This is a genomic window from Gracilibacillus halotolerans, assembly GCF_014206945.1.
In the GTDB taxonomy this organism is placed as follows: domain Bacteria; phylum Bacillota; class Bacilli; order Bacillales; family Amphibacillaceae; genus Gracilibacillus; species Gracilibacillus halotolerans.
Map to the genome: position 1 here is coordinate 1 of NZ_JACHON010000021.1, position 44,103 is coordinate 44,103.

General features: G+C 35.0%; 44 protein-coding genes, 3 pseudogenes and 1 riboswitch. Of the genes and pseudogenes, 41 read left to right on the forward strand and 6 right to left on the reverse strand.

Features of this window, described 5'->3' with window-relative positions; all coding sequences use genetic code 11:
• The first annotated feature begins 177 nt into the window (after positions 1–177).
• The 3 genes from GGQ92_RS14025 to GGQ92_RS16620 all read left to right on the forward strand — a co-directional run bounded on the left by GGQ92_RS14025 (position 178) and on the right by GGQ92_RS16620 (position 7,794).
• Entirely contained in the window at positions 178–1,167 is a 990-nt protein-coding gene (locus GGQ92_RS14025) for an acyltransferase family protein (RefSeq protein WP_184250282.1), read from the forward strand.
• 217 nt (positions 1,168–1,384) lie between these two features.
• Positions 1,385–4,426, forward strand: a complete 3,042-nt coding sequence (locus GGQ92_RS14030) for a glucosaminidase domain-containing protein (protein WP_184250285.1) — start codon at positions 1,385–1,387, stop codon at positions 4,424–4,426.
• A 113-nt stretch (positions 4,427–4,539) separates the two neighbouring features.
• Positions 4,540–7,794 (forward strand): M14 family zinc carboxypeptidase, encoded by a 3,255-nt coding sequence (locus GGQ92_RS16620; RefSeq protein ID WP_184250287.1) that lies wholly within the window; start codon positions 4,540–4,542, stop codon positions 7,792–7,794.
• Positions 7,795–8,270: 476 nt separating this feature from the next.
• On the opposite strand, the gene GGQ92_RS14040 is transcribed toward GGQ92_RS16620, so the two are convergent.
• The gene (locus GGQ92_RS14040; RefSeq protein ID WP_184250290.1) at positions 8,271–10,277 is read right to left on the reverse strand and encodes an acyltransferase family protein; all 2,007 of its coding nucleotides are present in this window, start codon (positions 10,275–10,277) and stop codon (positions 8,271–8,273) included.
• 877 nt (positions 10,278–11,154) lie between these two features.
• On the opposite strand from GGQ92_RS14040, the gene GGQ92_RS14045 reads away from it, so the two are divergent.
• On the forward strand, positions 11,155–12,228 hold the full coding sequence (locus GGQ92_RS14045; RefSeq protein ID WP_184250293.1) for a glycosyltransferase family 4 protein: 1,074 nt from the start codon (positions 11,155–11,157) through the stop codon (positions 12,226–12,228).
• A 38-nt stretch (positions 12,229–12,266) separates the two neighbouring features.
• Here the strand turns inward: GGQ92_RS14045 and GGQ92_RS14050 are convergent, their stop codons facing one another.
• Complete coding sequence (locus GGQ92_RS14050; protein ID WP_184250297.1) at positions 12,267–13,298, reverse strand: LCP family protein; 1,032 nt, start codon at positions 13,296–13,298, stop codon at positions 12,267–12,269.
• 197 nt (positions 13,299–13,495) lie between these two features.
• On the opposite strand from GGQ92_RS14050, the gene GGQ92_RS14055 reads away from it, so the two are divergent.
• The 4 genes from GGQ92_RS14055 (at position 13,496) to GGQ92_RS14070 (ending at position 14,598) form a co-directional block, all read left to right on the forward strand.
• Positions 13,496–13,642, forward strand: coding sequence for a hypothetical protein (locus GGQ92_RS14055; protein WP_184250300.1), 147 nt, complete (start codon positions 13,496–13,498; stop codon positions 13,640–13,642).
• A 101-nt stretch (positions 13,643–13,743) separates the two neighbouring features.
• Positions 13,744–13,968, forward strand: a complete 225-nt coding sequence (locus tag GGQ92_RS14060; protein WP_184250303.1) for a DUF1659 domain-containing protein — start codon at positions 13,744–13,746, stop codon at positions 13,966–13,968.
• Positions 13,969–14,015: 47 nt separating this feature from the next.
• On the forward strand, positions 14,016–14,228 hold the full coding sequence (locus GGQ92_RS14065; protein WP_184250306.1) for a DUF2922 family protein: 213 nt from the start codon (positions 14,016–14,018) through the stop codon (positions 14,226–14,228).
• 223 nt (positions 14,229–14,451) lie between these two features.
• Positions 14,452–14,598: a YvrJ family protein gene (locus tag GGQ92_RS14070; protein ID WP_184250310.1), complete on the forward strand. Its 147-nt coding sequence runs from the start codon at positions 14,452–14,454 to the stop codon at positions 14,596–14,598.
• Between the two features lie 92 nt (positions 14,599–14,690).
• Here the strand turns inward: GGQ92_RS14070 and GGQ92_RS14075 are convergent, their stop codons facing one another.
• Positions 14,691–14,846 (reverse strand): DUF1540 domain-containing protein, encoded by a 156-nt coding sequence (locus GGQ92_RS14075; RefSeq protein ID WP_184250313.1) that lies wholly within the window; start codon positions 14,844–14,846, stop codon positions 14,691–14,693.
• 234 nt (positions 14,847–15,080) lie between these two features.
• Here GGQ92_RS14075 and GGQ92_RS14080 point away from each other — a divergent pair, with 234 nt between their 5' ends.
• Complete coding sequence (locus tag GGQ92_RS14080) at positions 15,081–15,410, forward strand: hypothetical protein (RefSeq protein WP_343068840.1); 330 nt, start codon at positions 15,081–15,083, stop codon at positions 15,408–15,410.
• Positions 15,411–15,431: 21 nt separating this feature from the next.
• Entirely contained in the window at positions 15,432–15,578 is a 147-nt protein-coding gene (locus GGQ92_RS16625) for a hypothetical protein (protein WP_343068841.1), read from the forward strand.
• A 54-nt stretch (positions 15,579–15,632) separates the two neighbouring features.
• Here GGQ92_RS16625 and GGQ92_RS14085 read toward each other — a convergent pair whose 3' ends face one another.
• The gene (locus tag GGQ92_RS14085; protein ID WP_184250316.1) at positions 15,633–16,886 is read right to left on the reverse strand and encodes a helix-turn-helix domain-containing protein; all 1,254 of its coding nucleotides are present in this window, start codon (positions 16,884–16,886) and stop codon (positions 15,633–15,635) included.
• A gap of 452 nt (positions 16,887–17,338) precedes the next feature.
• Between GGQ92_RS14085 and GGQ92_RS14090 the strand changes: the two genes are divergently transcribed.
• Complete coding sequence (locus GGQ92_RS14090; protein ID WP_184250319.1) at positions 17,339–17,902, forward strand: nitroreductase family protein; 564 nt, start codon at positions 17,339–17,341, stop codon at positions 17,900–17,902.
• Between the two features lie 56 nt (positions 17,903–17,958).
• On the opposite strand, the gene GGQ92_RS14095 is transcribed toward GGQ92_RS14090, so the two are convergent.
• Complete coding sequence (locus GGQ92_RS14095; protein WP_184250321.1) at positions 17,959–18,552, reverse strand: 5' nucleotidase, NT5C type; 594 nt, start codon at positions 18,550–18,552, stop codon at positions 17,959–17,961.
• Between the two features lie 160 nt (positions 18,553–18,712).
• Between GGQ92_RS14095 and GGQ92_RS14100 the strand changes: the two genes are divergently transcribed.
• The 13 genes from GGQ92_RS14100 to GGQ92_RS14160 all read left to right on the forward strand — a co-directional run bounded on the left by GGQ92_RS14100 (position 18,713) and on the right by GGQ92_RS14160 (position 29,979).
• On the forward strand, positions 18,713–19,429 hold the full coding sequence (locus GGQ92_RS14100) for a GntR family transcriptional regulator (protein ID WP_184250324.1): 717 nt from the start codon (positions 18,713–18,715) through the stop codon (positions 19,427–19,429).
• A gap of 299 nt (positions 19,430–19,728) precedes the next feature.
• Positions 19,729–20,151 (forward strand): phosphonate C-P lyase system protein PhnG, encoded by a 423-nt coding sequence (gene phnG / locus GGQ92_RS14105; protein ID WP_184250327.1) that lies wholly within the window; start codon positions 19,729–19,731, stop codon positions 20,149–20,151.
• 10 nt (positions 20,152–20,161) lie between these two features.
• Positions 20,162–20,752 carry a phosphonate C-P lyase system protein PhnH gene (gene phnH / locus GGQ92_RS14110; protein WP_184250330.1) on the forward strand — a complete coding sequence of 197 codons (591 nt, stop codon included), beginning with the start codon at positions 20,162–20,164 and terminating at the stop codon, positions 20,750–20,752.
• A complete protein-coding gene (locus GGQ92_RS14115) occupies positions 20,752–21,870 on the forward strand; it encodes a carbon-phosphorus lyase complex subunit PhnI (protein WP_184250333.1) in 1,119 nt (372 codons plus the stop codon). Before phnH ends, GGQ92_RS14115 begins: the two co-directional genes overlap by 1 nt.
• Positions 21,857–22,726, forward strand: a complete 870-nt coding sequence (locus tag GGQ92_RS14120) for an alpha-D-ribose 1-methylphosphonate 5-phosphate C-P-lyase PhnJ (RefSeq protein WP_184250337.1) — start codon at positions 21,857–21,859, stop codon at positions 22,724–22,726. Before GGQ92_RS14115 ends, GGQ92_RS14120 begins: the two co-directional genes overlap by 14 nt.
• Positions 22,719–23,558, forward strand: a complete 840-nt coding sequence (locus GGQ92_RS14125; protein WP_184250340.1) for an ATP-binding cassette domain-containing protein — start codon at positions 22,719–22,721, stop codon at positions 23,556–23,558. The genes GGQ92_RS14120 and GGQ92_RS14125 overlap by 8 nt, the downstream gene beginning before the upstream one ends.
• An 11-nt stretch (positions 23,559–23,569) precedes the next feature.
• The gene (phnM, locus tag GGQ92_RS14130; protein WP_184250343.1) at positions 23,570–24,751 is read left to right on the forward strand and encodes a phosphonate metabolism protein PhnM; all 1,182 of its coding nucleotides are present in this window, start codon (positions 23,570–23,572) and stop codon (positions 24,749–24,751) included.
• 14 nt (positions 24,752–24,765) lie between these two features.
• Positions 24,766–25,464: a phosphonate C-P lyase system protein PhnL gene (gene phnL, locus GGQ92_RS14135; RefSeq protein ID WP_184250346.1), complete on the forward strand. Its 699-nt coding sequence runs from the start codon at positions 24,766–24,768 to the stop codon at positions 25,462–25,464.
• The gene (locus GGQ92_RS14140) at positions 25,465–26,280 is read left to right on the forward strand and encodes a PHP domain-containing protein (protein WP_184250351.1); all 816 of its coding nucleotides are present in this window, start codon (positions 25,465–25,467) and stop codon (positions 26,278–26,280) included.
• 122 nt (positions 26,281–26,402) lie between these two features.
• A complete protein-coding gene (locus tag GGQ92_RS14145; RefSeq protein ID WP_184250354.1) occupies positions 26,403–27,431 on the forward strand; it encodes a PhnD/SsuA/transferrin family substrate-binding protein in 1,029 nt (342 codons plus the stop codon).
• A 120-nt stretch (positions 27,432–27,551) separates the two neighbouring features.
• On the forward strand, positions 27,552–28,316 hold the full coding sequence (phnC, locus tag GGQ92_RS14150) for a phosphonate ABC transporter ATP-binding protein (RefSeq protein WP_184250357.1): 765 nt from the start codon (positions 27,552–27,554) through the stop codon (positions 28,314–28,316).
• 14 nt (positions 28,317–28,330) lie between these two features.
• A complete protein-coding gene (gene phnE, locus GGQ92_RS14155) occupies positions 28,331–29,116 on the forward strand; it encodes a phosphonate ABC transporter, permease protein PhnE (protein WP_184250360.1) in 786 nt (261 codons plus the stop codon).
• Positions 29,116–29,979, forward strand: coding sequence for an ABC transporter permease subunit (locus GGQ92_RS14160; protein ID WP_184250363.1), 864 nt, complete (start codon positions 29,116–29,118; stop codon positions 29,977–29,979). Before phnE ends, GGQ92_RS14160 begins: the two co-directional genes overlap by 1 nt.
• Before the next feature lie 221 nt (positions 29,980–30,200).
• On the opposite strand, the gene GGQ92_RS14165 is transcribed toward GGQ92_RS14160, so the two are convergent.
• Entirely contained in the window at positions 30,201–31,136 is a 936-nt protein-coding gene (locus GGQ92_RS14165; protein ID WP_184250367.1) for a nuclease-related domain-containing protein, read from the reverse strand.
• Positions 31,137–31,896: 760 nt separating this feature from the next.
• Positions 31,897–31,992: riboswitch (cyclic di-GMP riboswitch) on the forward strand.
• Between the two features lie 78 nt (positions 31,993–32,070).
• Here GGQ92_RS14165 and GGQ92_RS16465 point away from each other — a divergent pair.
• The 17 genes and pseudogenes from GGQ92_RS16465 to GGQ92_RS14245 all read left to right on the forward strand — a co-directional run bounded on the left by GGQ92_RS16465 (position 32,071) and on the right by GGQ92_RS14245 (position 43,895).
• Positions 32,071–32,439 (forward strand): hypothetical protein, encoded by a 369-nt coding sequence (locus tag GGQ92_RS16465; protein WP_246384475.1) that lies wholly within the window; start codon positions 32,071–32,073, stop codon positions 32,437–32,439.
• On the forward strand, positions 32,390–32,704 hold the full coding sequence (locus tag GGQ92_RS16470; RefSeq protein WP_246384477.1) for a response regulator transcription factor: 315 nt from the start codon (positions 32,390–32,392) through the stop codon (positions 32,702–32,704). Before GGQ92_RS16465 ends, GGQ92_RS16470 begins: the two co-directional genes overlap by 50 nt.
• Positions 32,705–33,088: 384 nt before the next feature.
• The gene (locus GGQ92_RS14175) at positions 33,089–33,853 is read left to right on the forward strand and encodes a YveK family protein (protein WP_184250370.1); all 765 of its coding nucleotides are present in this window, start codon (positions 33,089–33,091) and stop codon (positions 33,851–33,853) included.
• A complete protein-coding gene (locus GGQ92_RS14180) occupies positions 33,828–34,520 on the forward strand; it encodes a polysaccharide biosynthesis tyrosine autokinase (protein WP_184250373.1) in 693 nt (230 codons plus the stop codon). The genes GGQ92_RS14175 and GGQ92_RS14180 overlap by 26 nt, the downstream gene beginning before the upstream one ends.
• Positions 34,521–34,821: 301 nt before the next feature.
• Positions 34,822–36,387 carry a T7SS effector LXG polymorphic toxin gene (locus tag GGQ92_RS14185; protein WP_184250376.1) on the forward strand — a complete coding sequence of 522 codons (1,566 nt, stop codon included), beginning with the start codon at positions 34,822–34,824 and terminating at the stop codon, positions 36,385–36,387.
• 1 nt (position 36,388) lies between these two features.
• Positions 36,389–36,739: a transposase gene (locus GGQ92_RS14190; RefSeq protein ID WP_184250379.1), complete on the forward strand. Its 351-nt coding sequence runs from the start codon at positions 36,389–36,391 to the stop codon at positions 36,737–36,739.
• A 595-nt stretch (positions 36,740–37,334) separates the two neighbouring features.
• A pseudogene (locus GGQ92_RS14195) lies at positions 37,335–37,955 on the forward strand (transposase); the annotation flags it as partial.
• Positions 37,956–38,048: 93 nt separating this feature from the next.
• Positions 38,049–38,522 (forward strand): annotated as a pseudogene (locus GGQ92_RS14200) (polymorphic toxin type 15 domain-containing protein).
• Positions 38,523–38,541: 19 nt separating this feature from the next.
• Positions 38,542–39,084 (forward strand): annotated as a pseudogene (locus GGQ92_RS14205) (T6SS immunity protein Tdi1 domain-containing protein).
• 181 nt (positions 39,085–39,265) lie between these two features.
• Positions 39,266–39,604: a hypothetical protein gene (locus GGQ92_RS14210; protein WP_184250382.1), complete on the forward strand. Its 339-nt coding sequence runs from the start codon at positions 39,266–39,268 to the stop codon at positions 39,602–39,604.
• Between the two features lie 206 nt (positions 39,605–39,810).
• Complete coding sequence (locus GGQ92_RS14215; RefSeq protein ID WP_184250385.1) at positions 39,811–40,236, forward strand: SMI1/KNR4 family protein; 426 nt, start codon at positions 39,811–39,813, stop codon at positions 40,234–40,236.
• Between the two features lie 348 nt (positions 40,237–40,584).
• Complete coding sequence (locus GGQ92_RS14220) at positions 40,585–40,941, forward strand: hypothetical protein (protein WP_184250388.1); 357 nt, start codon at positions 40,585–40,587, stop codon at positions 40,939–40,941.
• 110 nt (positions 40,942–41,051) lie between these two features.
• Positions 41,052–41,444, forward strand: a complete 393-nt coding sequence (locus tag GGQ92_RS14225; RefSeq protein WP_184250391.1) for an immunity 50 family protein — start codon at positions 41,052–41,054, stop codon at positions 41,442–41,444.
• Between the two features lie 159 nt (positions 41,445–41,603).
• Positions 41,604–42,032 carry a DUF7957 family protein gene (locus tag GGQ92_RS14230; RefSeq protein ID WP_184250394.1) on the forward strand — a complete coding sequence of 143 codons (429 nt, stop codon included), beginning with the start codon at positions 41,604–41,606 and terminating at the stop codon, positions 42,030–42,032.
• 230 nt (positions 42,033–42,262) lie between these two features.
• Positions 42,263–42,550: a hypothetical protein gene (locus GGQ92_RS14235; protein ID WP_184250397.1), complete on the forward strand. Its 288-nt coding sequence runs from the start codon at positions 42,263–42,265 to the stop codon at positions 42,548–42,550.
• Between the two features lie 70 nt (positions 42,551–42,620).
• Positions 42,621–42,887: a YesK family protein gene (locus GGQ92_RS14240; protein WP_184250400.1), complete on the forward strand. Its 267-nt coding sequence runs from the start codon at positions 42,621–42,623 to the stop codon at positions 42,885–42,887.
• Between the two features lie 273 nt (positions 42,888–43,160).
• Positions 43,161–43,895, forward strand: a complete 735-nt coding sequence (locus GGQ92_RS14245; protein ID WP_184250403.1) for a CpsB/CapC family capsule biosynthesis tyrosine phosphatase — start codon at positions 43,161–43,163, stop codon at positions 43,893–43,895.
• Positions 43,896–44,103: the final 208 nt, after the last annotated feature.

The following is a 44,103-nucleotide window of genomic DNA, read 5'->3' on the forward strand; positions in this document are numbered from 1 at the left end:
CTCCAAGTCAAGCCTTCACATATATATTCAAATCAGCTTCAAAGCACTATCTGAAAAATTAACTTTCATGTGTCCAAAATATTGACGTAGATCCATTACTACAATACATATTTATTTTTAAAATATGAAAAAAGGATAGTTGACTCAATTCAAAACTTTATGGCGTGGTGGTTAATATTGTCTCATGACAAAAGAATTCAATGGATTGATATTGCAAAAGGAATTAGTATTATACTTGTTGTTTTAGGGCACTCTGGTGAATTTATAGGAAATCACTTTTTGGCTTGGTTTAGAATGCCTCTATTTTTCTTTTTGAGTGGGTTATTGTTTAAACCAATAGATCGGTCTATTTTTATAAAATGGGCTGCGAACAAAACAACTAGAATGCTCATCCCTTATTTTAGTTTTGGTATATTAATTTTAATAATTTTTGGGTATCCAGATTACTACAATCTATCTACTAAGATTACTAACCTAATGTATGGTGGTATAAAACTTACAGGTGAGTATGGAGTGTTTTGGTTTATAACCTGCTTATTGCTCACTCAAATTATGTTTGGTTTCCTTTCTGCTTACTCTGTTAGGACCCAAATAATTGTTATAAGTGTTTCCTATGTATTAGCTCATTTTATTAGCGCTACCTCCTTAAAAGAGGTTGCTATTCCGTGGAATGCTGATGTAGTTTTATTAACTTTAACTTACTATTCTCTGGGTTATTATTTGAAGCAATGGATTCTTAATAATGTTAATAACTTAAAATTATTATTTATTTTTATTATAATTGTCTTTATCTTCGTGTATTTAGATTTTGATAGTGTAATAAGTTATAAATTAGATTTAAAGTATAAAGAGTACCACAATATACTATTAGATTTTATAATTCCTATTTCCTTCTTCTTGCCAATTTGTGCGATAAGTTATCAACTAACTAAATATAGGCTTTCTAAAGTATTATCATGGTTAGGAAAAAACACAATAACTATCATGTACTTGCATATTCCTGTAAACTTACTTGTAAAGGAAGCATTTAGTGTAGATTATGGATTTGTTCTGTTTACCATCGTGGGAACCGTATTTCCATTATTATTAGGATTACTTTTTCGGCAATCAAAGACATTAACTTTCCTATTTCTAAATAGTAATTTGCAAAGATTTTTAATAAAATAAATACTTGTAAGCCGTAAGAATATTATTCCATTAATAGTTTAATATTCTTATTAATGGGTCTTTTTAACTATTGATTCATTTGTCATGGAAGCATATAATTAATGAGTAAAATCATAATTTTAATGCACATAAGGAGGTATTTATTATTAGTAAACGTATATTCCCTTTTGTTTTATCGATGCTATTAGTTTTTTCCATAGTTATGGAACCTATTAGCTTGATAGCATCTCAGGATGAAAAGGAAGATAGTAATATTGATAGTCTTATTCCTATTAAGATTACGGAGACTGTAGATTACCAAGAAATATTATTAAATGAAGGAACGGTACTCTACGCAATCCAAGATGAAAATAAAGAGTATCATATTCCTTTGTATGATAGTTTAACTATCAATATTTCTGAAAGTCAGTTTGAGTTCATTCATAATGAAGAAGTAGATTTACCTAAAAATATCAGCATGGATGAAGTAGAATTTTTAGGTGAAAATCTTTATTTTGCTAATGATGTATTTATTAACGAAGATGACGAACAGGCTATAATTATCAATGATGCCGAAGTATCCTTACCTACTCACAAGTTAGGAGATGAAATAGGATTATATATCGGATATAGATTGTTTGTCTATGAAAATAGTGAATCTGACAATAAAGAATCAACTGAAGAAGGTACCATAAATGATGGTATTCAAGAAGAAGATTTAAATGAATCAGAAAAAAGTGAAGAAAATGATATCGAAGAAGATTCAGAAGTTGTAACTGACCAAGACGATATACAGAATAGTGAAGAAGAAACAACTGAAACTGTCGATTCCGAAGAAACAGATACTGGAGAATCCCCTGCTGATGTAGAAGAGGGCAATGAAAAGCAAAAAGAAGAAGTAGCTATTGCTTCATTTAAAGCTCAAGCTTCAAGCTCTAAAATTCAAGTTCAAGCCGCCGATCCTTGGGCTAACTCTAATGCCAAATATTTTGAAGTAGTAGAAGACAACTTAGCTGTTTTTGATAATAGAAGTGGTAGTTTGGTAAAAATAGGAGAGCTAACAAGAGGACAAACTTATCCAATTGTTAGTGATTATGGAAACTGGCACAGGATTCAGATTGGTACTTATTACGGTTATGTATGGAAAAATAGTACTATTCCCTCCCAGCAAAGTGCAATAAAAAATGAAAATAATTCATATACTAATCAACAACGCACTGTAACAGCAGTTACTGATGTTACAGTCTATGATAACAGTTCTGGTTCATTAGTAGGGTTTGGTAAACTTTCACAAGGAACTAGTATTGCACTTGTTTCCGATTACGGTAACTGGTGGAGAGTTATTTTTGCTGATCGAGTAGGCTATATAAGTAAGTCAGGCGTTAAGACAGACTTCCAAAAAGGGGATAAATTCTTTAAAGTTACAACTAGTGATGCGCCAGTTTATGACAATCGAACTGGTAAACTTGTACAAGTGGGAAGTCTTACAAAAGGTCAAGTCTACCCTATCGACAAAGACTATGGAAATTGGTGGCGAATTAAGTTTAGTAACTACTATGGTTATATTCATAAAAACCAGACTGAATATGCCGATAACAATCTTAAAAATATCAACACCACTTATAAAAATTCAAGTCGTACATTAACACCTCTTAGTAATGTTCCGGTATATGATAATTCAAGTGGGAAACTAGTCCAATTTGGAACAATTCAAAAGGGTGTTAAATACCATATTGCCAGTGACTATGGCAGTAATTGGTGGCGAATTATCTATGCCGATCGTATTGGTTATGTTGCTAAAAGTAGTGTGAAAGCTAGCTTTTTATCAAGTGATAAATATTTTGTTGCGAATAGCGATCTACCAATCTTCGATAACAGAACTGGAGAATTAATTCAAGTAGGAGAATTAGTTGAAGGGCAAGAATATGCTATCGTTAGTAGTTATGGTAGTTGGTGGCGGATAAATTTCTCAAATCATTACGGCTATGTATATAAGTCAGGTACTGATCCGGTTACGAACGTCAGCTACAAAAATAGTAAAGGGAATTTTTCAAACAGCTCAAAACTAGTGAAAACAGCTAGAAATACAACTGTATATGATAACACTTCCGGAAAATTAGTGCCATTTGGTGAAATTTCATCTGATGTTGTCTATCCGATTGTTAGTAGTTATGGTAGCTGGTGGAGAATACTATTTAATGATAGAGTTGGATACATCCATAAAAATGATACGCAAGATACAATCATAACTAGAACAACCTATAACCTATCATTTAATCAAGCTTTAAATATTCAAATGACAGCCAATCCAAAAAGTGATGGAGCAGGAAATAAGAAAGCTAGTAAAGAACAAGTTTCTAGCTACTTGAACCCTGCAAATTTCGTACACGGTAGCGCTAGTTTTTATCAATTCTTATTGCTAGACCAATTTACTTATACTAAGGCTACAGAATTGAATTCAAAGTTTCTCCGCACTAATACACAGGCTGGGTCTTTACAAGGACAAGGTGCTGCATTCATTGAAGCGGCAAATCGATATGGAATCAATGAGGTCTATCTTGTTGCTCATACATTGCATGAAACTGGTAATGGTAAATCTACTTTAGCTAGTGGTGTAAGTAGATGGACTCAGATGGTTCCAGGTACATGTAAACCTGTCAAAGACAAAAATGGTAAGAATGTAATTATTGATATATCACCAAGAAAAGTATATAACATGTATGGAATTCAAGCTTTTGATGATTGTCCTACTAATGCAGGTGCACAGTATGCTTACGATAATGGTTGGTTCACACCGTCAGCTGCTATAGTGGGTGGAGCTTATTTTATTAAAAACGGCTATATTGAAAGAGGGCAAAATACACTTTATAAGATGCGCTGGGATCCTGAATCTGCTGCTAGAACAGGTAGATATGGTAAGCAGTATGCTACTCATATTGCTTGGGCAGATATCCAGGCTAGAAGTATTGCAAGAATGTATAATCAGCTTACTGGATTCTTCTTACAATATGATGTGCCACAATATAGTGATCAACCGTCTACAAGTCAGCCATCCACTAACCTATATAGAGTTAGTACTAGTTCAAGTGGTTTGAATGCAAGATCAACACCAGGGGGTAATAGAGTTTTATCCATTCCTAAAGACACTCTAGTGTCAGTTGCTCTAAATTCAAACGGTGGAGTAGTATCTCAGCAAGCAAATGGTTTAACTTGGTACCAAATTAACTATAATGGACAACAACTTTGGGTAGCAAGTAACTACCTAACAAAAGTAAATTAATAGTGATTATAAGACACGGTTGGGAACCAAAATGGTTACAACCGTGTCTTTGCTATTTAATTGATAAGTCTTTTATAGTAAAATGAAACTAGATTGAGAGAGGGGGAATAGTAGTGAAAAAAGCATTATCTTATTTATTGATAGTTTTCTTGTTGTTTTCGAGTATTCCTAATTCTAGTATGTATGCAATAACTCAAGAATCTACGGAAGTAAATATAGAGGATTACATACTAATAGAGTTATTAGAGGATATATTAATACATGACATCAAGATAGCTAAAGGTACAGTATTATATGCTACTATCGAAGATACGGAAGTAGCGATCCAGTTTCAAGATTCTAAAGAATTTATACCTTTAGAAAAAGTCAATGTAATAGATTCTGAGCAAACAAAGCAAGAATGGGATTTTATTAATGAGGAAGATATGAATTTTACTCCAAATACTTTGGAGCAAGAATCAATCTGGTCTTCCAGAGAAGATCAAGCTAGTCTACATATTAACGCGAGTATCCCTTTTGAAATAACAGAAGATAGTGACATGCCAATTATTTTAATTGGTAATATTGCATTTTATCAAATGGAGAGTAATAAAGAACAACAGCAAAACCCTTCAGAAAAAGAAAATGCTAAGGAAACTGGAAATATTAAGATAGACAATCAAAGAAAAGAAATTGAAAAACAAAATACTAACAATGACGTAATTAAATCATCAACAGAGCCATTAAGCAATCCATGGCAAAATTCCAATTCTTCCTATTTTGAAGTTATTGAAGAAAACGTTCCTATTTACGATAATCGCACAGGTAAACTGGTGAAAGTCGCTGAATTGGTAAAAGGGGAAACATATCCTATACATCGAGACTATGGAAATTGGCACGAAATTACTTATGGAAGTATAAAAGCATATGTTTTAAAAAGTAAAACAGTTCCAAGCCAGGCTTCCGCAATAAGCAATGAGAACAAAGGTTATAAAACTATAAATCGTACGATTACTATACCCAACAAAATCAGTGTCTATGATAATAGTGGCACTAGCTTGAAAGAATACGGTTATTTAGAAAAAGGTTCTAGCCTGAAAGTCACAAGAGATTATGGTAATTGGTGGAGAATTATATTTGCAGGGCGTGTAGGGTATGTTCAAAAAAGTGAAGTACAAAGTCAGTTCTTAAAAACTGACAAGTATTTCATGTCATTAGAAAGCGAACTCCCTATTTATGATAATCGGACAGGTAAATTGGTGAAGGTAGGAGAATTAACGAAAGGTGAATCATATGCTATTAATAGAGACTATGGAAATTGGCATGAGATTAAGTTTGGGAACTACTATGGATATGTTCACAAAAGCGGAACTACACCTTCTACTGGATCAGCAATTAGAAATAAAAATGTTTCGTATACCAACCTAAATAGAACAATACAAATAGTGAAAGACACAAATGTATATGACAATACATCAGGAGAGTTAGTGGAATTTGGTTCGATTAATAAAAATACTAAAATTTCAATATTAAGAGATTACGGTAATTGGTGGAGAATCTTATTTGGTGATAGAGTAGGTTATATTAGTAAAGCTGATACAAATATTGATTTTATTAATAGTGACCAATTCTTCCGAGCAGAAGAAAATCTACCAATTTATGATAATAGAACTGGTCAGTTAGTAGAAATCGGTAACATTACAAAAGGCCAAACATACAAAAGAGTTAGTGACTATGGAAATTGGCACAGAATTCAGTTTAATAATCATTATGGATACGTCCATAAAACTGGAACTTCAGTAGCAGTTAATCCGAGCATTCCTAATTTAAATAAGTCATTCAAGCAATCTAAAGAAAGATTTAGAGCATCGGTTGATCTACCTGTATATGACAATTCTTCTGGTAAACTAGTACAATTTGGAACAATCCATAAAAACCAAACCTATTTTATTACAAGTAATTATGGGAATTGGTATCGAATTGTTTACTCGGATCGAATTGGTTACATTCATAAAGACTTAGTTACAGGACTATTCAATAAGAGTACAAAATATTTTCAAGCTCAAAAGAATGCTCCAATTTACGATAATCGAAGTGGATCATTGGTGAAAATCGGTGAAATAAATGCAGGGCAAGCATATGAGAGAGTTCGTGATTATGGTAATTGGCATCAAATCCGGTTCGGCAATTACTATGGGTATATTCATAAAAATGGAACATTACCTTTAAATACAATTGTATATAAGAATAGAACAAAAAATACTTTTTCCTTAGGTACGTTAACTGCGAAGAGAAATACTACCATCTATGATAATACTGGTGCAAAACTTACACCGTTTGCAAGTTTACAATCAGGTAAAAAGCTACCTGTTACAAGAGATTATGGAAACTGGTTAGAGGTAAATGTGGCTGGTAGGTATGGTTATGTTTCAAAAAATGATGTAAATGCTAATATCATGAAAGCAAAAAATATAGTCAATCCAAAAACAACTTATACCTATGAAATGATGCAGCAAGATATTACGCAACTTAAAAATCAGTATCCAGGTTTAATTTCAAGTAAGATAATTGGTAAATCTGTTGATGGAAGAAATATTTATGCAGTTAAATTAGGAAGAGGGAAAACTGAAATATTTATGAATGGATCCCACCATGCACGAGAATGGCTTACAACCAACCTATTAATGGAAATGATAGATACTTATAGCCAAGCATATGTGAAAAATACGACAGTAGCTGGTTATAATGCGAGACAGATATTAAACAACGCAAGTATTTGGTTTGTTCCTATGGTAAATCCTGATGGAGTGACCTTAGTTCAAAAAGGAGCCTTTAGCGCGAAAAGACCAGCAGAAGTGATTAGAATAAATGGTGGAAGTACGAATTTTAATCGTTGGAAGGCTAATATTAGAGGAGTCGATTTAAATCGACAATATCCAGCTGACTGGGCGCATATTCAACTAAATAGAACATCACCGTCTTATATGAATCATAAAGGTAGAGCGCCGTTAAGTGAACCGGAGACTAGAGCAGTTTATAATTTTACTAACCAACGTAATTTTAAAACAGCTGTTTCTTATCATTCTTCTGGTGAAGTACTCTATTGGAATTATAAGCTTAGAAGTGGGTCATCACAAAGAGCATTAAGTTATAGACTTGCTAAAATGATAGGTAACAAGACTGGATATCGCCTAGTTAATCCAGGTTCAAATCCAAGTGGAGGCGGTTATACAGATTGGTTCATTCAAGGTAAGAAACTCCCTGCTTTCACGCCGGAAATATCTCCACCAGTTGGTGAGAGGCCAGTTCCTGTAAGTTACTTTGACTCCATATGGAGAAAGAATCAATCTATAGGTCTGATGTTGGCGGAGGAAGCTTACAAAAGATAATACAATTTAAATTCATTGTTTGAAAATTACTTTCAAATCACTGATAATCGTTGTTATGCAATTAGAAGATGATTCCTATATAGATAGGGATCATCTTCTTCTAAACTCACTGATACGGAAAATTATCATCGTGTACCGTATAATCAATATTTTTTTGCCACTAACTACATAAAGGGTTTACAGAATTGATAATCAATTTAACTTTATGAACCACCAAACAATTAACATTAGAGTTGTATATTAGGATTCTTTATTGTAATTGTTTCTTTAGTTGAGCGTGTAATTTTACTCTCTGATTTGATTACTTAATAATAGAAGGATAAAAAATACCTATAGATTAAACACGCTTCTTTTGGTGTTTGATCTATAGGTACAAAATTTAATGAGTCATTTCTTATATAAGACTAGACTACCTCAATATTTTATCTAGACTTTAATACAAACTATACTTATTAAGTAATTCTAGATCAAAATTCTCATCTGTTTTCTAACTTTACGATTACTTTTTCGACATATTCCTGAAGTGGCTTTGAAAGAGTTTTTACGTATGATGCTGTTAAGTGATGCTCGTCTCGATAGACCAATATGTTTCCAATTACTGGTTCACATGTTTCATCCCCACAGAAATATTCGGATAAATCTGCTAAAGTTACATTAGTAGGGATTTCTGCAGTATCTTCAAAATCATCAACACTGTCTAATACGTCTTCGACTGGGAATGAACAATCTTGAATTCCTTTTACCTCTACACATGACGGCACATCTTCAGGCATTCTAGGATTATCTCTGACAGCTAATATTTCAGAAATTCCATTAAACTCTTCCCAAATTTCCTTATATTCTCTTGGTATATCTGCATTTCCAAAAACTGTTGCTGTAGTAAATATCATATCCGGTTTAGCTTCCAGCAATAATTCTTTGACTTCAACATTCCATTCCATACATTTTTCATTTAAAAAACCATTAAAATCACTATTTGAAAATCTACAACCGTCTCTTATATAAGTATCTAATCTAATATTTAAATTCTCTGCAATTTTCTCCAAAGCAGTAAACCAGTGTCCTGAATGGGAACCACCCACTAAAGCTATCGTATATTCAGGGTTATCTAAATTTCCATAGGAACATGTTTTAGGTTCGGTATCCCGAATACTAGTAAAACATTCTTGCTCATAATAAAAGTGAGCAGTATCGTTTAAAGCATTAATTGGTTCTGGTATGAATTCGACATCGCTAGATTGTTCAATTCCTTCAAAAATTGTTAGTGCTCCAGGATAATCTTCTACCTTCATTTCTACATCAATGGCAGTGTTATCCTGTAATTTTTTTGTATCATCTAACCAAATATATGAAGGAATTAAAGTGATAATTAAAAATATAGATAATGTAATAAGTAATTTCACTTTATTATTTTTTACACTAAGCTTTCTTATCGGATTCTCTAATATTTTTGAAGAAACCCATGCAAGAATAAATGTTATCAATATAATCAATAATCCATGTGTAAAAGGAACCCTATCAACTTGAAAATAATTCAAATAGAAAATAAGGAGTGGCCAATGCCATAAATATATTCCATAAGATATACTACCAATAAACATAAGTGTTTTAGATGATAAGAAATTGGCTACTCCAAACGATTCATATTTTTCTGCTGATAGTATTACCATGATTACACCGAAGGTAGGTAGCAATGCGACGTATCCAGGAAACATTGTTGACACAGGCAATACTAAGCCTGTTAATACAATGATTCCTAGCCCAATCCACCCGATAATAATTCTTATATTTCTACTTAAAGAAATATAAGGTAATAATAAAGCTAGAATAGCTCCCAAACTAAATTCCCAAATTCTTGCGAATGTATTAAAATAAGCCCAAGGTTGATTTACGGCTGTAATATATATTGAATATACAAACGAACTTACAAATAAAAGTAATAATGTCACAAGAAATGTTTTTCTAATGGGTAAATTTAAAAGCTTTTTAGAAATTATAATAACAATAAACAAAACTGTTGGCCATAGGATATAAAATTGAAATTGTAATGACATTGCCCAAAAATGTTGGAATGGGCTTGCTCCACTATTTTGTGCTAAATAATCAATTGATTGATTTGCTAATTGCCAATTTTGAAAATAAAAAATAGAAGAAAAAGCATGTTTAACTGTTTGCAACCATTGTGTTTTCGGTAATATTATCATGGACATAATCACAATAAATATAATTACTGTGTACGCATGAGGAAGTAATCTTCTTAGTATTCCCAACAAATACTCGAAGAAATTAATCTTTCCATCCCTTTGAATTCTATTTAATAATGACGTAGTAATTAAGTAACCAGAAACAATAAAGAATACGTCAACTCCACCTGATACTGAATTTAACCAAATATGGTATACGACGACAAGAAGAGAGGCAACTGCACGTATACCTTCAAGTTCTGGCCTGAATCTTCTTTCCGCTAATCTTAGGTCATTCATTATAACTTCTCCAATTCTAATAGTATTATAATTTTTTCTATATCCTTTACATAAATTTATTTTATAATGATTTCGTCTATTTCTGAAACTAATTATGACCAGTATAGAGACAGTAACTGACATACCCTAAATAAAGAAAAATACTACAAAGACATCATAATCTTCTTGAACATATAATGTACTCCATCTGCAAGTAAATTATGTAAATGGCAATATGTTTTGAACTATTTATAACTCCTTATTGATATTCTTGAAGTTAATTAGATGTAAACTATCTCACAACTAAAAAGATAATAGTCATACTGCGCGTTTGCATTCAAAAGTACCTAAATTTATACATCCCTTAGTGCATGCGAAGATTTTGTGAAGGATCCTTGTTATTCATTTTTTACGTTTGAAAAACTTATCATTACTACATTACAACTTAAGGCTATCAATAGCTTTCTTTTAATTACACCAATTAATAGATACCTCTCTAAACTTGCCCAACTCAGAAACTTAGTGATTTTATACTCTATCCCAAGTCCTATATAATCATGAACATAACTAATATTCTATCATATTTACGAAGCAAATAAATAGTTGTTTTGATATTTATTCTTCATCGAGTTCTAAGAGGCTAACTATTTAGAGTCAACACATCTTTAGTATAAAAATTCTATATCGGTTTGCTATAGTAAATTTCATGGATAAGCTGATTATAATAACATAAAAGAATCTTTACTCGATACTAACCATTATTTATTTTTCAATGCTTTCTCTAATATTCTGTAACTTTTCTCTCTAATAACCGTCATATAATATAACTAGGTGACAAATCATATAAATATGATAAAATGATTTAATGAGCTTAAATATGAACAAGTAGGTGGAATACATGTTTAACATTACAGAGCTACTAGTAGCGTTCCTTATATCGAGTATTGTGGCTTTTGTAACAACACCATTGATACGGAAATTAGCCATTAAAATAAATGCAGTAGACCACCCTGATGAAGACCGTAAAAAACATGCGGAGCCAAAGGCAAGAATCGGAGGCTTGGCAATTGTATTAGGGGTAATTGCTGGGCTTATATATTTACAACCTGAACACCCCCATATGAATGACATCATTATCGGTGGAATAATTATCATCATCACAGGCCTACTTGATGATTTATTTAATTTGAAACCATATCAGAAATTGATCGGCCAGGTAGCAGCGGCTTCTGTTATTATTTCATCTGGTCTAATTATAGATAAATTAACAATGCCTTTTGTTGGAACTATCGAATTAGGATTCTTCGGTTACGCACTAACATTCCTATGGATAATTGGAGTTACGAATGCTATCAACCTTATTGATGGTTTGGATGGCTTGGCAGCAGGAGTATCTGCAATTGGATTAACGAGTATTTTAATTATTGCTATTACGGATTATCGTATTATTGTGGTGTATCTATGCATGGTAATGGTGGCGAGCTGTCTTGGCTTCCTTTATCACAACTTTTACCCCGCCAAGATTTTTATGGGGGACACTGGTGCATTGTTTTTAGGCTATGCAATTGCTGTTATATCGATGCTAGGTCTATTTAAGAATGTTGCACTGTTTAGCTTCATTATTCCAATCATCATAATTGCTGTACCAATCTTTGATACTATATTTGCGATTATACGAAGAGTAATTAATCGACAAAGTATTGGACAGGCAGACCGCAAACATATTCATTACCGATTGATGGAGCGCGGGTATTCACATCAAGCTTCTGTCTTAATCATTTACGCCTTTACGGGAGCATTTGGTATTATGGCCATTATATTTAGCAGTGCTACACTACTGGCCTCACTAATTGTAATTGTATTATTTGTCTTAGCAATTCAAGTAATCGCAGAATTAACTGGAATTTTCAATGGCCAACAACCTGTTTTAAATGGAATTCGAAAAATGATGGGTAAAAAAGAAAATGTTTAAAACTTTATAAAATGGGTAAAGAAAAGAAGAGTCACATATTAATATGTAGACTCTTCTTCTGTGTTGTCTGATTTAGGATAATCTGTAGAAGGCTGTTCCAATTCTAAGTGAACTTTTAATTCGTGTTGTACTTCTGCTAGAGATTCCTCATCAATTATATAATAAGAGATATTCCCAATATCTTGACCGGCACCCTCTAGTACTAATTGATCAATATTAGAAGTGCGAAAATCGGAATAATTTTTAAGAAAGCCGATACCTTCTGTGATTTTCATATTCGTTTCTATATTATCTCCTAGATCTTTAGCTAAGTCATCTACTTTAGTTATCGTTGTTAGAGACATAACTTCTTTGATGATAGCTTCTACTACCTGTCTTTGCCGTTCTGTACGTCCTATATCATTTCTAGGGTCCCAAAGACGCATTCTGGCATATGCTAAAGCATGTCTACCGTCTAAATGCATTTCTCCTTCATAAAACTTTAGCTTTTCCGCTACTCGGTCATCACTGTTTTGTTCAAAGTCAAAAGGAACATCAACAGTTATACCACCAATTGTATCAACAATGGCTTTAAACCCATCAAAGTTGACTGTAGCATAATAATCTATAGGAATGTCTAAAAACTCTTCGACTGTCTTAATAGATAATTCTTTACCACCGAATGAAAAGGCATGGTTAATTTTGTCTTTGCCCTCACGACCAGGAATCGTTACATAACTATCTCGTGGAATACTAACTAACTTAAGATTCTCTTCATCTGGGTTAAATGTTGCTACCATAAGTGTATCCGAGCGTCCACCTTTTCCACCTGTTGTATAGTCCTCGACACCTAATAGGAGAAAAGATACAGGATCGGTGCTGATTGAAACTGCTTCATCCCTTTTTTCCGATTTTTCTCCTCGCTCCAATTCTTCGTACGTTTCATTAGCTGCATTGTACGTTTGTGTGAATAAATAAACACCATAGACAATCGTAGCGAGTGCGATTAAACCGATGAATAAGAGAATTCGTCTAACCCTTTTTTTACTTTTTTGTTTTTTGTGTACTTTACGCATTTCTTTGCGTGCCATTTGAATTCCCCTCTGAAAAAATAGTCTAACGTTGTCTATTATAATGAATATACCTAGTTTTTACAATCCCAATTCCGCATATTGATTCATAATGTAATGGGAATGTAATAAATACTTTAAAATCTCCATATATTTTCATCGAGTTTATGTTATGATATGGTTAATTCTGTTGAAATATGCACGAGGAGGAGTACCATGTGAATAAGGGGAAAAGAAGGGCATTTCTAACTATGATGCAAAGTGCCTACGAGAAAGAACAAAAAGAAGCTACACTGGACGAAATAATGACGGATATGAAAAATACTCTACATTTAATATATAAAGATACGAAGAAAGGCTCTTGAAGCAAAATTTCGAGAGTCTTTTTATTTGTTTAAATAAATGCTGTGTAAGCAACACTTATCTCTTTCTTCTTTGGATTATAGAAGTGAAGGAGGTGATAGATATGGCTTCTACAGAATTAATTAACTCTCGTTTGCAGCTTATCTTCGAAAATGGAACAGACCCTGTAAGTGGTAACCCGATCTATAAAACAAAATCATTTAACAACATCAAATTGGATGCAACTGCTGATCAACTTATGGCTGTTACGAAAGCTCTTGTTCCATTGCAACAATTGCCACTAAATGCTGTTCGACGAAATGCAACAGAACAAATTGTCGAAGGTTAATCCAGCAAACATCATTAACGAAATAGAAATAGAGAGGAGGTGGCATGGTGAAAACTCTTGAATTACGATTTGAAAACGAAGAAGGGAAAAATGTGACAATCTCTTTAGATAATCCGGTCGAGCCTGTGGATCCAGCAGAGATTAACGCAGCAATGGATGAAATAATCGCGCAAAATGCATTTGACTCCTCTGGTGGGGAGCTTGTTGCAAAGAAAGATGCTCGAGTGGTAGAACGTAATGTAACAGTAATTGAACTATAAGCGCAGAATTAATGGGAAAGGGGAGCACTCGCTCTCCTTTTTCTGTCTATTGTAAACAAACATTAGATTAATATGACTCAATATTGGATTAACACATTTAACATCAGATAACTACTACCCAACATTCGATTGTAAAGTTTAACATCAGATAACTCATCAACAACATTAGATAAGCATTCTTCAATATCGGATTCCCAAAATACACTACAGTGGAGGTGACAAAATGCAGGAAACGTGGGTATCTTTAATTACCGATATCGGTTTTCCAGTTGCGGTGACGTTCTATTTAATGCATCGCATCGAAAATAAGCTCGACACATTAAACGAATCCATTGTTCGCTTACCTGAAAAAATGAGTCGACCACAATAAGGGAAAGTGCCAAACTGAACACATTGTCAGTACAATCAAAATTAACCTCAGCTATCCAATCTAGATAGCTGAGGCCGTTTAAAGAAGGCGTGTTACACGGACGGCTCGAATGTTTGACAGTCTGTTTCTTTCACATTCGAAGCGCTCTTTCCAGTATGACTGACGACATAGATGTTTTCAGCAATACATCTGTTTCCTTCAGCCCAATACTTACAGTTATTCACTTCACACTTTACATCTTTCGCCATCCTTGCCCACCTCCTGTATGCCTATTTTCTGTGAAATGAACAGAAACATTCATGGGAGATTTCGGAAAACAGATGAAGTATATCAGAACATATCAAAAAATTAACCTTGCTAAAAATTGAAACTACGTGATAGACTAGGTCAGTCAGTGTGTAGAGATATTGGTTAATACTAAAAATATATGTCGCATGAGATACGTCTACCATCTGAAATACTTGAATTGGGAGATGTAAGACATGCATAAAGAGACAAGATTACCTCAAAACGGAAGAGAATTTGTGTTGTTTTTAGCTATTATTTCTATCCTATCGGTAAACATTATCGCACCAATCATTATGGGATTTGAGCTAGGATTCCGGAAGGATGTATATTTAGAAACACTACAAGTACTCCCGATAATCTGGGTCTGTGTTGTTTTGTTAGTCGTTTTCGTAGCTAATCCAATCGTCAATAAGTTAGTACCTAAATTTGTAGAACCAACTGATGGATTTAATACAAGAGTGTTGTTCACAATTTTATTTAGTGTCACAATTTTATCGATGCTACTTACTATTATTGGCCCATGAATCGGTATGGGAAAAATTAGCATGGCACCATTCGAAACATTTTTCTATGTTTGGCCACGTAACTTTTTTATTGCTTTTTGGGTAGAGGTCCTAATCGCACAACCGATTGCTAGAATGGCAATGAAAAAATTACATGAGAGTCAATCAAAGAAATTAGCGAATGCTTAATCCTGAAAGGTTATCTTTAAGGTTTGGATGCTTAGAAATAAGTTCCAAGCCTTTTTACTTCTTCAAAATGTAATTGCTTGTTTTTTCTTTAATGAGCACCATTTGCTTCAAATAGTCAGCGGACTGCTTGTACATTCTCATACGATAACAAATATCCTGCAAGAGTCCATAACATTTATATTTCTCATGCAAATCAGCATTGTCCTTAAAGTATGGGATGATTTTATTTAGCAATAATTGTATCGTATTCGAGGTATATAATTGATTATGAATTTCTAGTTCCAAAAGTAATGTTTTGTATTGATATTTTTGGTTACTTGCGAGCTTCTTGATTGTACGAATATAATCTAATGCGTTTTGTTCACGATTTAATTTCCAAAATATTTTTGCTGTTAAATACAAATACTTAACAGTAAAATGGGTTTCTTTTTCACTTACTTTTGCAGAACGTAAAAGTCGTATCGCTTCCTCATAATCGTTCTGTGCATAATGAATCTGAGCTAAGTAGTAGTATATCAGCTCTGTTTTTATCATATAATCTTTATGATAGGGGCTATCAAGAATTTGGTTGAATTCCTCTTTCGCTTGTTCATATTCGTGGGTTTTCAGTAGATTAATCGCGGTGATAATTCGTATTTGTAGCATTTTAGCTATCTGGAAATCGCTTTGCAATAATTGATTTGCTTTTTCGATATGTTTATTGGATTCCGAAACGAAGTTTAATTTCGAGTATAGCATGGCGAAGAAAAGGTGGTATTCCATATCTTCTCCTTGTTTATGTTTGGTTGCTTGCTCCATTGCCTTATGTGCAGATAATAATTGATCTGTTTGTATATAGTGATGAGCAAGGGATTTATAAAATAGAAATAATCCTGTAGAGGTTAATTGAAGAGCATTCTTGCTGATTTGAGGCAAAAGCTTTTTTGCTTCTGTAATGTTTAGTTCTAGGGTCGCATGATAGAAACGATATAATCGGAACAAAAAAGAAACTTGTGCTGCCTGCGAAATGGGGAGTAGTCTTTGTAGTTCGCTCAGAAGATATTCAGACTTTTGTTTATTTCGTTGGGATAAGGATAGATACAAATTTTGAAAAAGTTGTTCTGGAACTTTATTATGATGTGGTGCGTTAAATTCTTTAACATCAAAAACATAACGGAATTTTGCTAAGAATTTGTTATTGAGTGGGATACTACCACTCTCCAATTTACTAATGTAAGAATGAGAATAGCCTAAACGTTCTGCAATTTCTTGTTGGGTTAATTGACGATCCACTCTGAATTGCTTTATCCATAGTCGTGTTTCAAGCAACTACCTCAAAGCTCCCTTCGTAAAATAGTATATTTTTTGGTTCATTAAATAATAGGAATAACTATTTTAGTTCTATTGACCCCCTCCTTTTTTATCATTCATTTAATATTATTCGTTAGAAAATGACAAATTCCTTCTTTTATTTTGAAATTTTATAATATTTACCAATCCATTCAACTAGGAAGCAAATTATTAGAACAATACAGACTAAAATAAATCCTTTCACACCGATTAGTGGTAGGACAAGGATAATAACTGGTATAAGCAGTAAGAATAAAAGCATCATGCCTCCGATGAACAAAATTCCATTCATAGTAGTCAGCCCTTTTTAGGTATTTGCCTATAGTTTATGTAGAATTTATGGAAGAGGTGACTCACTGTGAGGGGCAAGTGCATTTACTTTGAGGAGGCGTTTTGTATCCTCTATAATTTAAAAGGAAGGAGAGATAGAAATGAACATAGAAAAATATCGACAGGCAGAATATGAGATAGACAGCTTATTCCTTGAACGTTGGTCTCCGCGCTCATTTTCTGATAAACAAGTAGATGAGAAAACATTATGGAGTTTATTTGAAGCGGCTCGCTGGTCACCATCGGCAATGAACTCGCAGCCATGGCGTTTCATCGTAGCGCGTAAGAAGGAAGAATTAGAAAAATTTAATTCATTTATATTAGAAGGAAATCGAATCTGGTGTGAAAAGGCTCCAGTGTTAGCATTAATCATCTCAGATAAAGAAGCTGGTGCAAACCATGCATTTGATACTGGTGCCGCATGGCTCGCATTAGCTCTTCAAGCAAAAATGAAGGGCTTAATTACACACCCGATGAGTGGAATCAATAAAGAGAAAGCACGAGATGTATTACATATACCGGAACAATTTGAGATACAAGCTCTCGTAGCTATCGGATATCAGGACGTTAGAGAAAAGTTGGCTCCAGCCTTACAAGAAAGAGAACAACCTTCTCCACGTCGCCCTATAGCTGAATCCATTATCGAAGGCTCGTTTAAAGAATAGATCTAGTCTAACTAGGTCTATTCTTTCTTTAAGAGTGTCATCCTCATGGAGATTATTTATGAATGTAATACTGGCTGCAATTCTACATCTTTTGATTCTGAAGCGCGCAATTCTTTAAAATACTTATGTATTTCCATCCAATTATTCACTTTAATATGTTTTGTTCTACTACCTTCATTATGATAGGCTTTATACAAGATACCAGTGCCGCCTGTACTCGTAAATGCATCTAGCTGAGTCAGGGTATCATCAATTAGAAAGTCTGCTTGCACAACTTTTTTGTTCCCACAAAAGATAAAATAATGATGATTTAAAAATGGAAAGTGCTCTTGTAACCATTCAAACTTGTCCATAAAGGAGTGAGGGACCTCCATTGCAGCTGTTGCAATATAGATATCATAATGTTCATTAAGCTCTTGAACAACGGGAACGGCAGATTCGATCACTTCTAAATCACGGAAAAATCCGGGTTTGTTAATTTCTTGTCCAATTTGCTGAATCTCCTGGTGATTTAAAGAGTCCCAAATACTATTTCCGCGTAGTTTGTCTTCACTTAGAGCATATCCAAGCTCGTTTGCTGTTTGGAAGATTTTTTTAGACGTATCTGCTAGAACTTCATCCATATCAATCGCAATACTTAATCTCTTCACAAATCATCCACTCCTATCATAGTCTTACTTTCATTCTAGCTGGTAACTTTGTAAACATCTATATTTGTAAAGGATTCTTAACGTTCATTTAGAATACCTGTCCTAAATAAAAAGTTTGATAGAATATATACATACAGGGACAAAGTTAATGGAGGCTACTATGGAGAACAAAGAAATGCAAATAATTGATGATATCATGAATCGAATGATACAAAAGGAACTGCAACCAGGAGAAAAACTTCCTTCTGAAAACAAACTAGCGGACAAATATCGCGTTCCAAGAATCACGGTACGTAATGCGCTGTTAAAATTGGAGGATAGAGGCCATATTTATTCCGTACAAGGGAAAGGTCGCTATCTGAAGGAAGAATCTATCCAAGTTCAATTACCACTCACAGGGAGTACAAGCTTCACGGAAAAAATGGAGAGTATGGGTTACGATTACTGCACGAAAAACATTGACTTCACTCTAGTCCCATATAACTCAAAAATCTATTCGCACCTTCAAGCAAGTGAGTCGGATATCGTATATCGAATTGGTCGAATTCGTTATATTAATAAGGAACCGATTGCGATTCATTATTCCTATGTAAAGGAAGTAACTTTTCCAACAATCCAAAAAGACGGACCTAATATAAATTCGATGTTTGCCTATTATCGTAAGCACGGAATCAATGAATTTACGAGTAAGCAAACATTATTGAGTGTCACGTTTCCAACGTTGGAAGAACAGAAATTGCTAGCATGTAAAAGCATGGTACCACTTATGGTTGTGGAAACAGATAGTGTCGATAAAGAAACAGATATACTATTAGAATATACAAAAATTATATACCGTAGTGATCGGTTTAAATACGACATCACTATAAATGATTAACAGGGAATCTATTCCGGTAAAAGGGATAGGTTCTTATTTTTGAGGATAAGGAAGGATATTTTTATTGCTAAAGCATTCGCCTGCGTTTTTCTAATTGTCTAGCTCCAGCGCCTACCCCCTCGAGGTCTTAAGTAATGCTATTCTGTGGCAAAGAGCGCCACGCCAAGCCTTACTTAAGCTTGTCGGGGCTGAACAAGGCGCCTGCGCTTTTCCTATCTTTACAAATACTTTACCTTTTCTTAAAACACAGCAACTTGGCAACAAGTTACGATAGGAACAAGAAGGAGGAGGTCGTAACGATGAATAGGAGAAGAAGGACCGAAATCTTAATACAAGGTAAACCAAGTCTTGCTCAGAAATTGGCTGATGAGATTAAAGAAAAGTATCTATGCCAAGAAGTCTCCGCACCGAAATATGGATTAACGATGATGAAAGTACGTGAAACAGCGAAGAATTCACTTTTTTATATCGGCGAAGTACTAGTAACCGAAGCGAAAGTAGCAATTAAACAGGAGATTGGCGTTGGAATCGTTATAGGGATGAAAGATGAACTAGCCACACATTTAGCGATTATTGACGCAGCATATAATGCGGAGCTACCAGAAACAGCAAATTGGGAAGCGCCATTACTAGCAGAAGAGCAAGCCATACGAGAAGAAAAAATACACAAACAAGCACAAATATTACGAACAAAAGTTCAATTTGAAACGATGGAAGTTTGACAAGGGAGGAATGGCAGTGGCTTTAGATATCGTTCACGATACTCAAGAGACATATCGGAAGGTACTCACTAGTATGTCGAGACCTGGAACAATTTCTACCGTAATAGGAGATATGGATAATCCATTTCCATGTCATTACGCAACATTTCTTACAATTTTAACGTTACTAGACAGAGAGGTATACTTTCATGTGATTTCTGATGGCGAAAATCTAAGTAAGGTAATTACAGATTATACATTGGCTCAGGAAACATCGATAGAAAATGCAGATTTTATCATCGTTCCAAATGGTACAAATGAAGAAGCGGTCATAGATGCAATGCAAAAGTGTAAAGTAGGGACATTGGAAGACCCACAAAATTCATCTACATGGATCATCGAACAAAATATGATCAGCGTAACTGGAACAATAACATTAACAGGACCAGGTATTAAGCATACAACGTCGTTACACCTTGATATTACTGCAGAGTTATTGGAAATGAGAAACCGTAGAGTGCAGGAATTCCCACTCGGTATAGATCTCATATTTACAGATCCCGTATCACTCGCCTGTATACCACGTACTACAAAAGTTTCTTTAGATGGAGGTGTTATCTAATGGGATATGTTGCCGTGAAGGGTGGAACCAATGCAATTGAAGCATCCATCCAGCGCCTTAAATACGAACGTTTAAAAGGCAAGGAAGTAATCGAGGTAGAGACGATATTAAAGACAATGCGTCAGCTTGTTGACCAAGTAATGTCCGAAGCAAGTTTGTACAGTCCCTATCTCGCAGCGCTGGCAATTAAACAGGCAGAAGGAAGTATGGAAGAGGCAGTCTTTTTACTTCGTGCTCATCGGTCAACATTGCCTAGACTTTATTACAGTCAAACAGTAAATACCGAAGCAATGTTCGTAGAACGTAGAATATCCGCAAGTTTTAAAGACATACCAGGCGGACAAATTCTCGGTGCTACACACGATTATACGCATCGTCTTCTAGACTTTGATTTAGCAGCCGAAACGAAAGCAGATATCGAAAAATGGACGAATCAGTGGATGGAAGAAATAAAAGAGATAGAATCTCACGGTGAACTCAAACATTTTCCAAAAGTAGTGGACTATTTACGTGAGGAAGGATTATTTCCGACGTATCCTTTAAATAATGAAAACCCAGACGATGTGACAAAGAAAAGCTTAGCATTTCCAGCATCTCGCAGTGAGCGACTGCAAATATTAACCCGTGGCCAAACTGGAGCAGTTACCTCCCTTGGATACGCGTCTTTACGAGGTTATGGCCAAGTACACCCAAATGTTGGCGAAGTCCGAGTGGGAGATGTACCGATTTATGTTGCGTCATCAAACGAAAATACAGAAGCCAAAGATGATGAGTATTATATTGGCGACGTAAAATTGACCGAGGTGGAATCTTTCGTTCCAGTTACAACAAAAAATGAGCGAAATGAAATGGAATTAAATTTTGAAATTGGGTATGGCATATGCTACGGCCAGAACGAAACGAAGGCAATCGCGATGAGCATCCTCGATCAATGTCTAGAAAATCAAGATAATCCTTTCTCAACACATGACGAGGAATTTGTCTTATATCATATTGATTCGGTTGAATCTACCGGGTTTATCTCACATTTGAAATTACCACACTATGTTACGTTTCAATCAAAATTAGATAGTGTGCGTAATGTGAAAAAAGGGAGGGCGGAAGATGAAAAAGCTTAAAACACATTTTGCTTTTCTAGATGAAGGATCCAAAAAGGAAATTCGCAGAGCTACATTAAAAGCTGTTGCGATTCCGGGTTATCAAGTTCCGTTTGCATCAAGAGAAATGCCAATTGGCCGTGGCTGGGGAACGGGTGGTCTTCAATTGACACTATCGCTCGTTGGAAAAGAAGATGTTTTAAAGGTGATTGACCAAGGAGCGGATGAATCGGTTAACGCCGTTAGTATTAAAAAACTTGTTCACTCAACGACAAATGTAGAACTTACCGAAGCAACAGAGGATGCAACTCTTATCCAATCACGGCACCGCATTCCAGAAATTCCTTTAACGAAGGATCAAATTTTAGTGCTACAGGTGCCGATGCCCGAACCTTTGAGGACATATGAAAAGAAAGAATATATCACCAAAATGCTTCATGCAGAAAAAGAGTACAGCGGAATTTGGCTCATGTTATTTGAACAGATTATGAAATATGGAAGAACGAGTACAGATGCAGACCACCCTGTTTTAGTTAACGAGCGATATGTGATGGCGCCGAGCCCAATCCCACGTTTTGATAATCCGAAAATGCATCATTCGGAAGCATTGATTTTATTAGGTGCTGGTCGTGAAAAGAAAATTTATGCTGTTCCACCATATACAGATGTAGCTTCTTTAGCATTTGATGACTATGTCTTTCAGAAAGAAGACTTTTCTGGGGAAGCCTGTCATTTATGCGGAGCAACAGATGTGTTTTTAGATGAGTTAGTAGATGATCATACAGGAAAAACAATCTACCAATGTAACGATACGAGCTATTGTGTAGATCGACTAAACAAATTGGAACAGGAAGAGGTGAGCACAGTTGATGCTTGAAGAACCAATTCTATCTGTAAAGAATCTTTCAAAACAATTCGGTGATGGCTGTAGACGGTGTAGCGATCCGAGTACGAGAGACTTAATCAAAAATTACTGTCCGAGTTGTGGCATGGTGTTTGCGTGTAGAGATATTTCTCTCGATTTGTATCCTGGAGAAATTTTAGGTGTAGTTGGGGAAAGTGGCAGTGGCAAATCGAGTTTAATGAAATGTTTGTATTTCGATTCAGACGTTACATCTGGTGAATTGTATCTTCAAGACGAAGAGTTTTATGGACAAAATTTATGGACTTTATCTGCTCAGAAAAAAAGATATATTCGCAATCACAAATACGGAATGGTTTATCAAAATCCTGTCCACGGATTAAAAATGGATTTTACTTCAATCGGAAATATTGCGGAGAAACTAATCGCAGCGGGAAATCGAAACGTTGACAATATGAAAATGGTAGGAGAGAAATTACTAGATACCGTCCATATTCCATTATTCCGTATGAAGGAGGAACCGAGGAATTTCTCAGGCGGAATGCAACAACGTGTACAAATCGCAAAAGCTTTATCGAATAACCCACCAGTTCTATTTTTAGACGAGGTTACAACTGGTCTAGATTTATCGGTTCAAGCAGACGTACTAGACCTAATTAAAAGAATACAAAGGGAATTTGGTATTAGCATGATTGTCGTTTCCCATGATTTAGCTGTCATTCGAATGCTTGCGGATCGAACAATTGTCATGTTAAACGGTGAAGTTATTGAAAATGGTCTCACCGATCAAATTTTAGAAGACCCAATTCATCCATATACGCAAACGTTAGTCTATTCATTGTTATAGGGGGGATTTACGTGATTGTAATCCATAACGGAAAGATTGTAACGGAGCAAGAAATTTTAGAAGGATATGCCGTCGTTATTGATGGAGACATCATTCAGGATATCGTTCTAGACAATGTGATACACAACATGGAAGACGCACAGTTTATCGATGCAAATGGTGGCTATGTTTCACCAGGTTTTATCGACATCCATTCAGATTATATTGAATCTATTGTCTCTCCAAGACCAACTAGTTTAATGGATATGGATATTAGTTTAAGAGAAGCAGAAAAAATATTAATTAGTCATGGAATAACGACTATGTTTCATTCGTTATCCTTTTACGGAGAAGATATATTCTCTCATAAACCAATGCGTACACCAAAGAATGTTCAAGCATTAGTCGACGCGATTCAGCGTATGCATGATCGACCTCATCTTATTAGACATCGGCTACATGCGAGATTTGAGTTGGATAATATTGATGAAGTAGATAGATTGATAGAAAACATCGAGGACAATAAAGTCCAGCTATTATCGTTTATGGACCATACTCCAGGACAGGGACAGTATCGTGATTTAGAAATATTTCGGGAAACAATGAGAGGCTATCAAGATGTCTCGGAGGACGAACTGAATGTCATTATTGCCGAAAGGAAAAGTCGGGAACAGATGACAATAGAACGAATCTCAGAGGTAGCGGATATCGCGATTCAGAAAGGCATTGCAGTTGCCTCCCATGACGACGATAATTTTGAAAAATTGGAGTTGGTGAAATCCTTTGGCACAACGATTAGCGAATTTCCGATTACGCTCGACGTGGCGAAAAAAGCAAAAGAATCAGGACTATATACGATTGTAGGTGCGCCGAACGTTCTCTTAGGCGGCTCTCACTCTGGCAATCTATCAGCAGTAGAAGCAATTCGAGAAAAATGTGCAGATATTTTATGTAGTGATTATTATCCGCAAGCGTTGCTGCATGCTATCTTTCACTTGCATGAAAAGCATGGGAATGATTTACACGAAATGTTTCAAATGGTTACGTTAAATCCTGCTAAAGCGGTGCAAATGGATGACGAAATAGGCTCAATTAAATCCGGAAAAAAAGCAGACATTCTAATTATTGAACGCTTGGATGACGGGTATCCGACGCTTACGAAGACAATTGTCAATGGCTCACTTATTACGACAACCAATTATCGAACCAATTAAAGGAGGGATAGAGTATGACAATGCTTGAAGTGCATAATTTCGGTAAAACGTTTACGAATCATCAGCTTCAAACAACAAGGCAGGCTGTTCAAAATATCCAATTTCGATTAGAGAAAGGTCAGTTTTTAGGAATTGTCGGCAAAAGTGGGAGCGGCAAGTCAACGATTTTAAAAAGTATTTATCGGACGTACTTACCAGATCAAGGTCATATCTATTTTGACTCAGACCGTTTTGGGAAAGTTGACCTTACAAAAATCACGGAAAGACAAATGATTTATTTGCGAAAGCATGAAATCGGCTATGTATCTCAATTTTTAAATGTAATGCCTAGAACGACAAGTAGAGAGCTTGTGGAGAATGCGATTTTAGAGATGGGAGAATCTGAATCTGTTGCGCAAAGCGAAGCAGAAAAAGCACTTGCCCATTTCGAACTGGATAAGAAGTTATGGGATATGTACCCGAATACTTTTTCAGGTGGAGAGAAATTACGCTTGAATATTGCCATGGCAACTGTCAAAAAGCCAAGACTCTTACTTTTAGATGAACCGACAGCTAGTCTTGATCAACAATCCAAGGTAAAGGTTAAAGAGGTCATTGAAAAATTAAAGAATAGTGGCACAACCCTAGTTGGTATTTTTCATGATATTGAATTTATGGAGAATTTATGTGATCAAGTTTATGACATGAATAAGAGGAAGTTGGAGGTATCTTAAGTGACACTTCTAAAAGCTGATTTACATGTCCATAGCAACTATTCGGATGGCTTTGATTCGGTTCGCGATGTAGTAAAGAGGGCTAAGGAGACAGGTATCACTCATCTTAGTTTTGTTGATCATGATACCGTGGACGGATTTCCAGAGATTTCGAGATTAGCAGAGCGATTCGATATTACGATTATTCCCGGTATTGAGATTTCAGCCTATGATTTTAAGAGGAATAGGAAAGTTCATATTTTAGGATACGACTATCAGCCAAAAGCTGAGCATATAAAAGCTATCTGCGAGCCAATTTTACAAAAAAGACACGAGCATTCTTTATGGCAAATTAGGCAGATTCAGTCCCTCGGCTACGAGCTAGATGTCAATCGTATTACCGAGCAAGCTTTGCCAAGCAAAACAATTTATAAACAACATATTATGAAAGAATTAACAGATGCTCCCTATGACTCGTCGGAATATAAACAACTTTATCAAAAGCTGTTCAAAAATGATGGAGTTGCTAGTGGGGATATTGTCTACGCAGATGCGTTTGATGCGGTGAAAGCAATTGTTGCAGATGGTGGATTAGCTGTTGTTGCACATCCTGGTCAATTAGATTCGTATTCTATTATTCCGGAGTTAGTAGAAGTAGGATTAGGCGGTGTCGAACGAAATCATGTGGACCACACTGTCGTAGATCATCAAATGGTAGAAGCCCATGCAAAGGAATATGGGTTGGTGATGACAGGTGGGACCGACTATCATGGAGCGTTTGGAGAACCCATTAATATAGGAGATATTACGAGTCCGATTAACCGATTATTGAGGTAGTGTAAAAAGTCTTAAGTCTTTGTTTAGAAATGGTAAATTTCCGCAATTCAAGAAAAATTTATGTTTTAATAAGACTAGCTTGAAGCAAGCAAATTTTATCGAAAAAGTAGGAGGAATGAGAAATGCCGAAAAGATTATTGGTCTTCATGTTACTTACTTTATCCGTTTTATTGGTAGCTTGTACGGAAGGAAATGCTAGCGAGGTTGAAGCAGATGGGAATGACGGAGATACAATCGGAATTGTTTGGTATCCAAACGAATCAGGAAACGATTTAAAAACAGCGCGTGATGCAATTGGAGATGCTATTTCTGAAGCGACAGGTAAGGAAGTAGAGCACCATCTAACAACAGATTACGCAATCGCGATTGAAACAATTGCAAATGAAAATGCACAACTAGCATTTATGGGTGCCGTCGGATACATAGAAGCGAATGAAAGAAATAGTGCTGTTCAACCTATCGTTGTTCCATCCGGTTCATCTGGTACGTTAGATGACGCTATGTACCATAGTTGGTTAGCAGTAAACGTGGATGATCAGGACGAATATAAAGTGGATGGCGAATTTTCACTAGATACGATAGAAGGAAAAAGATTCTCCTTCGTTTCGAACAGCTCTACCTCAGGTTTTGTTGTCCCATCTTCCACGATTATCGAATACTTTGACGATAAAGATTTAGCATCAGAAGACTTAATGGAAGGTGGCCCTTTCTTTGAACAAGTCTTATTCGGCGGATCACACCAAGGCTCAGCGGTTAACTTAATAAATGGTAATGCTGATATCGCAGCATTTTGTGATACATGTGTGGAAAATTATGTAGAAGTTGTAGATGGCGAAGAAAATACAGTTGGTTCGGTTTATAAAGTTAGCGATGATGCTGCAGAACCATTTAATACAGTAACAGGAAAAGAATTTGTGTTGATGAGTGTTACGCCTGTGTTGAACGCACCGTTCGTAGCCAATACAGACGCATTAAGCGAAGAAGAATTTAAAGTGATACAGGAACTATTTGCATCAGATGAAATGGCTAATAACGAGGATGTTTTTGTTCCAGCCGATTCAGAAGAAAAAGGTTTGTTCTCTAAGTCAGCAGATGAACGCTTCGTACCAGTTGAGGACGAGTGGTTTAATCCTATCCGTGAACTCCAGTAGCATATAGCGAGAGGTTAGTAAAATGCAAAAGAAATAGAGTATGCACCCCCCTGCATACTCTATTTTTCTCAAAAAGTAGAAGTGTCCAAAATACGCAATTCAAAAAAAGGAGTGCAGAAAATGTCGCTACTTCAAGTAGAGGGTCTTGGCAAGTACTATAACCAACAAACGAAAGTTCTTAAGGATATTAATTTTGAAGTGGAATCAGGAGAGTTTATCTCCATTATTGGTCCGTCTGGAGCTGGAAAATCGTCGTTGCTTAGATGTATTAATCGTATGGTTGATATAAGTGAGGGTCATGTAGTGTTTGATGGTGAAGATGTTGGCTCAATGAAAAAAAGTGAATTACGTAGGCTTAGAACGAATATCGGTATGATTTTTCAGCATTATAATCTTGTTCCTCGTTTGACCGTAATTGAAAATGTATTGCATGGTCGCTTCGGATACAAATCAACACTACAAGGAGTTCTTGGACGATTTACGGAGGATGAAAAGGAAAAAGCCTTCGAATTATTAGGAAAGTTAGGCATTGCAGACCATGCGTATAAACGTTGTGACCAGTTAAGTGGTGGTCAACAACAGAGAGTGGGGATTTGTCGTGCACTTATCCAAGAACCAAAGTTAATTTTATGTGACGAACCAATCGCTTCCCTTGATCCCAATTCTTCAAAAATAATTATGGATTACTTGCGAAAGATTACCAATGAGATGGGGATTACGTGTCTCGTTAACCTTCACCAAGTTGATGTCGCGAAGGAATACGCGGATCGAATAATTGGATTGAATAAAGGAGAAATTGTTTTTGATGGGCCGAGTAATATGCTGTACGAAGATAGGATTGAATCCATTTATGGGATCCAAAAGCGGGAGTTAATTACGGTTTAAGGGGTAGGTAAACAATGAATGAAAAAAAGATGCGCCAAAATAAATTACAAATTACAATCATATTCATCGTTATACTATTGATTACCTATTTGTCTGCAGCAATTACAAACTTCAATTTCTTAGATAGTGTTTTAACAATACCAGAAGCAATTGGATGGATGGTCTCCAATCTAATGATAACATCTGAAACGTTAGATAGAATGCCAAGTATTATGGATAAGCTTCTGGAGACTGTCTTTATGTCAATTGCGGCTACCACTTTTGCTGCAGTAATCTCTCTTTTTCTTGCTTTACTTGGTTCACAAACAACGAAGGTAAATAATTTCTTTAGTGTACTAGCTCGATTTATCGCATCCTTTTCAAGGAATATTCCGGTTGTTGCTTGGTCGTTAATCCTCCTAATTTCCTTTGGTCAAAACTCAATGACTGGATTTCTTGCTTTATTTGTAGGAACGCTTGGATTCTTAACAAGGGCATTTATCGAGTCAATTGATGAAGCTAACCAAAGTTCGGTGGAAGCATTAACCGCCACTGGAGCCACCTACTTTCACATTGTTAACAAAGCTGTAATCCCGCAAAGCCTTCCACAAATGTTGAGTTGGATATTATTTATGGTAGAAACAAATATTCGTAGTGCGACTTTGGTTGGAATTCTAACAGGAACTGGAATTGGAGCGATGTTCGACTTGTATTATAAAAGTATGAACTATCAAGTTGTAGCATTAATTACGATTACGATTGTCGTCACTGTTATTTTGATTGAGTTATTATCCAATCAAATAAGGAGAGTGATTTTGTAATGGAATCTAATCAATTAACTGTCCCTGTCCTTATCAAACGAAAACGCAATGGTAGAATCAATATACGATCAGGAAATAAAGTAGATATCGTCATAAAGTCAACGATTTGGATATTGGCGCTATTGACAGTGATGGCATTTTTCTTCTTTGACTACACTGGCTTACAATGGGAACGTGCAATAACAGAGACAGCATACAATTTAAAAGTGATGTTTTTAGAGCCTGCACTTAGCCATTTTAGCTTCAGTGAGGCAATCCATCAGGTAGGAATTACTCTAGGTCTAGGTTTTTTAGCTACGATACTAGGTGCTATTATTGCCTTCTTCCTGGCATTAATGGCAGCTGAGAATTTATCAAAACCAATCGTGTCTAAAATTGTGCGAATGCTTGTTGCCTATATTCGCGCAGTTCCAACTGTGCTCTGGGTGCTTATTTTTGCAATCGCAGCGGGACTAGGTAGTGAAGCTGCTGTATTGGGGATGTTGTTCCACTCTGTTGCGTATCTAGTAAAAGCTTTTTCAGAATCGTTTGAGGAAGTGAATCCAGGTATTATCGAAGCGTTACGAGCAACAGGGTCAAGCTGGTGGCATATCGTCATTCACGGGGTTGTACCCTCCACATTTACCTATATGTTATCGTGGACATTCTTGCGATTTGAAATCAACTTCTCTGTAGCTGTGGCGATGGGTGCAGCAGCTGGAGCGGGTGGAATTGGTTTCGAATTATTTATGGCATCAGGATTCTACTTTGACTTACGAGAAGTAGGCTTTATCACATATGCAATCCTAGCCATTGCTGTTGTACTTGAGATCATGTCAACGAGATTAAAAAATCGTTATTTCTCTAACTCGGCTAATGCTTAATGATTTGGGAATAGATCCAGCTCAGGCTGGGTCTATTTTTGTCTTAAGATGAGGCGTTAAAATCGGATAACTCGATTTAACGTGAGATAACAACGTTCCAATATCGGATTAGCGCAATTAACATGAGATAACCTACCAGCAAAATCAGATAACTCCCGTCAACATTAGATAACTCCGTACCAAAATCGGATAACTCGCATCTAATTCCTAAATAAAACTCCCTATTCCTTCAATACATAGTATCTCCCTCTATTCTTTCCCCTTGGCTCAAGTAACGAACAATTCCTTAATAAGTTAAAAGAAGTAGATGGGTTAGATAAATGAAGAAAAGCTCTACACTCCTTATTCTTAATTTTCTTTACACCCATAAAACTAAACCAATCAAGTATGTCTTCATAATGTGCATCAACAGAAGTAAATCCACAATGAACACACTTCCAATTAAATTTATCCCGGGCCATTTTTAATCTTTGACACTCTGGACAAATCACTCCAGGCTCAATGGTAGAGAAATCAACATTGAAAAATACTCTTTCTTCTTTATGATGTGATTTTATATAATGTCCTAGATTGATTAATTTTTCTTTTTCCATTTTTTGTGTGTCATATTTCTCGAATAACTTTTTGATAACATTTTTCAGTAGATTAAAAGGTACTACGATCTCACGTACCCATTCACTACTCTCATCCGTAGAAACAAAAACATTAGGGTGTCCTAAACCAACTACATATTGAATCGGATAGTCATCCAGCTTTAAAAAATTCTGGAGCTGGTCACGTTGTTCTTCAGCCTGAGCTATAGGGTTGGACATTTCACCTTTGTCATAATGGAAAAAGTGAGCATTTTGAGAGAAGGACATTTTCCCGGAGGCGCCTTTCGTTTCGATAATTAGACCAAAGTTGGGAGTTAAAAGAAGACAATCAATTTGAAAGAAGGAGTTACCTATTGGGATTCTTACATCGTATAAAATAACGAAGGGGATGGAGTGGAATAGATGCAGGATACGACTTAAATAAAATTGTAATTCAGATTCATATTTGTATCCTTGCTCACGATTACGTAAATCCTGTAAGTAAGGGGACGGATCGTGTGATCGAATGACTAGTCTTTGGAGGCGATGGAGACTTTCCGGCTTAGACAGTGCTTTTAAAATCAACTCTATCAATCTTCCTTTCTATGATTTAATATTTCTATTCGACAAGAAGTACGTAAATCCTCCTAAAAAAATAGAATCGATATTCCGTGTTTGGTTTGAATCCAATGTTGAGCGTGTTGAATCTGATGTTAAAAGTGACAATCCAATGTTGAGCGTGTTGAATCTGATGTTAAAAGTGACAATCCAATGTTGAGCGTGTTGAATCTAATGTTAAAAGTGAGAATCTGATGTTAAACGTGATAATCCGATATTGAGTGTTCCGAATCTAATATTAAACTAGCTAATCTGATATTGAGCTACCTGAATCTGATCTTGTACTTGCACCTGTTATTATTCATTACTGAACGAATACAAATTCTCATGTATAAACCTTTTGTCTTATTAAATTCATTATCTAGTCATTTTAACTTATACGTATCACAGTATGAATTCTGTCTTTTCATCAGTATAAGTTATAAAAATTCCAGCATAACAAAGTCATATTACCTAGATATAAATATCCTGTTTCTTTACAAATAACTAGGGTAATATCCATAAATTTAAAGTGCTTTATTTCACAATACCTATTTTAGTTATAGGGACACAGGTCAATGTTCTGTACTTTATACCTACTTAAATGTGCTAATTCGACACATAATTCGATAAAAAAGTACAAAAAAAGCTAAAATAAATGTAAATTTAACATTTTCAAAGAAAATTCGTAATAACTAGTTGATATTTTTGTCAATAATAGTTATGATGGTAGAAGTGAAACGATACATTTAGAAAAAGGCAAACTATTTGAAAAGATAGGACGCAAAGCCTAGGGTCTAAGGGTAAAGTATATATTATTACCTATGACCGCCTGGCCGCCAAGACATATTCTTCAATGCAGGCTATTTCTTACATCAAGGGATTAGCCTTTTTCTAAGGGTAAAATTGAGGAGGAATATTAATGCGTATCGCGATCGTGAAAGAACCATCGATTTTTTTAGAAGGAATTCTTAGTGTAATGGAGGTCGAGTTCCCGAACTACGACGTGGTTACTACGACACCGGGAAATATAGAGGCATTAGATGCATATATAATAGATTTAGTTATATTTGACATTGATTCTAAAATAAACTTAATGCCTGCTATCCAACAATACCTAGAGAAAAACAAAAAAGTAATCGTATGGACGGAGGACAAGCGCCATCCAGATACCAGATATGGCCGAATTATTCTCTATGGATCTGCATGGCTATTTTTACAATGGTATGGAGCGGGAGGATTTGGTACATGCCATCAAACGTATCATTTCTGGTCAACCATTTGTAAATGAAACATTAGCAGGTGTTTTATTAGGTACTTATAGAGAACAAACATCAAAAGAGCCACAGCGACCGGTTGGTATTTTTACAAACAGAGAGTGGCAAGTTATGGAGCTACTAGCAGAAGGATATAGTAACCAAAAGATTAGCGAACAGCTTTTTATTACGGATAAGACGGTGAAAAATCATATAAGCTCTATACTTAGAAAATTGAATGTTCCGGATCGTACGAATGCAGTGTTATTTGCACTGAAAAACAGATGGTTTGTTATTTAACTAAACAACGCGAAAGAAAGACTGTCTGGTGAGTTCAAACTCTCAGGCAGTCTTTTGCTTGTGGTTTTCTATTAAATAAGTAATCTTACATATATAGAATAGCAGTCTAATAAGTAGAATGATTCATTTTGAAAAAATAGAAGTAAATACCATGAAAATATGCTAGAATATCTTTAGTTTATGGTAATTAAAAATGAAAACTAGTATATATCCCTATAGATTAGAAGAAATACAGGACGCCTAGTACGTGTCATACACCTAAAGTTTCCAAATATATATGTAAATATTTCGAAACTACTATGACCAAATAGAAAGTTTTATGTTACAATCATATGGGTTATGTTATAATTCCCCTTATGAACAACTATTCGGAGGTTACAGAGAATGGAAGAATCGATATCACTGAAGGAAATATTCGAGGTCTTACGAAAACGTATCGTACTTATTATCTTAATGATCGTTGGGGCTGCTGCAGTTAGTGCTATTATCAGTTATTTTATTATTACACCAAGCTATGAAGTGAGCACGCAGTTTATTGTTAACCAAGAAGCTGGTGAACAATCCAACGTAGATATTAACCAAATTAGATCGAATGTTGAAATTATTAATACATATAACGATATTATAAAGAGTAATAGAATTCTTGATCAAGTCGTTGATGAAATGAATTTAACGATTTCGGCAGGTGCTTTAGGTCAAAAAATCACAGTCTCTAGCTCGCAAAATTCACAGGTTGTAACGTTGACTGCTTCTGACTACGATCCAAAAGTTGCGGTAGACATAGCGAATACAACGGTAGAAGTTTTCCGTGAAGATTTACCTGAAATCATGAATGTAAATAACGTAAGTGTTCTATCAGAAGCTTTCGTTCCTGCTAACCCGACTCCGGTTAGTCCGAAGCCTTTATTAAATATTGCCATTGCTATTGTTCTTGGTGCGATGGTTGGTATTGGTATTGCCTTCTTATTAGAATACTTAGATAACTCTATTAAAACAGAGCAAGATGTTGAAGATAAATTAGGATTACCTATCTTAGGTGTTATTGCACATATCGAAGAAAGTGAATTAGTTCGTGGACATACTGTACCGATGTCCGGTGCTCGAATGGAAAGGGGGAATTACGGTGGCGCGAAGAAAAAGACCGTCTAAGAATACAACAGCAAGACACTTAATTACAAAAATGAATCCACATTCCCCGATTGCGGAGCAATATAAAACAATACGTACAAATTTACAATTTTCATCAGTCGATGGAGATTTGAAATCGATTCTTTTAACTTCTGCTGGACCGAGTGAAGGTAAATCGTCGACAACAGCAAACCTTGCGATCGTATTTGCACAACAAGGAAAACGAGTTCTGTTAATCGATGCAGATATGAGAAAACCTACCTTGCACTATACTTTTCGTCTCGATAATCGAAAAGGATTGAGTAGTGTCCTTGTAGGAGAAGCAGCTTTGGAAGACGCAGTAACACCTAGTGATGTATCAGGTTTGGAACTTTTATCTTGTGGTCCAATTCCTCCAAACCCATCTGAATTACTAGGATCGAAATCGATGGAAAATTTACATGCATTGGCCACATCTCAATATGATTTGGTAATTTTCGATACACCACCTGTGCTAGCTGTAACGGATGCACAAATTTTAGCTAATATGTGTGATGGAGCAATCATGGTTGTTCGTAGTAATCAAACAGAGTATGATGAAGCGACAAAAGCAAAAGAATTGCTAACAGTTGGTAAAGCAAAATTACTCGGAGCGGTATTAAATGACCGTGTAATGAAAAAAGGCCAGTATTATTATTATGGAAATTAAGTTGGAGCATCCTTGCTATTATGTAGGGATGCTTTTTTGTTTTCCCTCATCTGCCCTCGCTTCAAGTAACTTTTACTCCTTTTTAAGCTAGTAAGTATGTCCTGTACTTCATCTCTAGCTAATTCTTTTTCCGTAGTTAAGAATTCAACTTAATAGGGTAAATTAACCAATTTTGTTAAAAGTCATTTTTCTCCATTCTTTTTCTGGTATATTAATGAATGATTTTAAAAATACAAACACTCCGTACATTTCTAAAAAAAATAGTGGATTGCTCCTAGGTTGCGAGATAAGGAGGGAAAAAATGAGTACGACCCAAACATTAGAGACGAAAACACTAGTCGAAGCGATGGAGAGTCGCGCCAAAGAATACCGGTTGCTTCGTGACCAATTTCAGGAATTGAAGACTTCTTTTAAGGACATCGTGGACTTGGATGACTTTAAAGGAAAGACTGCGGACTCGGTAAAAGGCTTTTATCGTGCTCAAATAGATGTGGTCAATTCTTGGATTGATTTCATCGATTTACAGGAAGCTTTTTTCAAAGGGATTAAAGGAATGGCAGACGATGAAGATTTAGGTGGAAAAACGCTCGTCCATCTTCCTTTCCTTGAAAGTGATTTAAAGAACAGTGAATCGCGAGCACGGCAAATGGTAGATAGCCAAGAGCAAGCCTTAGAAGATATTTTCTCTGGTATTAGTGATATTGTTTCTTTGGAACCGAATTCGACGAAGCGGTTTGACAAACACATCGATGAGGCTACGAAAAAGCGAAAAGAAACAAAAGAGAAAGTAGAAAACTTTGATCAAACACTTTTAGAGTTTTACGAACAGTCTAAATACCATGAAAATGTCATTGCAGGGTTAATTTCTGAATTATACAAAGCATCCTCACAAGGAGGCGAGGTAAATCCTCTGTACTTTAATGAGGAGGCATACAAAAAGAGTGACGTACATACAGCGAGAGAAGAAGCAAAAGAGATTACTGCCAAATATATTAGCTGGCAAGATGAATTGGAAAGAGCACGAGAGTTAGAGAATCGTTCTTTTGGAGAGAAAACGTGGGACACAATCTGTACCTTCACTGGAGAAGTAACAGGTTATTACGATATGAAACGTGCGTCAACAGGAGTCGATCCGGTAACAGGTCAAGTATTGACAGATGGACAGCGTGCGACGTCAGCCGCATTGGCAGCTGCAGGATTTATTCCATTTGTCGGATGGGCAGGGAGAGCAGCAAAAGGCGGACACGCTATCTATAAAACTAGCAAAACATTCTCGGCTGCTGATAATGTGTTAAACGCCTACAAAACAACTGAGGCATTTGATATACTAAAAACATCAGAACGAGGACTGTATGGCTTAGCCTCAGCCAATGGCTTTAGCGAATTCATTACGGGACGAGATATATTCGGTAATCCAATCAGTGAAGAGGAACAACAAGCTGGCTTTGAACGCGCCTTATTACTCCTACCGTTTAAAGGTAAAACAGCTAACCCAGTGTTGGGAGTTAGAGATGATGCTAGGGGTACGAGTAAGGGTGCGGGTAAATATCAAGTTGGAGCATATAAAGATATTAAGGGAGTAGAAGGACTTGATGCCCATCATGCAGGACAGAAGGCAGCAATGAAGAAATTAGTAGATAATTATGATTTAAATACAGCACCCGCAATTAATGTTCCGAAGGTAGGGCACACCATTAAAGGACCTAATGGAATAGTTTCTAGAAGTACAAAAGGAATAGATAATCCTAGACAGTTATTGGCAAGAGATATTAGGGAACTTAGAAGAGTCTATGATGATATACCGAATTCTGCTTTAAAAGAACTTATTGAACTAAACAAAAAAATGTATCCAGAAATGAGGAAATAAAATGAATGATATTTTTGTTAAATCACTTTATGAGTCTATCATTAAAGAGAACCTTCAAATATACAAAGACTTGTATGAAACAACGAATGTTACTTCTAAAACAGATGATTATTTAAAAAAAGCTATTGGTTTTTACGATAGTTTAACTGACGAAAATAAAGATATATTAATGAAGATAATTGAACAAACTATGATTGATACTATTTCAAACATGCTAGGTGTAATTGATGGAAGTTCGACTTTAAAAAATTGTTCGTTAGAACCTAAATTACTTCTCGATTCTATTGATACGGAAGGAGAACTGCAAGATTCGTTTTTAGAATTCATAGAAGAAAGAGATAGTAACAGCTAATTAGATTTTTTATTATAAAGGTCTTCATAAAGAGCACAGTTAAAATATATAAATAGTTTGAATGAATTCGATTACCTTGATTGGCTAAATGCCTTTCAAGGTATTTTATTTTAATTTATATTAAATCAGCTGATATTTAAGTGAGAAAATAAGAGAATGATTTGTTTGAGAATCAAAAGCTCATGAAGGTAGTACCATCATGTAGTTTGGTTTTATAAGTAGGATAAGATAACAAGTACGATAAATAGGCGAGATGACATTTTACATGGCAGGGGTACTTACGATATGTAATGGCTACAAACTAACGAGATCATACATGCTCGTGGCGAAAAATAATGGGTAACGTATAAGAGTGTTTTTTACTTACTTTGGCTCGTAAATATTGGATTGTATTTTTACTAGGGATGGTCGTATAATACTCGCTATTCGTTTAAAAAGCGTTACATATATTTTAATTTTCGTAACGTGAGGGTAAAAAGTTGAACATTGTTTGGTATCTACGAGTCTCGACTCAAGGACAGGTAAGAGATGGATACAGCTTGAAGTATCAAGAAGATGAAATCAACTGCATATTTAATTGAGCCATCATTATCCCAGCTATTTATTAAAAGTGAGCAACAACACATGTTCCGTGATAAAAGGGAGTGAAATATTTAGATTAGTGAACGAAGATGGGAATACAACAAAAGAACCAATAAACACGGACTTTCTTGTGAGAAGTATCGTCCGAGACATTTCGTTTAAAAGAAGGAAATGAACAATGTGGGAGGCGAATAAAAAACAGTTAATGAGTTTATTAGACTTCAACCAGACTCGATGCCAGGTATTGACCTCGTAACAGCTTCTGCTTTAATTGTGGAGATAGGTGATGTGAGACGCTTTCCAAATGCCAACAAATTAGCACGATTTACGGGGATTGCGCTTGTTTACTTTAGGTCTGGTGGAAAAGGTAAGGAACATAAAAGTTAACAGAGAAATCGGGCGCTTCACGCTTTATTTTACAATTTAGCAGTACAGTAAGTGCAAGTAGCAAAAGGAAGTAAGCTGCCGAAGAACGCAGTGTTCTATCTTACTACCAACGTAAGCTGGAAGAAGGGAAAACAAAGGGACAAGCATTGTGTGCATAATGAGAAGGTTTGTGAACATTGTTTATGGCATGATGAAACATAAAACAGCCTATAAATTGCCGATAGTACAAGAGAAGGAAGTAGTTTAGTAAGGTACTAGAAGGTGTGTTTTTTTCCTTTTTGAATTTAAGATTACAACATAGGGTGCGGGTAATGTAAAGTATTTAGATGATTTACCAAGAATAAAATAATTTTAAAAGAAATGATATACATGACTCTGAAGAGTTTGCAAGACAATTGAAAGACCAAGAAAAAGATATAAATGAATTAACGGTTGACGAGTATCTAAAAATAGAGAAAGATATATTGCTGAAGGTAGAGCAATAGAAGAAAATGCAGCTCAAAAAATGGCTAGACAAGAAGCACTTAAAGATAAAATTACTGAACTGCGAAAACAAGAACTTTCCAGAGCAAATACGGCAAAGCAAGCTTCAGAATGGCTGGAAACAAAAGCAGCAGTTCATAATCCAGATTAAATAGCTGGAGGAAGAGCAGACATTATTGGAGGTTTAGGTGATAAAAGAGTAAATTCCTCAATAGGTTCACAATGGAAATATAGAATTGATGTTGTTGAGGAGCAAATTTAAGAAATTGCGAAGAATATGTCACCTGAACAGCTAAAGAATACTTATTTAAATCTGGAATTAACTGAATAATCAAAGAAGGAAATCTTAATTGGAAACTATATTTAGCGATTTTATAAAACATGAAACAGTTGATGAAGATGTTATTTTAAAATATAAGGGTAGACTTCCTGAAGAATTAATAAAACATGGAAAAATATGGTTTTGGTACTTTCGCAAATGACTTTTTAAAAGTTATTAATCCAGACGATTATTTAGATATTTTAGAGAGAAGTTATCTAAGGCTGAGCAGGCGATTCCTATTTTTACAACCGCAATGGGTGATATTATAGTATGGGAAAAAGATAAGTATATAAATTTATTAAACTTTAGGAAAGGGTATGTTAATGTTGTTTCATCCGGATTTGAATTCTTTTTTGAAGACTTAAAAGATAATGACTTTATGAACGATGAATTAATGTGGAAACCTTATCCTGAAGGTATTAGTAAATACAGTGCTCCTAACTATGACGAGTGTTTTGGATACACCCCTTTATTAGGTTTAGGTGGCTCAGAAAAAGTAGAGAATCTAAAAAAAGTCAAATTGAAGGAACATATTCTTATTATTACTGAATTTATGGGCCCAGTTCAGTAATGTTCAGGATTATGATACAGAATTAACTATAAGCACTTGATTGCCTATATAGGTAAAAAGTGTTTTTAATTTTTTATTAGATATTTATGCATTTGATAAAATGATTGATGCTTTACTAAAATTCATAGCTCACGAAGATAGTACCTTCAAGGCTATAAAAATTAAAGAAAGTAGGATACAAATGGCATATGATTCTTTAATAGGAACATTAATAAAATATGAAGATAGTGACATTATATTAAACTGGGAAAGTGGATTGAAGATTATCGGTGAACTAGACACAGTTTTCGAAACAGACAATGGATTAGATGAGAGTGATACAAATTATACGGAATATAATGCAGCTGCTTTCCGAGTAAAGGATATTTTATCATATCCATCTACAAATGAAGGCAATGTATATAATTGGTTAAAACAGAAAAGAAGCTCATTGGTTGAAATCTCTCTCTATGATGATCCGCCAAGTGCAATGTTTTTAACGGAAGGAGAAAATATATGGAAAAGGAACAGTCTAGAATAACAACATTATTTACATATACCTTGATTGGCTAACTGCCTTTCAAGGTTCTCTTATTTAATTAGCAGGCTAATTTGATAGAATTTGGCTATCTGATTGAAAAAGGAAATAGTTTTAGGAATAATGCAGAGTTGGAAAAAATGTATAATAACTTTAGAGTTAACTATTGGGAAATGCGTGCTAGTGAATAATAGGAGTGAGTTTAATCTATGGACGAAAGAATTATTATAATGATTGAGAATTATGGTGAAGAAGATGACTTTTTTGGAGAAGTATTAGAAAAATATATTAATAATGCTGAAGAAAAACTAAGAGTTCAATTTCCTCGAAGTTATCGCGAATTTATACAAAAATATGGTTCGGGGGGGATATGTGGAGTTGAACTTGAAGGTGTTCAGGGTAAATTAGGAGCATCTGTAGTAGATGCAACAGAGAGATGGAGAAAATTAGGATTGGATATGAACTTAATTGTTATAGAGGACTCAGGAGAATTTGTTAAATGTATGTACTGTGCAGATAATAATGATGGTAGAGTTTTTAGTTGGGGAAGGGAGGGAACAGATTTAAGTCCAAGATATAATATATTTGATGACTATGTAATAGATATATTTCAAGAAGCAATTGACAACTTGTAGAAAAATAATGAGGTTAATCTAAAGGATACTTATGAGTCTATTAATATAATACAAATTTATGCTACTTAAAAACATATGAGCGTAAAGCACTGGATTGCCAAAAAAATGAACAAATGCAAGAGATTTTAAAAGGGAAAAAAACTAAATACAACGGGCACTCAATAATTGGACACCATACCTACAATGCTATGAACTATCCACATATAAGTAATAGAGGAGAATTAATTTATCCTGTAACTAGCAGAGAACGTTTAAAGGGATGGCATGACGGAAGCTATAGTAAAAATGCACTTATATACCTGTTAATCGAACTATTTAGAAGAATTTTAATGGAGAGGAGAAAGATAGATGAGTAAAATAGCAATTAATATAAGCCCTAATAGTCCATTTAATAAGTGTATACTACTCTTAAGAAGGTACACTGGTTTAGGAATTACAGAGATAAAATCCAAAATTGAAAACAAAGATTTTTTTGCCGAAACGGATGCAAATGATCTTGATAATATGGAAAATTTAAAAGAGTTAGTTGATAACTTATTGAAGTTAAATGCTAATCTGAAAATATTTGATAGTAATGAATACGGTGAGGGGATTTTTAACTATCAGGAAATTTCTTACAATGAATTCATAAATAATATTAACCGATTAAAAGAAATTATGGAAGAATTGCAGGATTACGATGACGCTACGACTGACGAAGTATAAGATGTGGAAATATGATGAATGATATTTTTGTTAAATCACTTTATGAGACTATCGTTCAGCATTTGATGGCCTTTAGATAACAAGTGCTTTTTGTATGAAGGGGTGTATACATGATTAACTCAAGTAGGATAATGAATCCTCAAGCACTTACTGGAATTTTTGGAAGTATGCCAAATTTCAAAGGTTCTGAATTATTGAATGTCCAAATAAATAGTGATGGACCGACATTATTTATTCAATTATCTACTAAAGAGATTGTCAAAAATAAACCTAAACGATGGAGTGAATGGGACATAGTATATATTGAAATGTCATTTTTTGATGTGAAAAACTTGGAAGTAAATTCATTTGGAACTATTAATGAGATTGAGCAATTCGATATTAAAGAGATTGGGGAAGAGGGTTCCGTAAAAATTAAATGTAGTAATAGCACTTCTATAAATTGTTTATTTGATTGGGTAAGAATTGAACAAATAAGCCCTGGTTTACTAGGTACACCATAATAATTTATTAAGAAAAAAGAGTCTTTATGAGCATTGGCATTGCATTAAGAGCTAGACAGTTTTTAAGTGATACTATTGATACAAGGGAGACAATGGTTTTTTACTCGGCGATGTTAGTAAGGTTGATATTTTAGAAAATTAGTAAAAGAGAATTTGTTTATGAGTCGATTGCTATATACTTTAGATTTACAAACTATTGAGGAATTTTTAAATAAGGCCTTAACTATAGGGAGTGGGCAAATGCCAATTAAATATAGCTATGATAATAGAGAACTAGTAGTAAATAATATAAAGCTAGTCTTTGATTATAATATTCGTTTTGTGAAGGAAGTAAATACTATAGTAATTGTACTGCTTGAAGTCCCATATAACGTTAAATATCTAAACAATGTTTTTGGGGTAAGTAGCGAAGGAAAAATAAAATGGCGTATTCGAAAAGCAATAGATGATCACTCTATTAAGAATCCGTTACCTTATGAAAATTTAATGGTGCATGGTGAAAATGTTTTTGTAACTGATTTCTACGGTAGGAGATTCTCGGTAAATCCTATTAATGGGAAGTTAATTTCGAGTGATATTGCAAAATAGACTTATTTTAATTTATTATCCTGCAATATCATAGTATTTTTTAAATATATATTATTACCACTTTGACTGAAGCATCCCGCAACCAGAATAGATTTAATACGAGAGAGGATATTGAAGAAAGTAAATCACCTGTACAGCTTTGTCTACTTTAGAGGTGATTTTTAAAAAATAGAAGAGTTTCAGTAAACGTGTTTATTTGATTAGCCTCAACTAATTGGAGGAATAGAACAATGGTATATAAATCACCTAGACGACTTAATAACACCTCAAACTTTATTAACGAAGCTGAAAAGGCGAAAATAAAGTTGGAATGTGAAATTAAAGCTCACGAATTAGGTCAAGGTAAAGATGGGACAATAAATCAACTTGAAAATTTCTATAAAGATATAGAACTAATGATTGAATCTAAAAGCCATATCCCATCATATCCAAGGATTATTACCGACACTTGGGATTTTAATAGCGAGCTTGGAATTCAATTATTAGATTTATATGAATTATATAAGAAGCTGGGATAACTAACTTCAAATGCTGCTTATTATTAAGAAATGATATAAGAGATAACCTAAAAGAGGAGTGAAGGATATTATGATGGTATATGTTCCTTTTGGTCTAGGAATAGTAATTGGCCTTATAATGGTATTAGCAACCAAACTCTTGGAGAAATTTAATTATACTCTATCCATACTTCCTTCAATAATTGGTTTTGTTGCTGTGGCAGTATTAATATTTGTATCATTCGAGGTTCGTGGTTTTGAAGGTGCCGGGTATGCTCTTTTAGGAATTCCGATATTTTTATTCTCTTTGTACACTCTTATAATGGCGCTCAACGACAAAAATAAGGCAAAAGAATAAGCTTAAAAGGTCGCAAATTCAAAAACTCGTACGACAATCGTTAGGATTAGTCATGCGAGTTTTTTAATTAATACAATAGAGGTCTATCCCATAACAACAAATCCCGCCAATAATCTACAAAATACGGCATAAAGTCCTATGAGTTGGTATGAAAATGTAAATAAAATGAGAACAATTGAACTATCAATATGGAATAAATTGTGATATGCTAATTTAAAATATGTACAAAAGTAGAGATTCTATACAGTGAGTGAAAAGAGGAGGAAGATGTTAGTGATCGATATAAGTCCATACTTACTTCCGATAAACAGAGAAAGCACCTCAAATGAATATGAAGCAAAACAATTAATAAAGAAGGCGAAAGAGCAAGGTGTAACGAACTTCATTGCTATTCCACGTATTAGTGGGAGTTTTACGGATGAGAGATATTCCCATGTAGATGAAGTAGTGGAGTCCATGCAACAAGGAATGCTTAAAATTTCTCTCGCACAAACACTTCCTGTAAATGGAGGTATCCATGACCTCATTAATAGAGGAGTAAAGAAACATAAAGGCCATTATTTATTCCTTGAATTGGTAGATTCGCATATTCCACATTTTATGGATCAACTATGCTATGAACTGCAGCTACAAGATAACAAACCCGTACTTGTATTTCCGGAGCGGAATGAGGGGATACAAAAAGACCCTACCCAGTTATACAATATGGTGAAGAATGGTGTGCTTGTATTAGTGAGCGCGCAAAGCATCTTAGGTAGGAAGGGCAAAAAGACACGAAAATTCACACAGCAATTATTAGATCATAATTTAGTCCATTTTATTAGTTCGGATACAAATGAGCCAAAGAAATACGAATTATCGAAAGCTTGGAAACAAGTGAAACAAATGGTTGCGAGTGACCAATATCACCAATTAAGAGAAAATGCAGATAAAATAGCAAATGGATCATCTGTCCGAACCGCCATGCCATCACGAGTAAAAAAGAAAAAGCTGTTGGGTATTATTTAAAATTTCATCAACCTATATCACTCCATGAACAAGACTGCAAACCATCCTAATATTACACATTAAATAATCACCGAGATTAACAATATAATCCTATAAGAAAGAATAATTATACCTGAAGCTATTTCATAATTAGCTATTCTAAAAATGTTTAAAGTATCCCTAAGAGAAAAATGGGATTTTTAAAAATTTAATACTACGAACTTTGTTG

Excerpts from the sequence above, each read along its gene's own strand:
- GGQ92_RS14040 (WP_184250290.1), bottom strand. The coding sequence starts at position 10,277 with ATGAATGACCTAAGATTAGCGGAAAGAAGATTCAGGCCAGAACTTGAA.
- GGQ92_RS14045 (WP_184250293.1), top strand. The coding sequence starts at position 11,155 with ATGTTTAACATTACAGAGCTACTAGTAGCGTTCCTTATATCGAGTATT.
- GGQ92_RS14050 (WP_184250297.1), bottom strand. The coding sequence starts at position 13,298 with ATGGCACGCAAAGAAATGCGTAAAGTACACAAAAAACAAAAAAGTAAA.
- GGQ92_RS14060 (WP_184250303.1), top strand. The coding sequence starts at position 13,744 with ATGGCTTCTACAGAATTAATTAACTCTCGTTTGCAGCTTATCTTCGAA.
- GGQ92_RS14070 (WP_184250310.1), top strand. The coding sequence starts at position 14,452 with ATGCAGGAAACGTGGGTATCTTTAATTACCGATATCGGTTTTCCAGTT.
- GGQ92_RS14075 (WP_184250313.1), bottom strand. The coding sequence starts at position 14,846 with ATGGCGAAAGATGTAAAGTGTGAAGTGAATAACTGTAAGTATTGGGCT.
- GGQ92_RS14080 (WP_343068840.1), top strand. The coding sequence starts at position 15,081 with ATGCATAAAGAGACAAGATTACCTCAAAACGGAAGAGAATTTGTGTTG.
- GGQ92_RS16625 (WP_343068841.1), top strand. The coding sequence starts at position 15,432 with ATGGCACCATTCGAAACATTTTTCTATGTTTGGCCACGTAACTTTTTT.
- GGQ92_RS14090 (WP_184250319.1), top strand. The coding sequence starts at position 17,339 with ATGAACATAGAAAAATATCGACAGGCAGAATATGAGATAGACAGCTTA.
- GGQ92_RS14100 (WP_184250324.1), top strand. The coding sequence starts at position 18,713 with ATGGAGAACAAAGAAATGCAAATAATTGATGATATCATGAATCGAATG.
- phnG (WP_184250327.1), top strand. The coding sequence starts at position 19,729 with ATGAATAGGAGAAGAAGGACCGAAATCTTAATACAAGGTAAACCAAGT.
- phnH (WP_184250330.1), top strand. The coding sequence starts at position 20,162 with ATGGCAGTGGCTTTAGATATCGTTCACGATACTCAAGAGACATATCGG.
- GGQ92_RS14115 (WP_184250333.1), top strand. The coding sequence starts at position 20,752 with ATGGGATATGTTGCCGTGAAGGGTGGAACCAATGCAATTGAAGCATCC.
- GGQ92_RS14120 (WP_184250337.1), top strand. The coding sequence starts at position 21,857 with ATGAAAAAGCTTAAAACACATTTTGCTTTTCTAGATGAAGGATCCAAA.
- GGQ92_RS14125 (WP_184250340.1), top strand. The coding sequence starts at position 22,719 with ATGCTTGAAGAACCAATTCTATCTGTAAAGAATCTTTCAAAACAATTC.
- phnL (WP_184250346.1), top strand. The coding sequence starts at position 24,766 with ATGACAATGCTTGAAGTGCATAATTTCGGTAAAACGTTTACGAATCAT.
- GGQ92_RS14145 (WP_184250354.1), top strand. The coding sequence starts at position 26,403 with ATGCCGAAAAGATTATTGGTCTTCATGTTACTTACTTTATCCGTTTTA.
- phnC (WP_184250357.1), top strand. The coding sequence starts at position 27,552 with ATGTCGCTACTTCAAGTAGAGGGTCTTGGCAAGTACTATAACCAACAA.
- phnE (WP_184250360.1), top strand. The coding sequence starts at position 28,331 with ATGAATGAAAAAAAGATGCGCCAAAATAAATTACAAATTACAATCATA.
- GGQ92_RS14160 (WP_184250363.1), top strand. The coding sequence starts at position 29,116 with ATGGAATCTAATCAATTAACTGTCCCTGTCCTTATCAAACGAAAACGC.
- GGQ92_RS16465 (WP_246384475.1), top strand. The coding sequence starts at position 32,071 with ATGCGTATCGCGATCGTGAAAGAACCATCGATTTTTTTAGAAGGAATT.
- GGQ92_RS14175 (WP_184250370.1), top strand. The coding sequence starts at position 33,089 with ATGGAAGAATCGATATCACTGAAGGAAATATTCGAGGTCTTACGAAAA.
- GGQ92_RS14185 (WP_184250376.1), top strand. The coding sequence starts at position 34,822 with ATGAGTACGACCCAAACATTAGAGACGAAAACACTAGTCGAAGCGATG.
- GGQ92_RS14190 (WP_184250379.1), top strand. The coding sequence starts at position 36,389 with ATGAATGATATTTTTGTTAAATCACTTTATGAGTCTATCATTAAAGAG.
- GGQ92_RS14210 (WP_184250382.1), top strand. The coding sequence starts at position 39,266 with ATGGCATATGATTCTTTAATAGGAACATTAATAAAATATGAAGATAGT.
- GGQ92_RS14215 (WP_184250385.1), top strand. The coding sequence starts at position 39,811 with ATGGACGAAAGAATTATTATAATGATTGAGAATTATGGTGAAGAAGAT.
- GGQ92_RS14220 (WP_184250388.1), top strand. The coding sequence starts at position 40,585 with ATGAGTAAAATAGCAATTAATATAAGCCCTAATAGTCCATTTAATAAG.
- GGQ92_RS14225 (WP_184250391.1), top strand. The coding sequence starts at position 41,052 with ATGATTAACTCAAGTAGGATAATGAATCCTCAAGCACTTACTGGAATT.
- GGQ92_RS14230 (WP_184250394.1), top strand. The coding sequence starts at position 41,604 with ATGAGTCGATTGCTATATACTTTAGATTTACAAACTATTGAGGAATTT.
- GGQ92_RS14235 (WP_184250397.1), top strand. The coding sequence starts at position 42,263 with ATGGTATATAAATCACCTAGACGACTTAATAACACCTCAAACTTTATT.
- GGQ92_RS14240 (WP_184250400.1), top strand. The coding sequence starts at position 42,621 with ATGATGGTATATGTTCCTTTTGGTCTAGGAATAGTAATTGGCCTTATA.